The sequence below is a fragment of the Microbacterium pollutisoli genome (assembly GCF_053586795.1).
Window position 1 is genome coordinate 230,687 of record NZ_JBNYWT010000004.1, and the last position, 57,671, is coordinate 288,357.

General features: G+C 70.8%; 47 protein-coding genes (2 of these 47 running past the window's edge). 30 read left to right on the plus strand and 17 right to left on the minus strand.

Going from position 1 to position 57,671, the window contains the following annotated elements:
- Positions 1-270 carry the start of a glycosyltransferase gene (locus ACQ143_RS10820; protein ID WP_449570694.1) on the minus strand. It extends 858 nt beyond the left edge of the window, so only the first 270 of its 1,128 coding nucleotides appear in the window; its start codon is at positions 268-270; its stop codon lies off the left edge, out of view.
- Between the two features lie 71 nt (positions 271-341).
- A complete protein-coding gene (locus ACQ143_RS10825; protein ID WP_449570695.1) occupies positions 342-1,721 on the minus strand; it encodes a sugar transferase in 1,380 nt (459 codons plus the stop codon).
- 1,281 nt (positions 1,722-3,002) lie between these two features.
- On the opposite strand from ACQ143_RS10825, the gene glmS reads away from it, so the two are divergent.
- A complete protein-coding gene (gene glmS / locus ACQ143_RS10830) occupies positions 3,003-4,853 on the plus strand; it encodes a glutamine--fructose-6-phosphate transaminase (isomerizing) (RefSeq protein WP_449570696.1) in 1,851 nt (616 codons plus the stop codon).
- On the opposite strand, the gene ACQ143_RS10835 is transcribed toward glmS, so the two are convergent.
- Complete coding sequence (locus tag ACQ143_RS10835) at positions 4,840-6,114, minus strand: class I adenylate-forming enzyme family protein (protein WP_449570697.1); 1,275 nt, start codon at positions 6,112-6,114, stop codon at positions 4,840-4,842. The two genes, glmS and ACQ143_RS10835, sit on opposite strands and share 14 nt — an antisense overlap.
- Before the next feature lie 306 nt (positions 6,115-6,420).
- On the opposite strand from ACQ143_RS10835, the gene ACQ143_RS10840 reads away from it, so the two are divergent.
- The 9 genes from ACQ143_RS10840 to ACQ143_RS10880 all read left to right on the plus strand — a co-directional run bounded on the left by ACQ143_RS10840 (position 6,421) and on the right by ACQ143_RS10880 (position 12,297).
- Complete coding sequence (locus ACQ143_RS10840) at positions 6,421-6,774, plus strand: ArsR/SmtB family transcription factor (RefSeq protein WP_449570698.1); 354 nt, start codon at positions 6,421-6,423, stop codon at positions 6,772-6,774.
- Positions 6,771-7,256, plus strand: a complete 486-nt coding sequence (locus ACQ143_RS10845) for an SRPBCC family protein (RefSeq protein WP_449570699.1) — start codon at positions 6,771-6,773, stop codon at positions 7,254-7,256. The genes ACQ143_RS10840 and ACQ143_RS10845 overlap by 4 nt, the downstream gene beginning before the upstream one ends.
- Positions 7,257-7,331: 75 nt before the next feature.
- Positions 7,332-7,745, plus strand: a complete 414-nt coding sequence (locus tag ACQ143_RS10850) for a holo-ACP synthase (protein ID WP_449570700.1) — start codon at positions 7,332-7,334, stop codon at positions 7,743-7,745.
- Positions 7,742-8,866, plus strand: coding sequence for an alanine racemase (gene alr / locus ACQ143_RS10855; RefSeq protein ID WP_449570701.1), 1,125 nt, complete (start codon positions 7,742-7,744; stop codon positions 8,864-8,866). The genes ACQ143_RS10850 and alr overlap by 4 nt, the downstream gene beginning before the upstream one ends.
- Before the next feature lie 37 nt (positions 8,867-8,903).
- The gene (gene tsaE, locus ACQ143_RS10860; protein ID WP_449570702.1) at positions 8,904-9,407 is read left to right on the plus strand and encodes a tRNA (adenosine(37)-N6)-threonylcarbamoyltransferase complex ATPase subunit type 1 TsaE; all 504 of its coding nucleotides are present in this window, start codon (positions 8,904-8,906) and stop codon (positions 9,405-9,407) included.
- Between the two features lie 35 nt (positions 9,408-9,442).
- Complete coding sequence (gene tsaB, locus ACQ143_RS10865; RefSeq protein ID WP_449570703.1) at positions 9,443-10,111, plus strand: tRNA (adenosine(37)-N6)-threonylcarbamoyltransferase complex dimerization subunit type 1 TsaB; 669 nt, start codon at positions 9,443-9,445, stop codon at positions 10,109-10,111.
- Positions 10,108-10,626, plus strand: a complete 519-nt coding sequence (gene rimI, locus ACQ143_RS10870) for a ribosomal protein S18-alanine N-acetyltransferase (RefSeq protein WP_449570704.1) — start codon at positions 10,108-10,110, stop codon at positions 10,624-10,626. The genes tsaB and rimI overlap by 4 nt, the downstream gene beginning before the upstream one ends.
- A complete protein-coding gene (tsaD, locus tag ACQ143_RS10875; protein ID WP_449570705.1) occupies positions 10,619-11,671 on the plus strand; it encodes a tRNA (adenosine(37)-N6)-threonylcarbamoyltransferase complex transferase subunit TsaD in 1,053 nt (350 codons plus the stop codon). Before rimI ends, tsaD begins: the two co-directional genes overlap by 8 nt.
- Positions 11,668-12,297, plus strand: a complete 630-nt coding sequence (locus ACQ143_RS10880) for a hypothetical protein (protein WP_449570706.1) — start codon at positions 11,668-11,670, stop codon at positions 12,295-12,297. Before tsaD ends, ACQ143_RS10880 begins: the two co-directional genes overlap by 4 nt.
- Positions 12,298-12,304: 7 nt before the next feature.
- Here the strand turns inward: ACQ143_RS10880 and ACQ143_RS10885 are convergent, their stop codons facing one another.
- On the minus strand, positions 12,305-13,492 hold the full coding sequence (locus ACQ143_RS10885) for a THUMP-like domain-containing protein (RefSeq protein WP_449570707.1): 1,188 nt from the start codon (positions 13,490-13,492) through the stop codon (positions 12,305-12,307).
- A gap of 197 nt (positions 13,493-13,689) precedes the next feature.
- On the opposite strand from ACQ143_RS10885, the gene ACQ143_RS10890 reads away from it, so the two are divergent.
- The 3 genes from ACQ143_RS10890 to ACQ143_RS10900 all read left to right on the plus strand — a co-directional run bounded on the left by ACQ143_RS10890 (position 13,690) and on the right by ACQ143_RS10900 (position 18,754).
- Positions 13,690-15,090 carry a hypothetical protein gene (locus ACQ143_RS10890; protein WP_449570708.1) on the plus strand — a complete coding sequence of 467 codons (1,401 nt, stop codon included), beginning with the start codon at positions 13,690-13,692 and terminating at the stop codon, positions 15,088-15,090.
- Between the two features lie 155 nt (positions 15,091-15,245).
- Positions 15,246-17,162 carry a dynamin family protein gene (locus tag ACQ143_RS10895; RefSeq protein WP_449570709.1) on the plus strand — a complete coding sequence of 639 codons (1,917 nt, stop codon included), beginning with the start codon at positions 15,246-15,248 and terminating at the stop codon, positions 17,160-17,162.
- Positions 17,159-18,754 carry a dynamin family protein gene (locus tag ACQ143_RS10900; protein WP_449570710.1) on the plus strand — a complete coding sequence of 532 codons (1,596 nt, stop codon included), beginning with the start codon at positions 17,159-17,161 and terminating at the stop codon, positions 18,752-18,754. Before ACQ143_RS10895 ends, ACQ143_RS10900 begins: the two co-directional genes overlap by 4 nt.
- 442 nt (positions 18,755-19,196) lie before the next feature.
- On the opposite strand, the gene ACQ143_RS10905 is transcribed toward ACQ143_RS10900, so the two are convergent.
- From ACQ143_RS10905 to ACQ143_RS10915, 3 genes are all read right to left on the minus strand, one after another.
- Positions 19,197-20,066 (minus strand): IniB N-terminal domain-containing protein, encoded by an 870-nt coding sequence (locus tag ACQ143_RS10905; RefSeq protein WP_449570711.1) that lies wholly within the window; start codon positions 20,064-20,066, stop codon positions 19,197-19,199.
- An 85-nt stretch (positions 20,067-20,151) separates the two neighbouring features.
- Positions 20,152-22,704 (minus strand): LuxR C-terminal-related transcriptional regulator, encoded by a 2,553-nt coding sequence (locus ACQ143_RS10910; protein ID WP_449570712.1) that lies wholly within the window; start codon positions 22,702-22,704, stop codon positions 20,152-20,154.
- 25 nt (positions 22,705-22,729) lie between these two features.
- On the minus strand, positions 22,730-24,859 hold the full coding sequence (locus tag ACQ143_RS10915) for an Hsp70 family protein (RefSeq protein ID WP_449570713.1): 2,130 nt from the start codon (positions 24,857-24,859) through the stop codon (positions 22,730-22,732).
- A gap of 346 nt (positions 24,860-25,205) precedes the next feature.
- Here ACQ143_RS10915 and groES point away from each other — a divergent pair, with 346 nt between their 5' ends.
- The 3 genes from groES to ACQ143_RS10930 all read left to right on the plus strand — a co-directional run bounded on the left by groES (position 25,206) and on the right by ACQ143_RS10930 (position 28,068).
- Entirely contained in the window at positions 25,206-25,502 is a 297-nt protein-coding gene (gene groES, locus ACQ143_RS10920) for a co-chaperone GroES (RefSeq protein WP_449570714.1), read from the plus strand.
- A 167-nt stretch (positions 25,503-25,669) separates the two neighbouring features.
- Positions 25,670-26,590, plus strand: a complete 921-nt coding sequence (gene rarD, locus ACQ143_RS10925; protein WP_449570715.1) for an EamA family transporter RarD — start codon at positions 25,670-25,672, stop codon at positions 26,588-26,590.
- Positions 26,591-26,712: 122 nt separating this feature from the next.
- Positions 26,713-28,068, plus strand: a complete 1,356-nt coding sequence (locus ACQ143_RS10930) for an ABC transporter substrate-binding protein (protein WP_449570716.1) — start codon at positions 26,713-26,715, stop codon at positions 28,066-28,068.
- A 91-nt stretch (positions 28,069-28,159) separates the two neighbouring features.
- On the opposite strand, the gene ACQ143_RS10935 is transcribed toward ACQ143_RS10930, so the two are convergent.
- From ACQ143_RS10935 to ACQ143_RS10950, 4 genes are read right to left on the minus strand one after another with little or no spacing between them, the layout of a single operon-like run.
- Positions 28,160-28,930, minus strand: a complete 771-nt coding sequence (locus tag ACQ143_RS10935; protein WP_449570717.1) for an ABC transporter ATP-binding protein — start codon at positions 28,928-28,930, stop codon at positions 28,160-28,162.
- Positions 28,927-29,901, minus strand: a complete 975-nt coding sequence (locus tag ACQ143_RS10940; protein ID WP_449570718.1) for an ABC transporter ATP-binding protein — start codon at positions 29,899-29,901, stop codon at positions 28,927-28,929. The genes ACQ143_RS10935 and ACQ143_RS10940 overlap by 4 nt, the downstream gene beginning before the upstream one ends.
- Complete coding sequence (locus tag ACQ143_RS10945) at positions 29,891-30,871, minus strand: branched-chain amino acid ABC transporter permease (protein ID WP_449570719.1); 981 nt, start codon at positions 30,869-30,871, stop codon at positions 29,891-29,893. Before ACQ143_RS10945 ends, ACQ143_RS10940 begins: the two co-directional genes overlap by 11 nt.
- An 8-nt stretch (positions 30,872-30,879) precedes the next feature.
- On the minus strand, positions 30,880-32,277 hold the full coding sequence (locus tag ACQ143_RS10950) for a branched-chain amino acid ABC transporter permease (protein ID WP_449570720.1): 1,398 nt from the start codon (positions 32,275-32,277) through the stop codon (positions 30,880-30,882).
- Positions 32,278-32,470: 193 nt separating this feature from the next.
- On the opposite strand from ACQ143_RS10950, the gene guaB reads away from it, so the two are divergent.
- The 7 genes from guaB to guaA all read left to right on the plus strand — a co-directional run bounded on the left by guaB (position 32,471) and on the right by guaA (position 39,962).
- Complete coding sequence (gene guaB, locus ACQ143_RS10955; protein WP_449570721.1) at positions 32,471-33,973, plus strand: IMP dehydrogenase; 1,503 nt, start codon at positions 32,471-32,473, stop codon at positions 33,971-33,973.
- 235 nt (positions 33,974-34,208) lie between these two features.
- Positions 34,209-35,078, plus strand: coding sequence for an endonuclease domain-containing protein (locus ACQ143_RS10960; RefSeq protein ID WP_449570722.1), 870 nt, complete (start codon positions 34,209-34,211; stop codon positions 35,076-35,078).
- A 294-nt stretch (positions 35,079-35,372) separates the two neighbouring features.
- On the plus strand, positions 35,373-35,657 hold the full coding sequence (locus ACQ143_RS10965; protein ID WP_449570723.1) for a Fe-S cluster assembly protein HesB: 285 nt from the start codon (positions 35,373-35,375) through the stop codon (positions 35,655-35,657).
- A gap of 130 nt (positions 35,658-35,787) precedes the next feature.
- Complete coding sequence (locus ACQ143_RS10970; protein WP_449570855.1) at positions 35,788-36,909, plus strand: GuaB3 family IMP dehydrogenase-related protein; 1,122 nt, start codon at positions 35,788-35,790, stop codon at positions 36,907-36,909.
- 131 nt (positions 36,910-37,040) lie between these two features.
- Positions 37,041-37,802, plus strand: coding sequence for an SURF1 family protein (locus ACQ143_RS10975; protein WP_449570856.1), 762 nt, complete (start codon positions 37,041-37,043; stop codon positions 37,800-37,802).
- A gap of 43 nt (positions 37,803-37,845) precedes the next feature.
- On the plus strand, positions 37,846-38,379 hold the full coding sequence (locus ACQ143_RS10980) for a DUF3817 domain-containing protein (RefSeq protein ID WP_449570724.1): 534 nt from the start codon (positions 37,846-37,848) through the stop codon (positions 38,377-38,379).
- Entirely contained in the window at positions 38,376-39,962 is a 1,587-nt protein-coding gene (gene guaA, locus ACQ143_RS10985) for a glutamine-hydrolyzing GMP synthase (protein WP_449570725.1), read from the plus strand. The genes ACQ143_RS10980 and guaA overlap by 4 nt, the downstream gene beginning before the upstream one ends.
- A 117-nt stretch (positions 39,963-40,079) precedes the next feature.
- On the opposite strand, the gene ACQ143_RS10990 is transcribed toward guaA, so the two are convergent.
- The 3 genes from ACQ143_RS10990 to ACQ143_RS11000 all read right to left on the minus strand — a co-directional run bounded on the left by ACQ143_RS10990 (position 40,080) and on the right by ACQ143_RS11000 (position 44,117).
- A complete protein-coding gene (locus ACQ143_RS10990) occupies positions 40,080-41,462 on the minus strand; it encodes an NtaA/DmoA family FMN-dependent monooxygenase (RefSeq protein ID WP_449570726.1) in 1,383 nt (460 codons plus the stop codon).
- Positions 41,459-42,769 carry a hypothetical protein gene (locus tag ACQ143_RS10995; protein WP_449570727.1) on the minus strand — a complete coding sequence of 437 codons (1,311 nt, stop codon included), beginning with the start codon at positions 42,767-42,769 and terminating at the stop codon, positions 41,459-41,461. Before ACQ143_RS10995 ends, ACQ143_RS10990 begins: the two co-directional genes overlap by 4 nt.
- A 451-nt stretch (positions 42,770-43,220) precedes the next feature.
- Positions 43,221-44,117, minus strand: a complete 897-nt coding sequence (locus ACQ143_RS11000; RefSeq protein WP_449570728.1) for a Bax inhibitor-1/YccA family protein — start codon at positions 44,115-44,117, stop codon at positions 43,221-43,223.
- Between the two features lie 117 nt (positions 44,118-44,234).
- Between ACQ143_RS11000 and ACQ143_RS11005 the strand changes: the two genes are divergently transcribed.
- The 4 genes from ACQ143_RS11005 (at position 44,235) to ACQ143_RS11020 (ending at position 50,571) form a co-directional block, all read left to right on the plus strand.
- On the plus strand, positions 44,235-45,257 hold the full coding sequence (locus ACQ143_RS11005; RefSeq protein ID WP_449570729.1) for a glycerophosphodiester phosphodiesterase family protein: 1,023 nt from the start codon (positions 44,235-44,237) through the stop codon (positions 45,255-45,257).
- A 53-nt stretch (positions 45,258-45,310) separates the two neighbouring features.
- On the plus strand, positions 45,311-46,243 hold the full coding sequence (locus tag ACQ143_RS11010) for an ABC transporter ATP-binding protein (protein WP_449570730.1): 933 nt from the start codon (positions 45,311-45,313) through the stop codon (positions 46,241-46,243).
- The gene (locus ACQ143_RS11015) at positions 46,240-47,325 is read left to right on the plus strand and encodes an ABC transporter permease (RefSeq protein WP_449570731.1); all 1,086 of its coding nucleotides are present in this window, start codon (positions 46,240-46,242) and stop codon (positions 47,323-47,325) included. Before ACQ143_RS11010 ends, ACQ143_RS11015 begins: the two co-directional genes overlap by 4 nt.
- Before the next feature lie 135 nt (positions 47,326-47,460).
- Positions 47,461-50,571: a S8 family serine peptidase gene (locus ACQ143_RS11020; RefSeq protein WP_449570732.1), complete on the plus strand. Its 3,111-nt coding sequence runs from the start codon at positions 47,461-47,463 to the stop codon at positions 50,569-50,571.
- A gap of 361 nt (positions 50,572-50,932) precedes the next feature.
- Here ACQ143_RS11020 and ACQ143_RS11025 read toward each other — a convergent pair whose 3' ends face one another.
- Positions 50,933-51,373, minus strand: a complete 441-nt coding sequence (locus ACQ143_RS11025) for a hypothetical protein (protein ID WP_449570733.1) — start codon at positions 51,371-51,373, stop codon at positions 50,933-50,935.
- Positions 51,374-51,428: 55 nt separating this feature from the next.
- Positions 51,429-52,421, minus strand: a complete 993-nt coding sequence (locus tag ACQ143_RS11030; RefSeq protein WP_449570734.1) for a helix-turn-helix transcriptional regulator — start codon at positions 52,419-52,421, stop codon at positions 51,429-51,431.
- Between the two features lie 61 nt (positions 52,422-52,482).
- Here ACQ143_RS11030 and ACQ143_RS11035 point away from each other — a divergent pair, with 61 nt between their 5' ends.
- From ACQ143_RS11035 to ACQ143_RS11045, 3 genes are all read left to right on the plus strand, one after another.
- A complete protein-coding gene (locus tag ACQ143_RS11035) occupies positions 52,483-53,613 on the plus strand; it encodes an ATP-binding cassette domain-containing protein (protein WP_449570735.1) in 1,131 nt (376 codons plus the stop codon).
- Entirely contained in the window at positions 53,610-54,401 is a 792-nt protein-coding gene (locus ACQ143_RS11040) for an ABC transporter permease (RefSeq protein ID WP_449570736.1), read from the plus strand. The genes ACQ143_RS11035 and ACQ143_RS11040 overlap by 4 nt, the downstream gene beginning before the upstream one ends.
- 150 nt (positions 54,402-54,551) lie before the next feature.
- On the plus strand, positions 54,552-57,632 hold the full coding sequence (locus ACQ143_RS11045) for a hypothetical protein (protein ID WP_449570737.1): 3,081 nt from the start codon (positions 54,552-54,554) through the stop codon (positions 57,630-57,632).
- A gap of 33 nt (positions 57,633-57,665) precedes the next feature.
- Here the strand turns inward: ACQ143_RS11045 and ACQ143_RS11050 are convergent, their stop codons facing one another.
- On the minus strand, positions 57,666-57,671 hold the end of the coding sequence (locus ACQ143_RS11050) for an alpha/beta fold hydrolase (protein WP_449570738.1). 663 nt of this gene lie beyond the right edge of the window; only the last 6 of its 669 coding nucleotides appear in the window; its start codon lies off the right edge, out of view; the stop codon is at positions 57,666-57,668.

Genomic DNA, 57,671 nt, shown 5'->3' on the forward strand with positions numbered 1-57,671 from the left:
CGCCGCATTGAACACAAATGCCGCGTCCGGCCGATCGAAGAGCATCGCATGCAAGGAGGACAGGCCGGTGTGACTCAAAGTCTCAAGTTGCTTGACTGGCAACGACGGGAGATTAATGATGCGCATGCCGAGATAGTCTCGGGTCCCCTGCTCTGGACCGCGCGTATACACGGTCACCCGATGGCCATGCGCGACCAGCCTGCGGCCTACTTCCTCTACCGCAGTCTCAAACCCACCGTAGGCAGCCGGCACACCGCGCGTGCCCATCATTGCAATCGATAGGGTCTGCGCTGGCCTTACCGAGGGTGCGGACGCGTCCGCGTGCGCCGAGCCTGCGGTAATCAATACGCCCCCTGAGCTGTGATCATCACTTTCGCAGTGCGCCACATCAGGACGATGTCACTGAGAACGGACCAGTTCTCTACGTACCGCAAGTCGAGGCGCACGCTTTCCTCCCACGTGAGATCACTGCGGCCTCCAACTTGCCAAGGCCCTGTGATGCCGGGCTTTATGTACAGTCGACGGGACACTGGCCCTTGGTAAGACGCGACTTCACTTGGCAAAGGCGGTCGAGGACCCACGACGCTCATCTCGCCCTTCAGTACATTCCAGAACTGGGGCAACTCATCGAGCGAGTACCTCCGAAGAAACTGCCCCACCCGGGTCACTCGTGGATCGTCCCTCAACTTGAACAGGGGGCCCGCTCCTTCGTTCGCGGTCAGCAATGCTTCTTGCTGCGTTTCAGCTCCAACGGTCATCGAGCGGAATTTGAGCATCTTGAACTCTTTCCCGTCGCGGCCCACCCTTGATTGATGGAAAAATACTGGGCCAGGTGAGTCCCACTTGATCGCCACCGCGACGATAGCTGCGATGGGTGCGAATAGGACAACGGCGAACAACGAAACCAGAATGTCCAATGCTCGCTTGACGAAGTGAACGCCTCCATCGAAAGTCGGTATTCGCACATGAATCAGGGGAAGGCCTTCGACTGGGCGTAGGGACATGCGCGGGCCCGCTACATCCGCGATTCGACTCGACAACACCAACTCAGCCGCCGTCTCCTCGAGCTCCCATGCAAGACGTTTGACGTAATTCGGGTCGCCACTCGGTTGGCCCGCGACAATGATCGTGTCCGCACCGAGCACACTTGCTGCCCGGGGACCCGCGTCAGCGCCGCGCACAACTGGGTAAACGTGTTCGTCCACACGGATCCTGTCCCGAACCTCATCGAGAATCACGGTGCCGACGATGTTGTATCCGAGCCTGCCCTCGCTCCCGAGCGTACGGATCGCGTACTCGACATCGTCACGCATCCCGACCACCACCGTGCGCGATGTATAGCGACCGACGGAGCGTTGCGCGATCAGCCAGCGCCGCAAGATCCACCGGGACGCGACCAGTGCGACCAGGCCGACCGGTAGCGCATACAGGAGTTGAGGCCGGATTCCGGGCCACTCGAATATCGCGCCGAGGATCGCGAGGACACCGAAGGCGAAGCCCGTCGCGTGGACAACCCGTGCATACTCCACTGGGCCACTGCCCATGATTGCCGGCTCCCGGGAGTTGAACAGGCTCAGCGTGAGCACCCACAGCACGATGGTGCTCAGTGGAATTTGAAGCCACAACCATGCGTCGCCGGCGGGGAACTGCGGCGCGCTCACGGGCAACGATGCCAGAGAAGCCAGCAGGCAGGCGAGGCCGACGATTGCGGTGTCATGCATCTGCAGTCGTAAGCGGAACCGCCGCTCCCACTGGGCCCGGTTCGCGCTCCTTCTCTCCACACGCGGGGCAGCGTTTGCGTCACGACGGGTCGGTGCCAACGCGCCCAACCTGGGCCTGTGAAAGGTCTGTGCGACCTCATCGATCACGCTCACAGTTCGCCCCCACACGCGAATATTTGTGTCCGCATCCTGCGCCCCCAGCGATTTGCGTTACCTATCTGTCATCTGCGGTTCAGTGCTGCCGTGCTGCCGTGCTCCGACGTGCACAGAGCACGGTGAATTACGCGCCCGCCATGCCCGACCCGGTGTGAGCCCGATGAACACGCCCCCCGGTGTGTTCGGTGGGCCCAGCTCGCGATGCGGGGGAGAAGACATCGCCGTCGGGTCGGGCATGACGGGGGCGCGATCAGGTCGAGTGCGCGCTCCGCAGAGCAGGCACTCGACCTGATCGGCCTGACGGCAGCCACTGTGTGGCCGATCGTCCGTGCGCTCCACGGAGGAATGTGCGTGAACGGACGGAACCCGTCAGGGGGCCGTGTGAGCTAGAACTACTGCTCGGCACAGCCGTGTCGTGATCGACAGGTCGCAATGCGAATGCGCGCATCGAGCCTCGCCCCCACGCCTGCTGCTCAGCAAGCGGTCCGGCAAGGTGGCCATCGACCACGTCGTCCAAGGGTGTCGCAAGCATCGACACGCTGCGGTGCCTCTGGTGCGTCAATCGAACCAGCGCCGGCGTGATGTGCCAGGGCGCCGTTAATCGTCTCCCCATGAACGTGTCCCCAATTTCCCCAATGAGCGGGACCATGCCCGCGTTCCCCCAAGCGGAACAAGTCCGCCCCCAACGGTCAGCTCCCGGATGGACTTCCCACATCGACCCGGATCTGTTCGAGAACGCCGACCCCTCGGCATTCTCGCCGCCTGGTGGCGGCTGACCTGGCACGAGTATGGCATACGCTCCTCAGGAATGGAAGATCGTCGTGTGCCGAAGCCACCCGCGGCGCGTTGCTGCGGGCGATTTCCCAGTGCGTGCGGGTAAAATCGGCGGTGTCCGCGCAGAGTCCCAGCTGCCCCCCAAGCGGCGTTCGGAGCTTCACCGTCCCCAACGGTCCTTCGAGGACGCGTGGATAGGGCCCTCTCGAGTCGACCGTCCCCAACGGCTCCTCCAGAGGGCCCGCCTCTCTTTCGAGCGCCGCTTGGCCGACGCCCGACGGCTCGCGATCCGCGCGGTCGGACCGGTTTTGTCAGGACGGCGTGCAAATGCCGCGCCTTACGATTGACCTCATGTGTGGAATCGTCGGATACGTGGGCCCGCGTGACAGCCAGGCCATCCTGCTCTCGGGGCTCGCGCGCCTGGAATATCGCGGCTATGACTCCGCGGGCATCGCCGTCATCGACGGTGACGGCGGGCTCGGCATGCGCAAGCGCGCCGGCAAGCTGCAGGTGCTGCGCGACGACCTGGCCGCCCATCCGATGCCGGACGGGACGACCGGCATCGGACACACGCGTTGGGCCACGCACGGCGGTCCGACCGATGCGAACGCCCACCCGCACCTGGCCGACGATGACAAGCTCGCCGTCATCCACAACGGCATCATCGAGAACTTCGCCGAGCTCAAGGCGGAGCTGACCGAGCAGGGGTTCACATTCCGCAGCGAGACCGACACCGAGGTGGCCGCCGTGCTGCTGGGACGCGAGTACGCGGCATCCGGTGACCTCGTCGCCGCTTTCCGCACCGTCGTGCAGCGCCTCGAAGGCGCCTACACGCTGCTGGCGATGCACCGCGACCACCCCGGCCTGGTCGTGGGCGCGCGTCGCAACTCGCCGCTGGTGATCGGCCTGGGTGAGGGGGAGAACTTCCTCGGCTCCGACGTCGCCGCCTTCGTCGAGCACACCCGCAGCGCGCTCGCCATCGGCCAGGACGAGATCGTGGCGATCACCCCGAGCGGCGTGGAGGTCACGGACTTCGCCGGCGACCCGGTCGCGGTCGAGCCCTTCGAGGTGCACTGGGACGCCGCCGCGGCGGAGAAGGGCGGCTGGCCCTCGTTCATGGCCAAGGAGGTCTCCGAGGAGCCCGAGGCCGTCGCCAACACCATCCGTGGGCGCGTCCGTGACGGCGAGGTCGTCATCCCCGAGCTCGACGGACTCGACGGCCTGTTCGCCGGCATCTCGCGCATCGTGATCATCGCGTGCGGCACCGCCGCCTACGCCGGGCAGACCGGCAAGTACGCGCTCGAGCAGTGGACCCGCGTGCCCGTCGACGTGGAGCTCGCCCACGAGTTCCGCTACCGCGACCCGGTCATCGGCCCCGACACCCTCGTCGTCTCGATCTCGCAGTCGGGTGAGACGATGGACACGCTCATGGCGGTGAAGTACGCCCGCGAGCACGGGGCCAAGACGCTGTCGATCTGCAACACGCAGGGCGCGACGATCCCCCGCGAATCGGATGCCATCGTCTACACGCACGCCGGCCCCGAAGTCGCCGTCGCCTCGACGAAGGCGTTCGTCGCGCAGATCACCGCGCTGTACCTGCTCGCCCTGCACGTGGGCCGCGTCCGCGGTGTGCTCTCGCCGGCGCAGTCGGCCGCGCAGGTCGCCGAGCTGGAGGCGGTGCCCGACAAGATCGCGCGGGTGCTCGAGAGCGAGCAGGCCCATATCGAGCAGTTCGCGCACTGGATGGCCGACACCCAGTCGGTGCTGTTCCTCGGCCGCCATGTCGGCTACCCGATCGCGCTCGAGGGTGCCCTCAAGCTCAAGGAGATCTCGTACATCCACGCCGAGGGCTTCGCCGCCGGCGAGCTCAAGCACGGGCCGATCGCGCTGATCGAGCCCGGGCAGCCGGTCTTCGTGATCGTGCCGTCGCCGAGCCAGTCGGCCGAGCTGCACAAGAAGGTCGTCTCGAACATCCAGGAGATCCGCGCACGCGGCGCCCGGGTGATCGCCATCGCCGAAGAGGGTGACGCCGCGGTGCTGCCGTTCGCCGACGAGGTGCTGCGCATCCCGCTGGCCGCGCCGCTGTTCGAGCCGCTGCTGGCCGTCGTGCCGCTGCACATCTTCGCGATGGGTCTTGCCACCGCGAAGGGCCTCGACGTGGATCAGCCGCGCAACCTGGCCAAGTCGGTCACGGTCGAGTAGGAGGCGGTCCGGCGACGGGGTAGATGTACCCGTCCTCGTCGATCGTGGCGTAGTCGCCGGTGCGCAGGATGCCGCCCGGCAGGGTGCGGGCGGTCGCGACGTCGTCGTTGAGATACCCGGGCGAGATGTTGCCGCCGCTCGCCCAGATCTCGCCGACACGCCCGACGTCCACGTCTGCGCCCCCGGCATCCACGACCCGCAGGCGCACGCCGGGCAGCCCGCGTCCCACCGAGCCCGCACGGCTGCCGCGCGCGTCGGCGCTGAGACACGACAGGCGGGCGGTCGCTTCGGGCCGGCCGTAGGTGGTGAACAGCCGCGCGGACGGGTGCGCCCGGCGCAGCTCGTCATGGATGACCGGCTCCAGGCTCCCGTCGGAGTGCTGCAGCAGCCGCAGCTGGGGCAGTCGTCGCCACGTGAACGAGCTGTTGCGCACCAGCGCCGTGAACGCCGTCGCCGACCCCGCGAACTCGGTGCAGTTGAACCGCTCCAGCGCATCGACGATCGTCTCGGGCACCGTGGCCGAGCCGTGGTGGACGAGCGAGGCGCCGATGCGCAGGTGCGTGTGCAGCAGCGAGGCGCCGAACGCGTTGCTGAACGGCACCACGACGAGCGTGCGGTCCGGGCTCTCGAGATAGACCCCGTCGAGGATCGACTGCGTGTTGGCTCGGACGTTGCCGTGCGTGATGCGCACGGCCCGCGCCGGGCTGGTCGAGGTGAACAGGTACACCGCGTCGGCGGCTGCTCGCACCGGGGTCGTGGCGAGCCGGGCCGCCCGGCCGGCCTCCCACCCGGACGGGAGCGCGGTCTCGGTCACCGTCGGCGTCGGCGACAGGTCGGTCGGCCAGTGCAGGCCCGCGCCCACCGCGGCGGCGCGACACCCCACCGACTGTGCACGCCGCCACGCCTCGGCCGGTGTGTGCGTCGCCGACAGCGGGACGGCGACCATCCCGGCGCTCAGGATCGCCAGGTACGCGGCGATCCAGAAGAAGCCGTTGCGTGCGAAGAGCGCGACCGGGTCGCCGGCTGTCACGCCGTTCCGGCGCAGCTCGCCGGCGATGACGGCGGCACCGGCGCGCACCTGTGCGTATGAGAAAAGACGGTGCCCCTCGATCCACGCCGCGGCGGTGTCGTGCCCGGAACCGGCGAGGAACCCCGCGACGTTCCATTCGGCGGCCTCGGCGCCGTGACCGGCCGCCACCCGCCCCCGGATGAGGTCGTCGTCGGCATGCTCGTCGGCGATGGTCGGCAGCGCGATCGTCATGGCGCCACCTCCGTGATCGGTGGTGCGGTGCGCGCTCGGGCGCGACGGCGTGCGGCGTCAGCGATGCGTTCCCCCATGAACGTCCCCCATGCTCCACCGCGGGCTCCCCAGTCCGCGGTCCCCATCGCCAGAACTCCCGGCCGATTCCCGCGTCGGCCGGTTGCTGCGTCACGGTGCCGTCGCCGGCACCCGGCGCCCCCAAGGGTTCTGACTTGCGGGCGAGTATCGCACAGTGTGGCGCCGGGGGAAAGGGGTCCGCTGGGCGGGGGCGTTGCGTATATAAGTACCAACTTATATAGTGCGGTCATGCACGTGTTCGAGGTTCTCGCCGACCCGGTCCGGCGCCGGCTGGTCGAGCTGCTCGGCCTGGGCGAGCAGCCGGCCGGTCAGCTGACCGATCTCGTGCGGGCCGAGTTCGGCATCTCACAGCCCGCCGTCTCGCAGCACTTGAAGGTACTCCGCGACGCGGGCTTCGCCACCGTGCGCGCCGACGGCACCCGCCGCCTCTACAGCGTCGACCGGGCCGGGCTCGACGCCGCCGAGACCGCCCTCGAGCGACTGCGCGCCCCGGTGGCCCAGCGCCTCGACGCACTGCACACCGAGATCGCCCGCGGACGGCGCGCGGCGGCATCCACCCTCCGACGCAAGGACGCATCATGAACCCTCTCATCGAGAAGCGCGGCGACCGCTACCGGCTCGTCTACGACGAGCTCTACGCGACCGACATCGACGACCTGTGGGACGCCGTGACCCGTCGCGACCGGCTCGCGCGATGGATGGCGGACTACACGGGAGACCTGCGCCTGGGCGGCACGTGGCAGGTCTCCAGCGACGACGACGGGGTCTGGGGGACCGGCACCGTCACGGCGTGCGAGCCTCCCCACACCTTCACCACGACCTGGCACGCGACGGGGGAGGAGCCGACCGAACTCGTGGTGCGGCTCGAGTCCGCACCCGGCGGCACGCGCCTGGTGCTGGAGCACGCCGGCATCCAATCGATCTTCTACGGGGCCGGATGGCAGACGTACCTCGAGCGCCTCGGGGTGCTGATCGCCGGCGGGCAGCCCGGCGGGGAGGACGCCTGGCAGGCGCGGTTCGCCGAGCTGAAGCCGGACTATCGGGCGCGGTTCGACGCGCTCTGAGCCCGGCCCGCAGCCCGCACGGGGATTAGGCTTGCGGATGCCGCGGTTCCCGTGCGCGGCAGGGAGGCGAGGCGCATGATCATCGGCATCGGCGTCGACCTCGTCGACATTCCGCGGTTCGAACGCTCGCTCGAACGCACGCCGCGACTGGTCGAGCGGCTCTTCGCGCCGGGCGAGCGCGGGCTCAAGCCGCATTCGCTCGCCGCCCGCTACGCGGCCAAGGAGGCGCTCATCAAGGCGCTCGGCGGCTCCGACGGAGTGCACTGGACCGAGATCGAAGTCGCCTCCGAACCGTCCGGACGCCCGGTGTTCGCGCTGTCCGGCCAGACCGCGTCGACGGTCGCCGGGCGCGGCATCACCGTCGTGCACCTCTCCCTCACCCACGACGCCGGAATGGCGGCGGCGTATGTCGTGGCCGAGAACGGCGCGGATGCGGGCACCGGGCGCGGCGCCGGCGACATCGCCACGCGGGACGAGGGTGCTGCATGACCCGGATGCCGGAGGGCACGCTGCGCGAGGCACTCATCGACACCGGAGCCATCACCGCCAACGTCCGCCACCTGCGCCGTCTCACCGACGCCGAGGTCATCGCCGTCGTCAAGGCCGACGGGTACGGCCACGGGGCCGTCCGGTCGGCGGTCGCCGCGCTCGCCGGCGGCGCCACCCGCCTGGCGGTGGCCGACATCGCCGAGGGGATCGCGTTGCGCCGCGCCGGCATCGACGCCCCCGTGCTGGCCTGGCTCCACGCCCCGGGCACCTCGTTCGCGGAGGCCGCCGCGCACGGCATCGAACTGGGCATTTCGAGCATGGACCAGCTGCTGGCCGCCGCCGCGGCGGCATCCCGCGACCAGCCGGTCACCATCCACCTCAAGGTCGAGACGGGCTTGGCCCGCAACGGCATCGCCCCGGCCGACTACGGGCTCGTGTTCGCCGAGGCGGCGCGGCTCGAACGCCTCGGCAGAGTGCGCATCCTCGGCATCTTCAGCCACCTGTCCAATGCCAGCGTCGACGACGACCGCACCGCCGTGTCGCGGTTCCAGGTGGCGCTCGCCGCTGCGGCGCAGCAGGGCATCGCGCCGCCACTGCGACACATCGCCGCCACCCACGCCGCTATCGACCTGCCCGAGTCGCGCTTCGGCTGCGTGCGCATCGGCCTGGGCATCTACGGGCTCTCACCGTTCGAGGACCGGTCCAGCGCCGACCTCGGCCTGCGCCCCGCCATGACCCTGCGCGCCGCCGTGGCCGCGGTGCGCCGCGTGCCGGCCGGTCACGGCGTCTCATACGGCTACGCGCACCGCACCGCCGCCGAATCCACCCTCGCGCTCGTGGCGCTCGGGTACGCCGACGGTGTGCCCCGCGCGGCATCCGGTGCCGGCCCTGTGGTGATCGGCGGCCGCCGCTTCACCGTCGCCGGACGCATCGCGATGGACCAGTTCGTCGTCGACGTCGGCGACCTGCCGGTGGCGGTCGGCGACGAGGCCGTGCTGTTCGGCGACCCGACCCTGGGCGTCCCCTCGGCCGACGAGTGGGGCGACGCGTCGGGCTCGATCAACTACGAGATCGTCACGCGCATCGGACCGCGCGTGCCGCGGCGGCAGGTGGCCCCGTGAGGGGGATGCCGCGCGGCTGCACCGGGAGGAGAGCGCGATGACCGGGCTGGATGACTTCATCGGCGTGCGCGAGGTCTCGTCGCCGTCCGACATGGAGGCGTTCGGACGCGAGCTCGGCGGTGCCCTGCGCGCCGGGGACCTCGTGGTGCTCACCGGCCCGCTGGGCGCCGGCAAGACGACGCTCACCCGCGGCATCGCCGACGCGCTGGATGTGCGCGGACCGGTGCAGAGCCCCACGTTCGTGATCGCCCGCACCCATCCGTCGCTGTCCGACGGGCCGCCGCTCGTGCACGTCGACGCCTATCGGCTCGGTTCGCCCGCAGAGCTCGACGACCTGGGTCTGGATTACGACAACGCGGTCACCATCGTCGAATGGGGACGCGGCATGGTCGACGGGCTCGTCGACCGGTGGTGGGAGGTCGAGCTCGAGCGCGAGTGGAGCGGCACCGGCGTCGACAACGCCTGCGGCACCTCCGGCCCGGCCGCTCGCGAGATGGAGGACAACGCGCCCCGCAAGGTCACCGTCACCCGCCACGGGTGAGGGTTCGCGGGCGGGGCGCGACTACCCTGGATGCTGTGATCCTCGGCATCGACACCTCCCTCGGCACGGCCGTCGCCGTCACCGACCGCGATGGTGTCGTGTACGCCGAACGGGCCAGCGCCAATCCGCTCGGCCACGCCGAGGTGATCGGCGATCTGCTGCAGGCCGCGCTCGCTGACGCCGCCTATGGACCGGTCGGCGCGACCGCGGCATCCACCCCAGTCGAGATCACCGCCGTGGCCGCCGGCATGGGCCCGGGGCCGTTCACCGGATTGCGGGTGGGGATCTCCGCCGCGCGGGCGTTCGCGCTCGGTCGGGGCGTGCCGGTCGTGCCGGTCGTCAGCCACGACGCGGCCGCACTCGCGATCCTGCTGGCCGACCCGTTCGCCGACCTGCCGCCGTTCGGCGTGGTGACCGACGCGCGCCGCCGCGAATTCGCCTACACGGTCTACGACGGCCTCGACGCCGACGGGCTGCCGGTCCGCCGCACCGAGCCGTCGCACATCCTACGCACCGAGCTGGATGAGCGCCTGGCCGAACTCGGCGCCGAGCGCCGCGAGGTATCGACGATCTCCGCGGCGATGGTCGCCGTGCTCGGCGCCCGCGCCCTCGCCGCCGGGCGCCTCGACGGGCCCGCCGAACCGCTGTACCTGCGCGCCCCCGACGTGACCATGCCGGGCGCACCCAAGCGGGTGGGAGCATGACGCTGCGCACGGCCGCGGCATCCGATCTGCCGGCGATCATGGAACTCGAACGCGCGAGCTTCCCCGCCGACGCGTGGAGCGAGGCGATGATGGCCGCCGAAGTGGCCTCGCCGCACGGCCGCTACGTCGTCGACGTCGAAGACGGGCAGCTGCGCGGATACGGCGGCGTGCGTGCGGTCTCCGGCGGGGCGGATGCCGACATCCAGACCATCGCGATCGCCGAAGCCGCCCGGGGCACGGGGCGTGGGCGCGCGCTGCTGACCGAGCTGCTGACCACGGCGCGCGAGCGCGGGGCGCGCGAGGTGTTCCTCGAGGTGCGCGCCGACAATCCGGTCGCCATGGCGCTGTACCTCTCGGAGGGGTTCGCGGAGATCGCGCGCCGCCCCCGCTACTACCAGCCCGAGGATGTCGACGCCGTGGTCATGAAGCTCGACCTCGTCGGGTGGGCCGCGGCGCGGCGCCCGGATGCCGCGGGGCAGAGCGCCGCCGACGCGACGGGAGCCGCTGATGAGTGAACCTCTGGTGCTCGGCATCGAGACCAGCTGCGACGAGACCGGCATCGGCATCGTGCGCGGCCGCACCTTGCTGAGCAACACCATCGCCTCGAGCATGGCCGAGCACGCGCGCTACGGCGGCGTCGTGCCCGAGGTCGCCGCCCGCGCACACCTCGAAGCGCTGCAGCCCGCCATCGAATCCGCCGTCGCCGAAGCGGGCATCGCCCTGAGCGACCTGGATGCGGTGGCGGTGACGAGCGGGCCGGGTCTGGCCGGGGCGCTCATGGTCGGCATCGGCGCCGCGAAGGCGCTCGCCGTGAGCCTCGACAAGCCGCTGTATGCGGTCAACCACCTGGTCGGCCACATCGCCGCGGACCTGCTCACCGGCGAAGAGGTCGAGTATCCGACCGTCGCCCTGCTGGTCTCGGGCGGTCACACCTCGCTGCTGCTCGTGCGCGACCTCGTTGACGACGTCGAGATGCTGGGCGAGACCATGGACGACGCCGCCGGCGAGGCCTTCGACAAGATCGCGCGCATCCTCGGCCTGCCCTATCCCGGCGGCCCGGAGATCGACAAGGCCGCCGCCACCGGCGACCCGAACGCGATCCGCTTCCCGCGTGGTCTGTCGCGCGCGTCTGACATGGCCGAGCACCGGTACGACTTCTCGTTCTCGGGACTGAAGACCGCCGTCGCGCGCTGGGTCGAGCAGGCCACCGCGGCCGGTGAGACGGTGTCGGTGCCCGATGTCGCCGCGTCGTTCCGCGAGGCGGTCGTCGACGTGCTCGTCACGAAGGCGCTTGACGCCTGCAAGCGGCACGACGTGCCGCGGCTGCTGCTGGGCGGCGGCGTCATCGCCAACCGGCGCCTGCGCGAGGTCGCGCTCGAGCGCGCCGCGGCGGCCGGCGTGGCCGTGCGCATCCCGCCCCTGTCGCTGTGCACCGACAACGGCGCCATGATCGCGGGGCTGGCCGCCGAGCTCATCCAATCGGGACGGCAGCCCTCGACGCTCGCGTTCGGCGCGGATTCGACCCTGCCGGTCACCGAGATCCAGGTGGCCGCGGCGTGAGCGAGAAGGATGCCGGGGCACGGCCCGGCGGCAACGACGAACCGGTCGAGCCGGCAGCCCCGGCGACGTCCGAACCGGCGGCGGCCGGCCCGGCAACGGCGGCTGAACCCGCGGCCCCGGCGGAACCCGCGGCGCCGGCGGTGCCGGAAGAACCCGCACGCCCGGCAGACGCGGCCGAGCCTCCGGCATCCGGCGACCCGGTCGCGCCGGTCAGTCCGGTGAGCGCGGTCGCGTCCGTCTCGGACGACGTCGACCGGGCGGCGGACTCATCGGCCCTCCCGGGTGAGCACCGCGGCGGCTTCAAGCGCCCGCTGACCGAGCCGGTGCCGACCGCTGAGACCGTGCAGCCCGAACCCGAGGTGCGGTGGGCGCCGACACCGGCGCCGATGCCGCGCAGCGCGGGGTGGGCACTGGGCCTGGCGATCATCGGCCTGTGCGTCTCGCTGCTGGTGGGCTGGGGTTTCGTCATCGGGCTGGTGGCGGTCGTGCTCGCGATCCTCGCTCTGCGACGCCCCTGGGAATCGACCGGCGTCGCCGTGTGGGCGCTGTGCCTGGCCGTGCTGTCGCTGATCTACAGCGCCGGATGGCTCTGGTGGGCCTGGACGCGGATCCCGATCGTCGGCTGACGCGTCGCTACACCCGATCGGCGAGGATCGCGACCCGCTTGCCGTCGACCTTCGTGAGGATCAGCGTCGCCGACGCATCACCCCGCAGCCGCAGCTTGCGGCGGAACTGCGCCGGGTCGATGTCCACGCCCCGCTTCTTGATCTCGAGCGTCCCGATCTGCCCCACCGCCAGGGCGCTGTTGATCGTGGGGACCTTCAACGGCATCACCTCGCGCACCCGGAACGTCTGGACGAACGGGCTGGTGACGGCGGCATCCCCGGTGAGGTAGGCGATGCCGCCGGCGAGCATCCCGGCATCCAGGGTGCGGGCGACCTCGCCGATCAGACGGGCCCGGATGACGGCCCCCTCGGGCTCATGCACGAACGCACCCAACGGCCGCACCGGCTCGTCCGCGCTGTCGGCCGGTGCCGTCAGCTCGGCGGCTGCGTCCCCGCGGATCACCAGCGCCGAACGTGCCACGCCCGCACGGGCGAGTGCGCCGGACCACACGACGAGTTCGATCGTCGAGCCGTCCACGCTGATCCACTGCGCCTCGACGCCGGCCGGGATGCGCGCGCGGTCGAACGCCGGCCCGAGCTTCATGCCCACCGGCATCCTCTCGGCCAAGGCGAACGCCCATTCCAGCGACGGCGACCAGTCGTCGGCGCCGGTGCGGGTCGTCTCGCTGTGTCCGGCGGTGCGGCGGGCGGGGTCGAGCCACACCGCGTCGACGCCGTCGAGGTCGGTGTCTTCCGCGCGGCCGTGGCGCACGGTCACCGCGTCGCCGAACGGCGCGAGGTTGTACGCGGCCAGCGCGGCGGTCACCTCGTCGGCATCCACGGCCACCACTTCCAGGCCCAGGGCCGCCAGACCCAGCGCGTCGCCGCCGATGCCGCAGCCCAGGTCGGCCACGCGGGTCGCGCCGGCGTCGCGGAACCGGGCGGCGTGCCGGGCGGCCACCCCCAGACGGGTGGCCTGCTCGAGCCCCGCGCGGGTGAACAGCATGCGGTCGGCGAACGTGTCGAACTTCGTGCGCGCGCGAGTGCGCAGTCGCGCCTGACCCACCACGGCCGACACCAGGTCGGGGGAGTGGCCCTCGCGGCGCAGGCGTGAGACCAGCGCGGCGACCCGATCGGTCGAATCGACCTCACCGACCGCGTCCAGCAGCCGCAGCCCGTCGGGGGTGAGCAGGGCCTGCAGCTCGGTGATGTCCATCGAGCCAGCCTATGCCGCGGCCGCCACGCCCCTCGCCCGTCGCGAAGGGGCGATCCCCCATACCCCCGGTGGCGATCCCCTACCGTACCCGGGGCGGGGTGGGTGGACAGGGGGATGGTCACGGATGCCGGGATGTCGCCGTCGGCGCAGACTCGGATCAACCGGCGCCGGGGGGCGCTCAATGAGAGGAACGGACAATGGCTGACGGCAACTTCCTCAGCGACGTCGACGAGACCAATGTGGGTGTGGACGTCGACGCAGATCTCGATCTGGGGAACAACAACTCGACGAACACCGACAACTCGACCGACGACGACACGGACAACTCGGTGAACGGGTTCGCGAACAACTCCGACAACTCGGACAACTCGACCGACAACTCGACCGATGACGACACGCTGGGCGTCGGGTGGGGCAACAACTCCGACAACTCGGACAACTCCGACAACTCGGACAACTCGACCGACAACTCCGACAACAGCGACAACTCGGACAACAGCGACAACTCGGACAACTCCGACAACTCGGACAACTCCGACAACTCGGACAACTCGGACAACTCGACCGACGACGACGTCATCGGCATCGGCTGGGGGAACAACTCCGACAACTCGGACAACTCCACCGACGACGACACCGACAACTCGGTGAACGGGTTCGCGAACAACTCGGACAACTCCGACAACTCGGACAACTCCGACAACAGCGACAACTCGGACAACAGCGACAACAGCGACAACTCGGACAACTCGGACAACAGCGACAATTCGGACAACTCGGACAACAGCGACAACTCGACCGACAACTCGGTCAACGGCATCGCCAACAACTCCGACAACTCCGACCACTCGGTCAACGGCTGGGCGAACAACTCCGACAACTCGACCAACGACTCGGGCAACGTCGGTTCGTACAACCAGCACCTGGACTACGACCAGGACAACTCGATCAAGGACTCGGCCAACGACAACTCGGTCAACGCCGGCCTCCGTGACTACGGGAACATGATCGGGGGCGGCGGCGCCGCGGGCGCTGCGGCTGCCGCGGGCACGGTGAACAACAACTACACCGTCCTCGACCAGTCGATCAACGCCAACATCAACGCCGGCGGCGACGTCGCGCTGGGGTCGGCATCGTCGGTCGTCGCGTCGACGGGATCGAACTCGAACGCGGCCGGAGACGACATCACGTGGGACAACTCGGTCGACAACTCGGTGAACTACCTCACCGGCGGTGACGCCTTCATCGGCAACACCACCAACATCGAGACGACCATCGCGTCGCACAACTCGGCGGTCGACGAGTCGATGACCGACAACTCGCTGCACTCGAACATCACCGACTCGTTCACCTCGGAGTGGACCAGCAACACGGCGATCGACGACAGCGTGGACGAGAGCATCAACACGACGATCTCGGACGCCTTCAACAACTCGTTCAACGAAGAGTTCTCGCCCACCCTGGACAACGACCAGTCGTGGACCGACAGCTCGACCGACATCTGGTCGTCGAACGTGGGACTGGGGAACGACATCGTGGACGACGGGGCCACCGCCGTCGATGTCGACGTGGACGCCGATCTCGACCTGGGGATGTAGGAGATCACCGCACCACGCAGCACCGGCGCCCCGGGGGCCTTCCGCTCCCGGGGCGTCGTGCTGTGCGTCCGGACGGACCCTTGAGCCGGGGGCGCGAAGAGGTTACCTTGCCAGATGGGGGGCTTGCGCGGGGGCGCAAGGGGATTGAGTCATCGATGAACGAGCCCATGGGGGATGCGGCCGACACGTCGGCACCGACGACCGAGCAGCTGCTGCGACTGGTCGACCAGCTCACGGCGATGAGCGACGCGGTCGGCCGCGACGATCTGAGCGAGCGGCTTCTGCATACGCGGGCGCGCCTGCAGGATCCGTACGTGCGCGTGCTGGTGGTCGGCGAGTACAAGCAGGGCAAGAGCAAGCTGATCAACGCGCTGGTCGGCGCGCCGGCCTGTCCGATCGACGACGACATCGCCACGCGCGTGGCGACCGTGGTCGGTTACGGCGAGACGCCGTCGGCCGCACTGCTGACACGGTCGGCTCCGGATGCCGGAGTGCGCCGGCACGCGATCGGGCTCGACGAGCTGGCCGACCACGTCACCGCCGATCCGGCCGTCTACGACGGGGAGACGGTCGTGGGTGCCGAGGTGATGCTGCCGCGGGAGATCCTCAAGCCGGGGCTGCGCCTCGTCGACTCGCCCGGGGTGTCCGACATCGCCGCGTTCCGGGCGCTGTCGACGCTGTCGGCGCTGGCGGGCGCGCACGCGATGCTGCTGGTGTCCGACGCCTCGCAGGAGTACACGGCGCCGGAGCTGCGGCTGCTGAGTCAGGCGCTGCGCATCTCGCCGCACGTGTCGGCGGTCATCTCCAAGACCGACGTCTACCCGCAGTGGCGGCAGATCACCGAACTCGACCGCGGCCACCTCGCCGAGATCGGCCCGGTGCCCGTCTTCCCCGTCTCCAGCGACCTGCGGCTGACGGCCGCCGCCGAGCAGGACCGCGAGCTCAACGACGAGTCGGGCTTCCCCGCGCTGGTGCACCACCTGCGCACCCAGGTCGTCGGCCGCGCCGACCAGCTGCAGCGCCGGGCCGCATCGGCCGACCTGGCCTCCGTGGCCGACCAGCTGGCGATGGCCGCGCAGTCCGAGCTACATGCGCTGCAGCATCCCGAGCAGACACCCGAGCTGATCCACCAGCTCGAGATCGCCAAACAGCGGGCCGAGGACTTCCGCAGCCGGTCCTCGCGGTGGCAGACGACGCTCACCGACGGCATCGCCGACCTCATCGCCGACACCGAGCACGACCTGCGCGACCGGTTGCGGCGGGTGCAGCGCCAGGCCGAGGCGGCCATCGACGAAGGCGATCCCGGGCCCATCTGGGACGAGTTCGCCGCCTGGCTCGACGAGCGGGTGGGCGAAGCGGTCACCGACACATTCGTGTGGACCAACGAGCGGCAGCAGTGGCTGGCGCAGGATGTCGCCGAGCAGTTCCTCGAGGGCGAGGACGACATCCCCGACATCGACGTGAGCGATGTGACGGGCGTGCTCGACCCGGTCGATGAGATCTCCAGCATGGATGCCCGCACCCTGTCGGCCGCCGAGAAGCTCTACATCGGCGTGCGCGGGTCGTACGGCGGCGTGCTCATGGTGGGCCTGGCCACGAGCGTGCTGGGCATGTCGATGCTCAACCCGCTGTCGCTGCTGGCCGGGGTGCTCGTGGGCCGGCGCGCCTACCGGGAGGACAAGCAGGCCCGCCTCAGCCGGCGCCAGGGCGAGGCGAAGAACCTCGTGCGCCGCTACATCGACGAGGTCGCCTTCCAGGTGCACAAGCAGCTGCGGGACCGCCTGCGCGCCGTGCAGCGCGCCACGCGCGACCACTTCGGCGCTCGCGCCGACGAGATCTACCGCTCGCTGACGGCGGCCGCCGACGCGGCCCGGCAGTCGGCCGGCGCGTACTCCAAGGATCGGGAGAGGCGCATCGAGTACCTGCAGCGGCGGGTGCAGGCGCTGCAGGCCCTGCGGGAGGCGGTGCCCGCGCTCGAGGCCGAGGTCCCGGTCGCCGTCGCGGCCATCGGAGCCGCCGCGGGCAACCGTAGCGGTTCCGGTTCCGCACTCAGCCCGGCGGTGTCGCCGTGACCCTGCTCGATGAGGCGACCCGACTCGTGGATGCCGCGGGCGCGGCGTACCGCGACGACCCCGACGCGACCGCACGTGTCGACGCCTGGCGCCGGCGGCTGCGCGACCCGCTGCGCCTGGGCATCGCCGGCATGGTCAAAGCCGGCAAATCCACGTTGCTGAACGCGCTCATCGGCGAGCGCATCGCGCCCACCGACGCCGGGGAGTGCACGCGGGCGGTCACCTGGTACCGCTACGGCGACACCCCCGAAGTGACCGCGCTGCGCCACGACGGCACGCGGCATCGGCTCGCCCTGCACCGCACCGACGGCCGTCTCGTATTCGACCTGGGCGACACCGACGCCGACGAGATCGACCACCTCGACGTGCGCTGGCCGTCGGTGAGCCTGCGCTCGACCGTGCTGATCGACACCCCCGGCATCGAATCGGTCACCGACCGGGTCTCGGTGCGCACCCGCACCTTCCTGACGCCCGACGACCGTTCGCCGTCCGATGCCGACGCGATCGTCTACCTGATGCGGCACCTGCACACCTCCGACTTCGCCTTCCTCGAAGCTTTCCGCGACACCGCCGCCGGCACCGCCCACGCCGTGAACGCCGTCGCCGTGCTCTCCCGTGCCGACGAGGTGGGGGCCGGCCGACTGGACGCCATGCTCTCGGCCCGCAAGATCGCCGAAAGGTACCGTGAGCACCCGCAGCTGCGCTCGCTCGCGCTGAGTGTGCTGCCGGTGGCCGGCCTGCTGGCCGAGAGCGCCCGCACCCTGCGCGAGCGGGAGTTCGCGGCGCTGCACACGCTCGCCGCCCTCGAACGGTCCCGGCGGGAGCGGATGCTGCTGTCGGTCGACCGCTTCCTCGAAGCCGAGGTGCTCGACACGGACACCCGCCAGGCGCTCCTGGAGCGGTTCGGCATCTCCGGCATCCGGCTGGCCGCCGCCCTCATCCGCGGCGGCACCGGCTCGGCCCAGCACCTGTCGGAGCGGCTCGTGCAGCAGAGCGGGCTGGACGAGCTGCGCGCCTTCGTGCGCCAGCAGTTCCGCGCCCGTCAGGCCGCCCTCAAGGTGCGTGCCGTCGCCGCGGGCCTGCAGGCGCTGGTGGCCGACCGCGCCCCGTCAGGCGGCGTCGACCTCGCCGGGGAGGTCGAGCGGCTGCTCGCCTCCTCGCACGAACTGCGCGAACTCGACCTGCTCGCCCGCTCGCGCACCGAGGGGCTGGGACTCGACCCGGACGCCGCCGCCGAAGCCGAGCACATCCTGGGCGCCGGCGGCGTCGACGTGCCCGCACGCCTGGGGCTGGGCACCGACGAGCGCCCCGAGTCGGTGCGGCTGCGCATCGACGAACTGGTGGCACGGTGGCGCGAGCGCGCCGAATCGCCGTTGGCCTCGCGGGCCACCGCGCGCGTCTGCGGCGACGTCGTCCGATCGCTCGAGGGGATCGCCTCAGAGGTCGCCGCCCGGGCTGAAGCCCTCGGGGCCGCGACGGACGTCGATGCCCCGGGCGGTCCAGCGCAGGGCGGCGGGCAGCACGCTCCACAGCAGTCCGACGACGGCCAGGCCGCCCTGGATCAGCAGGATCAGCCGCAGCGGGTCGGCTGAACTCTCCCCGCTGAACTCCCGCGCGGCGACGAACGCGACCGCGTGCAGCAGCACGGTGCCCAGCAGCCACCACCGCGCCCCGGCGCGCCGGTTGGCGAACGACACCAGGAACAGCACCTGCAGCAGCACCACCGCCACCAGCACGCCGAACAGCGACCAGTACACGATGTCGGCCGTGGCCTCGATCGTCTCGTCGGCGCGCCCGGCATCCACCCCTCGCACCCGATCGGCGATGTGCGCGGTCTGGTCGGTGCGGATGATGAACATGTAGACCACGCCGACCGCGCCCACCGCGAGGCTGAGGATCCAGAACAGCTCGCTCAGCCGCACCGAGAACGGCGGCGGCACCTTGGCGACCACCGGCGCATGATTGGTGGTGGTCAGGGCCGGACGCGGCGGCTGCGCGCGCGTGGTGCGCAGCGCGCCGTGGGTGGGTGAGGGCTCAGTAGTCATCGTCGGTGAGCGGCTCGTCGTAGGTCTCGTCCTCGGCGGTGTCGAACGACTGCTCGGCGTACGGGTCGCTCATCGCCTCGACGAGCGGCTCGGCGGCAGCCGCCGGGGCCGGGGCGGTCTCGGCCACAGGCGCGGCGGCCGGCTCCGCCACCGGCGCGGCCGCCGGCTCCGTCGAGGCGGGAACGGACGCGAGGGCGGTGGCCGGCTCTGCGGCGGGGGTGGATGCCGGGATCGCGCCGCCGCCGTCCACGGGCGCCACCACGTCGGCCGGCGTCGACGCCGCGGTGCCCCCGCCGGTCGTGGTCGAGTTGTCGGTCGCCTGGTTGTACGAGCCGGCGACCGTGGAGACGTCGGTCTCGTTGTCGACCACGGCATCCCCACCGGCGACGATCGTCGTCGAGGAGTCCTGGCTGCGGTCGTCGACGATCGAGCCGCCGGCCGCGACCGAATCCTCGCCGCTGGCGACGACGGCCTCGTTGTCGAACAGCTGCATGACGTCGCCTTCGGCCCAGATGTTCTGGTTCACCGACTGGTCGACCACGGTGGCGTTGTTGGTCACATAGGAGTTGTTGTTCACGATGTCTCGCAGCTCACGGATCACCTCCGGGGCCGGCTGCACCGTCGGCGTCGGCACGACCGTCGACGCCGGCGAGATATCCGGCCGCGGCATCACCTGCGGATTGTCGTAGATCAGCGGCATGACCGCGCACACGTCGTCGTACGAGACGTCACTCAGCCCGGCGTCGGCCAGCGTCGCCTCGGGCTCCTGGTCGAACGCCTCGGCGGCCTCGGGGTCGCGCAGCAGGCTCAGGATGAACTCGATCAGGGCATTGGCCATGGTCGAAAGTACGGTGCTCATGGTGTCTCCTCGTGGTGGCAAGCGGTCATCCCCGGTTGCGGGGTACGGGCGGGACGGGTTCGTCCGGGCCCGGGCGGATTCACGATCATGCGACGCCCTCCGTCTCGGCGTCGGAGTTCAGCAGGTCACGCAGGCGGGTCAGCAGATCCGAGCGCGAGGTGGCATCGAGCCGGCGGCGGATGCGGGCGATGTGGTGCTCGGCCGTCCGCGGCGAGATGAACAGGGTCTGACCGATCTCGACATAGGTCTTGCCCTGCAGTACCAGCCGCGCGACTTCCAGCTCGCGGGCGCTGAGCGCCGTGCCGTCGGGAGTGGCCACCGCCTGCGGGGCAGGCCCGGGCGCGGCCAGCACCTGCTTCGGGTGCAGGTCACGCGCGCAGGCCAGCAGCTGCGTCGAGGCCTGTTTGTCGCTGGTGCGGGCGGCCCCGTGGGCCGCCAGCCGGGCGCCGTCCCACGCCAGGCCGCGGTGCGCGAGCGACTGCGCCGCCGATTCGACCGCGTCGGCGTCGACCCGGCCGGCCAGCACATCGGTCCACGTGCGTCCGGCCGTGGCCAGCTGCGCCGCGAACGCACTGTGCCGGGCGGCGCCCAGCAGCGTCCGCGCGTGCGGCACGAGGGCGTCGGAGCGGCCCATCAGGATGCCGCGCTGGACGCCGCTCCAGTGCAGGGGCGTGGCCCACAGCGGCGGCGATCCCAGCTGCTCCAGGAGCGCCTGCGCCGCACGGAAGTGCCGGTCGACGGCGTCGGCGGCCCCCACCCGGACACCGGCGAGCATGAACTCGCTCAGGAAGGGATGCAGGTACAGGTCGAACCGGCGGCGCAGCAGGTGTGGGCGGGCGTCGCGGAAGACGGACATCACTTCGGCGGTGTGCTCGTACCGGCGGGCGAGGGCCACCTCGCATGCCGCCAGGATGAGCCGGTCGCGCGGCAGCAGGCCCGCGCCGCAGTCCTTCGCCCGGTCGAGGTGTGCGTGCGCCTCGTCGGGGCGGTTCGCCTGGATCGCGATCCAGGCCTGCCACAGCCGCAGCCGCGGGCGTGCCCACGGGCCGCCCTGCTGCGCGGCCACCGCGGCCTCGAGCGTGGCGGCGGCGACCGGGAGCGCGCCGATGGCCAGCGCTGCGGCTGCTGCCGGCACCGCCGGCGGTTCGACGAGCGGGAAGTCGGACTGGGTCGCGTTGTAGAGCTCGGAGGCCAGCACGAGCGCGTCGACGGCGCCTTCGACGTCGGTGCCCAGGGATGCGTCCAACGCCGCGCCGAGCGCCTCGGACGCGACCGTGAGCGTGTCGTGCGCGCCGTCGACCGGCGCGGGCGCAGGGCGGGGTGCGGTGCCGGTGCCGAGCATCGCCAACGACAGGCGCGCATGCGCGATCGGGGAGGCCGCCGCCTCATCGGCGGCGCCGGCGGCCCCTGCCGCCAGTGTGCCGCGGGCCGCCCACACCGCGAGGGCCGCCGCCACCGCGTCGCCGACCGTGGCCGGGTCGGGAGAGGCGAGCATGCGGTCGAAGCACGACGTGGCGGTGTCGAGGTCGCCGGCGCCGAGGGCGGCGATGGCGAAACGCAGACCGAGCCCGCGCGGCTCGGCGCCGCCGGCCCACGCTTCGCGGTACAGCGCGAGGGCCCGGACCGGGTCGTCGGCGCGCAGGGCATCGGCGTGGGCGACGAGCCGGTCGGCGCGCGACTGCGGTGACGCATCGCCGGGGCGGGAGGACCAGGACTCCCATTCCTCGTCGTCCACGACGGGAAGGGTGTCGCGACCGGCCGCCTCCGTGAGCGCCGCCACCCGATGCGGCGGGATGACCGCGTGCACGGCGGCGCGGACCGCGCGCGGCGGGGTGCCGTTGGGCGAGAGCAGGCCTGCGGCGAAACCCGCCGCGACGGCGGCATCCCAGGTGCCGGTGGGCGGCGTCATGCGCGCGAGGTCGGCCGGTTCGAACAGGCACAGTGCTTCGACGGCGCTGCGTGCCGCGCCGTCGAGATAGTCCAGACGGTGTGCGATCAGCTGCCGCAGTGCGGGGGTCAGCTCGCGGTGCCCGGGGTCGAGGTCGCACGCGTCGGCGTCGTGCGCGTCGACGGCTGCCAGCGTCAGCCACGTCAACCCGCCGGTGAGCTTCACCATCGCCCGTGCGCACGTGAGCGGCAGCCGCGTGGCCGTCACGATCTGCTCGGCCGTGAGCTCGCCCAGGAGGATCGGCGCGCTCGCCGCCTCGAGCCGGGCGGTGAGCCGCCGGAGTCGCTCGTCGTCGTGCGGCCGGTGGGCGACCACCAGGCTGGCGTCAGGATCGGCGGCGAGCCGGATGAGCGCCTCGAGCTCCTCGCCGCCGAGGGTGTGCGCGTCGTCGACCAGCATCACGCCGCCGGAGCCGTCGCCGCCGGCACCGCCGGTCACGGTCGCTCCGCGGGCCCGCAGCTGGTCACTCAGGGCACGCAGCGCGGTCGTCTTCCCCGACCCGGCGGGGCCGATCACGACGCCGCGGATCGGGCCGTCGGCGGCTGCGTCGGACAGCAGCGCCGTCTCGGCGATCGCGGCGACCAGGGTCTCGCCGAGACTGCGCCCGCCCGGGCTACGGGCGGTGTTCAGGCTCGTGATGCCGCCGGAGCGCGCGCTGTGCGGCGTACCCGGAGTGGAACCTCTGATCATCTGTCCTCTACCTCACCTCTGCCGGTCACCCGGCGGTCGACGTCTGCGGAGTGGGGCCCGGGCTCGGGGGCGGCGGGGGCTCCGACGTCGGCGTGGGGTCCGGCGCGGGTTCGGATGTGGGCGAGGGGTCGGCGGACGGAGACGGGTCCGGCGACGGTGCCGTGGTCGGCTCCGGTTCGGCGGTCGGCTCCGGACTGGGTTCGGGTTCGGGTTCGGGTTCGGGTGTCGGTTCGGGTTCCGGCTCCGTCGTGGGTCCAGGTTCCGACGTCGGCTCGGGTGCCGGCGTCGTGGGTGCGGGGGTCGGCGTCGGTTCCGACGTCGGGCTGGGCGACGCCGAGGCGGTGGGGCTGGGCGATGCGGAGGCGGTGGGGCTGGGCGATGCGGAGGCGGTGGGGCTCGGTGACCCGGTCGCCGTCCGCGGCGTCGCCGACGCCGTCGGCCTCGGCGCGGAGCTCGTGCGGGGCGACGGTGTGCCGGGTCGCGTCGACGGCTCCGCGGCCGCACGCCTCTCCTCCTCGGCCTGCTTCGCCTCGGTGACATGACGTTCGAGGCGCTGTGCGGGCGCATCCGGCGGCGGGAGCGGGTCATCGGTCGGCACGATCGGCGAGAACGGGTTCGGTGCCGGTGCCCCGGGTGCCGGGTCCCCCGCGGGCGGATCGGTCGGGTCCGCGTCTTCCGGCGGTGTGGTCGGCAGCGGCGCCGGATCACGCTCGGCGGCCTGCACCCCCGCGTAGGCCGTCAGGTCATCCGGTCCGGACGGCCCGTCGGCACTGGTGAGCGCCGCCGGCGGTGCCGTCGGCAGGGTGCCCTGTGCGGTGGCCACGGCGCTGGAGAACGCCGCACCCCCGACCAAGGCCGCCGCAGCGGCAGTGCCCGTCACCACCATCCGCCAGCGTTGTGGGTGGAGAGCCAGCAAGGTCGTTCCCGGATGCGGCCGCATCCGGGCATCGACCGTGGTGACGGGCGTGGGGGCCTCTGCCGCCACGACGGTGGACTCGGTCGCCGGCGCGGACACCGGGTCGCCGGCCGCCACCCCGGCGAGCGGTGCGGACTCCAGGGATGCGAGCCACGCGGCCAGGTCGCTCGTGCCCGCGGCCTCCAGCGCCGTGACCGAACCGGACACGGCGGCGGCGGCCTCGGCGCGGGCGCGCACGGCGCCGAGCGCGACGACGGCCTTCGGATCGGCATCCCGGCACAGGGGCAGGTCGAGGTGCTCGGAGAGCAGCTGCGCGACCTGCGGGATCCGGGTCGACCCGCCCGACAGCAGCACGGCGGCCACGTCGTCGGTGGCGACACCGGCCGCGGCGCGCGCAGCGTCGAAGGCGGCGACCGTGCGGGCGAGGGCCGGCTCGATCATGGCCTCGAACTCGCTGCGCACGAGCCGCACCGTGCCGCCGGCGCCGCCGAGCAGCACCGGGATGATCGTCTCGGCATCGAACGACAGGGCCTCCTTGGCGGCGACGCACTCGCGGCGCAGCGCCGCGAGCGCCACGGGCGCGCCGTCGGCGGCGAGCGGGCCGGCCGACGCCAGCACATGGGCGATGACGGCGTCGTCGAAGTCGGCACCGCCGAGGTCGGGGATGCCGGCGGTGTGCAGCACCCGGGTCTGGTCCGGCGTCTCACCGACCCGCACGAATGCGAGATCGAACGTCCCGCCGCCGAGGTCGTAGACCGCCAGCACCGCACCCGGCTCCCACCCGTGCGTCGCCGCGTAGTGATGGACCGCAGCCTCGGGCTCGGACAGCACGGTGGGGCCCGCCAGGCCCCGGGCGGCAACCGCCGCCCGGACCAGGCCGCGACGGTGCGCACCCCAGGTGGCCGGGACAGTCACGGACACGCCGGCCGGCGGGCGCCCGCCCGTGGCCTCACGCACGGCCCACTCGACGGTGCGGGCGTACACGTCCTCGGCGCGCAGCGTGCGGCCCGCGACGGTCAGCGGGACGTCGTCGCCGATGCGCCGTGTGTAGTCGCGCACCAGGCGCGCCGGCTCACCGGCGCCGCGCCGCTCGGCGATGTCGCCGTGGAGCACGTCGTCGGCGGTGACGAACACCGCCGACGATGCGGCGTCCCCGGCCTGGCCGAGGCGTGCAGCGCGCACGGCGACGCCACCCGCCTCGACCTCGGCGATCGCCGCCGACGTCCGTGATGTCCCCACGTCGACAGCGCAGTACAACAGTCCCTCTGCCACGCGATCCCCCCGAATCCACGTGGTGCCCCCCACTTCGGGCACAGCAGCTTTGTCAGCCCCGACTCCTTTCCTACCGCTTTCGCGCCCTGATTCCTAGGGGTCGACGACGAATGCCGGGGTTGGCGGGGCACGACGGGACGATAGGGGGTCGCCGGCGGGTGCGGATTAGGGGGATAGGGGAGTGCGGGACAACTAGATTGGCACTCGCGTTGCGAGAGTGCCAGCTGCGCCCTAGACTTGCGTTAGCACTCTCACTGTGAGGCTGCTAATTGAGTCTTGAAGCAAGACCCCACGAACACGAAAGAGGTAGACCGTGTCGGTTTCCATCAAGCCGCTCGAGGACCGCATCGTCATCAAGCAGGTCGAGGCCGAGCAGACCACCGCAAGTGGCCTGGTCATCCCCGACACCGCGAAGGAGAAGCCCCAGGAGGGTGAAGTCATCGCGGTGGGCCCCGGCCGCATCGACGACAACGGCAACCGCGTTCCGCTCGACGTCGCCGTCGGCGACCGCGTCCTGTACAGCAAGTACGGCGGCACCGAGGTCAAGTTCGGTGCTGACGAGTACCTCGTGCTCTCGGCCCGCGACGTGCTGGCGGTCGTCGTCCGCTGACGATCTGAACTCGACCGAAGGACTCGGATGCTCCGGCATCCGGGTCCTTCGTCCTTTTCCCAGTGGATGCCGGTGCCCGGCCGCATGGCACATCAGCGACGCAGGTCGGCAGAAAGCCGTCGGCCCCGCGCGCCGGCATCCGTCATCACCGTCCTAGGCTTGCACTCGTGACACCGGATGAAGCCGCGCGCGAGCAGACCGTCGGCGGGACGTATGCGTTCGTCGCGTACTTCCTCTGGGGTTTCATGCCGCTGTACTTCCTCACGCTCGATCCGACCGGGCCGTGGGAGATCGTGGCGTGGCGGGTGCTGCTCGCGCTCGTGTTCTGCGCGATCCTGCTGGCCGTCACGCGCACCTGGCGCAAGCTCTTCGCGATCCTGCGCAACCGGCGACTGGTGGCGTGGACGATCGTGGCGGGCCTGCTCATCTACGTGAACTGGCAGGTGTTCCTCATCGGCGTGCTGACCGGGCGGGTGGTGGAGGGGAGCCTCGGCTACTTCATCAACCCGATCGTCACCGTGCTGCTGGGGGTGCTCGTGCTGAAGGAGCGCGTGCGGCGCGCCCAGTGGGTGGCCATCGGCATCGCCGCGCTCGCGGTCGTCGTCATCATCGTCGGGTACGGCGCGTTCCCGTGGGTGGCGCTGACCCTCGCAGCGAGCTTCGGCACCTATGGGCTCGTGAAGAAGCAGATCGGGCCGAGTGTCGACGCGATCAGCGGTTTGACGCTCGAGTCGCTGTGGCTGGTGCCCATCGCGGTCGGACAGCTCATCGTCGTGGCGGCGATGGGCGACCTGACGATGGGGCGGGCCGGGGCCGGCCACACCGTGCTGCTGCTGCTGGCCGGGGCCGCCACCGCGATCCCCCTGCTGCTGTTCGCCGCCGGTGCCCGCCGCGCCCCGCTCGTGGTGATCGGCCTGCTGCAGTTCGTCGCGCCGATCCTGCAGTTCATCACCGGCGTGTGGATCCAGAACGAGCCCATGCCGCTGGAACGGTGGATCGGGTTCGGCCTGGTGTGGCTGGCGCTGGTGCTGCTGACAGTCGACTCGCTGCGCCATTCCCGCCGCCCGGTCGTCGCCACGACGAGATAACGATTCGGTTCCGTGACACACCGTTAACACATCGCAACAACCCAGACGCATGTTCGCCGTTAGGTTTGACCCAATCGCCGCAACGCCCGAGGGGCGGCGAAACGACAAACGCAAGGAGCAACATGAGCGTCATTTCTCGCTCGCGCAAGGCCCTCGCAGGTCTCGCGCTCGTGGGCGCCGGTGCACTCGTCCTGGCCGGGTGCAGTGACACCGGCACGACGAACGGCAACGGAGACAACGAACCGGACGCCTCAGGGTTCGACTTCCCGATCGACTGCGAAGCTGCAGCGCCCGAGGAGTACACCCCGGAGTACACGTCGACGTCGACGGGTCCGGGTACGGATCTGGTGTACAAGATCGGCACGGCGCTGCCGGTCACCGGGAACCTGGCCTTCCTCGGCCCGCCCGAGATCGCGGCCACGCAGTTCGCGGCGGCCGAGATCAACGAGGCCGGCAAGGGCATCACGATCGACCTGATCCAGGGCGACTCGGGTGACACGGACAACAAGGCCTACGAGACGGAGATCCCGCGGGTGCTGGGCGAAGGTGCCACCGCCGTCGTGGGTGCGGCCTCGTCGGGTGTGTCGCTGCAGTTCATCGACCAGGTCATCGCCGCCAACGCGATCCAGTTCTCGCCGGCCAACACGTCGGCGGCCTTCACCGGCTACAAGGACAACGGCCTGTACTGGCGCACCGCCCCCTCGGACGTGCTCCAGGGCGAGGTGCTGGGCAACCTGATCGCGTCGGACGGCGCCGAGACGGTCGGCATGATCATCATCAACGACTCATACGGCACGGGCCTGGCCTGCTTCACGAAGGACGCGTTCGAGGCTGCCGGTGGCAGCGTCGTCGCCGCGACCCTGTACAACACGGGTGACGCGAACTTCACGTCGCAGATCGAGACCGTGCTGGCGGCCGACCCGGACGCCATCGCCCTGATCACGTTCGACGAGGTCAAGACGATCATCCCCGAGCTGATGGCGGCCGACGTGCCGGCGGAGAGCCTGTACTTCGTCGACGGCAACCTGGCCAACTTCTCGGAGGACTTCGACCCGGGCACCCTGGCCGGTGCCAAGGGCACCTACCCCGCGGTCGACCCGGGCAGCATCGAGCAGTTCCGCTCCGACTTGGCGGCGTTCTACTCGGAGCAGGGCAACGGTGAGCTCAAGGAGTTCACCTACGGCCCCGAGTCGTACGACGCGGTGATCCTGCTCGCGCTGGCCGCTCTCGAGGCCGGCTCCACGGCCGGTCCCGACGTGGCCGCGCACCTGCAGCAGGTCTCGGGCGGTGCCGGCGAGGGCACGAAGTGCACGACGTTCGCGGAGTGCGCCGACATCATCATCGCCGGTGACGTCGCCGACTACGACGGCATCTCGGGTCCGATCACCTTCAACGAGGTCGGCGACCCGACCGAGGCGTCGATCGGCATCTTCGAGTACGGCGAGGACAACAACTACAGCTGGATCCGCACCGGCTGATCCACGCACCGCATGGATATGGCCCCGGTCCTCGGACCGGGGCCATATCCATGTTCCGGGTGCCGGCCGCGGAACCGGCCGGCACCGATGCTCACTCGTCCTGGCCGAGCGTGCCCAGGTACAGGCCGATGACCTTGGGGTCGTTCAGCAGGGCGCGCCCGCTGCCCTCGTACGCGTCACGGCCCTGGTCGAGCACGTAGCCGCGGTCGCAGATCTGCAGGCAGCGGCGGGCGTTCTGCTCGACCATGATCGTGGTCACGCCGGCCTTGTTGATGTCGGAGACGCGGATGAAGGCGTCGTCCTGCCGCACCGGTGACAGACCGGCGCTGGGTTCGTCCAGCAGCAGCACCGACGGGTCCATCATGAGGGCTCGGCTCATCGCCACCATCTGGCGCTCGCCGCCGGAGAGCGACCCGGCCCGCTGCTTGAGGCGCTTGCCCAGCTCGGCGAAGATGCCGGTGACGAACTCGAGGCGCTCGGCGAACCCCTTCGGGTTCTGGTAGATGCCCATCTGCAGGTTCTCCTCGATGGTCAGCGAGGGGAACACGTTGTTGGTCTGCGGCACGAACCCCACGCCGCGGCGCACGAGCTTGTCGCTCTTGAGGCCCACGATGCTCTCGCCGTTGAGCGTGATGTCGCCGCCGCGCACGTTGACCATGCCGAAGATGGCCTTCAGCAGCGTCGACTTGCCGGCACCGTTGGGTCCGATGATGCCGATCAGCTCGCCCTTGCGGGCGACGAGGTTGGCGCCGTTGATGATGTTGATCCCCGGCAGGTACCCGGCGTCGAGGTCGGTGACATTGACGACGACGTCCGCATCGGCGGTGCCGGCGGGCTGAGGCTGGGTGGTGGGGGTGCTCACGGGTTCTCCTCCTCGGCGTCGGCGACCGCCGCGTTCTCCTCGGCCTGGATGTCTTCGAGCAGCGTCACCGATCCGGTGTCCAGCTCACCCTTGACGCGGCCGGTGACCACGCCCAGGTCGACGTCCTGATGGGCGCCGAGGTAGGCGTCGATGACCGACTGCTCCTTCATGACGGTGCTCGGCGGCCCCTCGGCGACGATGCGGCCTTCGGCCATCACCACCACCCAGTCGGCGATGTGGCGCACCATGTGCATGTCGTGCTCGACGAACAGCACCGTCATGCCGCGGTCCTTGAGGTCGAGGATGTGGTCCAGCAGCGACTGCGTCAGCGCCGGGTTCACGCCGGCCATCGGCTCGTCGAGCATCACGAACGTCGGGTCGCTCATGAGGGCGCGGGCCATCTCCAGCAGCTTGCGCTGGCCGCCCGACAGGGAGGCGGCGAAGTCGGACTCCTTCTCGAGCAGCTTGAACCGCTGCAGCAGCTCGCGGGCCTTCTCCTCGTTCGCCTTCTCCTGCGCGCGCCACACGAACGGCAGCAGGCTCGCCCAGAAGCTTTCGCCCTTCTGGTGCGGCGCCCCGAGCTTCATGTTCTCGAGCACGGTGAGCAGGCCCAGGGCCTTGGTGAGCTGGAAGGTGCGCACCTGGCCCATCCGCGCGCTCTTGAACGCGGGGATGCCCACGAGCGTGCGGCCGTCGAACGACCAGGTGCCCTCGTTGGGCTTGTCGAACCCGCTCAGCAGGTTGAACAGCGTGGTCTTGCCCGCGCCGTTGGGACCGATGAGGGCCGTGATGGCGTTGCGGGGGATCTCGAGGTGCGCGACGTCGACGGCCTTCAGGCCGCCGAACTCGCGGGTGACGCCGTCGGCGACGATGATCGGGTCGACTTTGGCGACGCCGGGGACGGCCTCGCCCACGTGCAGGCCCGTGGTCTTCGTGCGCGGCGTGGCCGGAGTGTTCTGGTCAGCGGACAAAGGTCAGCTCCTTCTTGCTCCCGAGGATGCCCTGTGGTCGGAAGATCACCAGGAGCATCAGTGCGACGCCGATGAGGACGAACACGAGCGCCTGCTGCGCTTCGCGACCGAACGGCAGCAGTCCGGCATCCCCCATCGAGGCGAGGATGTTCGACAGGAAGGCCCGCACCATCCAGAACAGCACGGCGCCCAGCACCGGGCCGAAGATGGTCGCCGCACCGCCGAGCAGCAGCGCCGTCCACACGAAGAACGTCTGCGAGGTCATGTACACGTTCGGGGTGACGTTGGTGCCCATCGCAGTGACCACACCGCCGGCGGCGATGATGACTCCGCCGACCACGAGCGCCTGCATCTTGAACCCGAAGGTGTTCTTGCCCAGCGCCCGCACGGCGTCCTCATCCTCTCGGATGCCGCGGATGACGCGGCCCCAGGGGCTGCGCATCAGCATCCACACCAGCAACACCGCCACCGCGATGGCCGCCAGCCCCATGATGATGACCCACCACTCGTTCGACGTGTAGGTCCACGGGCCCCAGCCGTACCGGCCGCGCGGCAGCGGGTTGTTCGCCCCGCGGAACCCGATCTGGAAGCCGTACAGGCCGTCGGCCGAACCGGTGTACCGGCGCCAGGTCGCGGTCAGGAACAGCAGGCGCACGACCTCGGCGGCGGCGATCGTCACGATCGCCAGATAATCGCCGCGCAGCCGCAGCGTCGGTATACCGAGGATGAGGGCGAAGATCGCCGCGGCCACGAAGGAGATGAGCGCGGCCAGTTCCCACGGCAGCCCGAACGTGAGGATGGAGATCGCGAACGCGTAGGCGCCGATGGCCATGAACCCGGCGACGCCCATGTTGAGCAGCCCCGCGAAGCCGAAGTGCAGCGACAGTCCGATGGCCGCCAGCACGAAGCCCAGCGTGGTGGGCGCGAGCATCTGGCTCAGGGTGTTCTCGAAGATCTGCAGGAAGTCCATATCGGCCCCTATCCGATGCGCTCTTTACGGCCCAGGATCCCCTGGGGGCGGAACAGCAGGATGATGATCAGCACCGCCAGGGCGCCGACGTACTTGAGATCGGACGCGATCCACAGCGTCGACACCTCCACCAGCAGGCCGACGATGATCGAGCCGATCAGGGCTCCGAACGCCGTCCCCAGACCGCCCAGCGTGATCGCGGCGAACATGAGCAGCAGGATGCCGGTGCCCATGTCCCACCGGATGCCGGGGCGGAAATACGCCCAGAGGATGCCGGACAGGCCGGCCAGCACCGACCCCAGCACCCAGACGACGCGCACGACCCGGTCGACGTCGATGCCGCTGGCCGCGGCGAGGGCGGCGTTGTCGGAGACGGCGCGAGTGGCCCGTCCCAGCCGCGACCGCATGAGCCACCACGAGAACCCGAGGATCACCACGATCGAGATCGACATGCTGATCAGGTCGGTCATCGTGAGCCGGATGGCGCCCAGGCCCGGGATGATGCTCGTGGCGCGGCCGGGAAGCTGCCGCGTGCCGCCGCCGAGGAAGATCTGGAAGACGTACCGCAGGGCCAGCGACAGACCGATCGACACGATCATCAGCTGGACGATGCCGATGCCTCTTCGTCTGAGCGGGCGCCACAATCCGGCATCCATGCCCCAGCCGAACGCGGCGGAGGCCAGTAGCGCCAGGGGGATGGCGATCCAGATGTTGCCGCCGACGGCGACGGAGATCAGCAGGGCGGCCGCGGCACCGAACGTCACCATCTCACCGTGCGCGAAGTTCGCCAGCGACGTCGTGCCGTAGATGAGGGTCAGGCCGATCGCGGCCAGCGCCAGCATGAGGCCGAAGTTCAGGCCGTTGACCGCGCGGGCCGCCAGCTGATCCCAGAACGACGTCGTGTCGCGCTCGGCCGCCGTGAGGGTGAAGTTCCGGGTGACGGTCGAGGTGCGCCCGAACTCGACCTCCTCCGAGAACGCGAAGCCCTCCGGCGCCTCGATGCCCTCGGGGAGCGAGGCGGCGTCGAGCTCGAGCGTCCAGGTCTCGTCCTTCGACGGAACCTTCAGCATCCAGCGGCCGTTGTCCTCGCTCTGCGTCTCCGCCGAGAAGTCGGGACCGGTGACGGTGATCACGACACCGGCGATCGGCTCGCCGCCGGTGCGGACGTTGCCCTGGATCGTGTAGGGCAGTTCCTGCTCCTCGCCGGTATCCGACGCGGTCGTCTCGCCCGCCGTCGTGGTCTCGTCGGCGGACGCCGTGAGCGTCAGGGTGCCCGCGGCGGGTGCGGCTGCGACGGCCGGCGCGGCGCCGAGCAACAGGACGAAGGTCGCGACAAGCAGCGCACACAAGTGCGCGGGACTCCATCGTTTCGGGCGCTTCTCGGTCAGGGTCGTAGTGGGTCTCACGGATCCTCCATCCGGCGCACTGCTCGGGTGTGCGGTCGCATCGGCGTTGATGAACGACGGTACGAGCGTAATGTGTCGGCCTTGTTTCGCCTACTTGTTCTGCGCGTGGCGTGGCATCGGCGGCACCGGCATCCGGAATGAAACGGCCTGTTCGCGCCTTAGAATCGATAGGGCCCCGATCGCAGGAGAACAGATGACACAGAATGACCCGTTCGGATTCGTCGGACTGACTTACGACGACGTGCTGCTGCTGCCGGGGCACACCGATGTCATCCCGTCGGAAGCCGACACCTCGTCGCGGGTCACCCGCCGCATCACCGTCGCGACCCCGCTGCTGTCGTCGGCGATGGACACCGTCACCGAGGCGCGCATGGCCATCGCGATCGCCCGCGAGGGGGGCCTGGGCATCCTGCACCGCAACCTCTCCATCGCCGAGCAGGCCTCGATGGTCGACCGCGTCAAGCGCAGTGAGTCGGGCATGATCACCGACCCGATCACCACGACGCCCGACGCCACGATCGACGAGGTCGACGCGCTGTGCGCGCAGTACCGCATCTCGGGCCTGCCGGTCGTGGACGAGGACGGGCGCCTGGTGGGCATCATCACCAACCGTGACATGCGGTTCGTGTCGGGCTTCGAGAAGCAGACGACGAAGGTGCGCGACGTCATGACCAGCGAGGGCCTGGTCACCGGCCGCGTCGGTATCGGCGCCAACGACGTCATCGCGCTGTTCGCCAAGCACCGGGTCGAGAAGCTGCCGCTCATCGACGACGACGGCAAGCTGGCGGGCCTGATCACCATCAAGGACTTCGACAAGAGCGAGAAGTACCCGCTCGCCACCAAGGACGAGCACGGCCGGCTGCGCGTGGGCGCGGCCATCGGGTTCTTCGGCGACGCGTGGGAGCGCGCCGAGGCGCTGCGCGACGCGGGCGTCGACGTTCTGGTCGTCGACACCGCCAACGGCCAGTCCGCCGGAGTCATCGACATCGTGCGCCGGCTGAAGGCCGACCCGTCGTTCGCGGACATCGATGTCATCGGCGGCAACGTCGCCACCCGCGAGGGCGCCCAGGCGCTCATCGACGCCGGGGTGGACGCCGTCAAGGTCGGCGTCGGGCCGGGCTCCATCTGCACCACCCGCGTCGTCGCCGGCGTCGGCGTGCCCCAGATCACGGCGATCTACGAGGCCTACCTCGCCGCCCGTGAGGCCGGCGTGCCGATCATCGCCGACGGCGGACTGCAGTACTCGGGCGACATCGCCAAGGCCCTGGTGGCCGGAGCCGACACCGTCATGCTCGGATCGCTGCTGGCCGGCACCGACGAGTCGCCGGGCGAGATCGTGTTCCAGGGCGGCAAGCAGTTCAAGATGTACCGCGGCATGGGGTCGCTCGGCGCCCTGCAGACCCGCGGCAAGAAGACCTCGTACTCGAAGGACCGCTACTTCCAGGCCGACGTGCCCAGCGACGACAAGCTCATCCCCGAGGGCATCGAGGGCCAGGTCGCGTACCGCGGCCCCGTCTCGGCGGTGGCCTACCAGCTCATCGGCGGCCTGCGCCAGTCGATGTTCTACGTCGGCGCGCGCACGATCGAAGAGCTCAAGGCCCGTGGCAAGTTCGTGCGCATCACCTCGGCGGGCCTCAAGGAGTCCCACCCGCACGACGTGCAGATCGTGGTCGAGGCCCCCAACTACAAGAAGTAGGGGTGCGGGGCCGGGGTCGGTCCCCGGCATCCACCCGTCACGAAGTTCGCAGAATCGCACGAAGTCCGCATCCGAACCCGGATTCGGGTGCGAAGTTGGTGCAATAGTGCGCACTTGCGCATCAGTCGTGCCACCGGCCGGGCCGACTTCCTCCCCAGAACGGCGCCGGGTTCGATTGTCCACAGCTTTCTGCCGCCAGGCGTCGCGCGCGCCACGCTCGCGGCAGGATGCGGGTATGGCCGCGCCGAAGAAGTCCGCAGACGACCTGACGGCGTGGTTGGTGCAGCACGGTGGCATTGCGCACCGTGCCGACATCTTGGGTGCGGGCTTCGGACTCCCGCGGCTGCGCGCGTTCGTGCGTGACGGGCAGGCTGCCGTGATCCGGCGGGCCTGGGTGCACCTGCCGGACGCTCCGGGCAGTCTGACCACCGCAGCGCGGGCGGGTGGCCGAGTGACCTGCTCCACGCTTGCCCGGCATCGGGGCTGGTGGATGCCGGAGGGTGCCGGACGCGAGGTGCACGTGCACATGGTGCCGGGCTCCGGGTCGCCGCGGCTCGGGCCGGACTGGGCGGGAGTGACCCACTGGACCCAGCCGCTTGCGCCGGCGGGCCGCAGCCTCGAGACCTCCGTGGAGGACGCCCTGGCGCACATCGCGCTGTGCCAGCCGCGCGAAGTCGCCCTCGTGCTGTGGGAAGCGGCGGTGAGGTGCGAGACCGTGACGCCCGAATCGTTGCGGACCGTGCCCTGGCGGACACGGGCGGCGCGGGAGCTGGCCGACACCGTGCAGGGGCTGTCGGATTCGGGCCTCGAAACGCTGCTGGTGGTGCCCTTGCGCCGATGGGGGATGCGGGTGCGCCAGCAAGTGAAGCTCGCCGGGCGTCTCGTCGATCTGCTCGTCGGCGACCGGCTCGTGATCCAGATCGACGGATGGGAGTTCCACTCCTCGAGCGCGCAGCGCACGCGAGACATCGCGCACGATGCCGAGCTCCGGCTGCGCGGGTACACCGTGCTGAGGTTCAGCTATGCGCAGGTGGTCCACGACCGGGATGCGACCCTGGCGACGATCCGCCGCGCCGTCGCGTCGCAGCTGCATCGGGCCGGCTGAGCGCCGCCCGGGGTCAGACGCCGGGGGCCTCCCGGCCGTGCGCGTGTGCGTGGCACCCGGCCGTGCGTGTGCCCGGCATCCTGTCGCGAAGTGCGCAGAATCGCGCGAAGTTCGCAGAGGGTGCGGGCTTCGAGTGCGAAGTTCGCGCGATTCTGCGGAGTTCGTCGCCTCAGCCGCCCGGCCCACCGACCGAAATCCTGGGAGTCGCCTCCGCGTGCGTGTCAGAGCTTGAGGTCCGGGCACATTCTCGGAATCGTGGCCGGTTCCACAGCCGCACGACGACAAGGAGTAGCCATGCTCACCATGACCACCGAAGCACGCACGGCCGTCGCCTCGATCCTCACCGACGCGAACGTCGCCGAGACCGGCGGGGTGCGCATCGCCGATGACGGCAGCGGCGCGCAGGGCTTCGCGCTCAGCGTGACCGCGCAGCCCGAGGCGTCCGACACGGTCGTCGAAGACGGCGGCACGCGGGTGTTCCTCGACGAGACGGCCGCCGTCGCCCTCGACGACAAGGTGCTCGACGCCGCCCCCGACGCGCAGGGTGCCGTGCGCTTCGCGCTGCTGACGCAGCCGTGAGCGAGAGGATGCCGGGGCGCGACCCGCGGCATCCACCCACAGCGGGCCTCCGAGACGATCGGGGGCCCGCTGTGCTGTCCGCCCCGCACCGCGGCCGCACAGCGCACGCGGGTAGGCTGGGGGAGTGACCATGGAGATCGAGCTGGGCCGTGCCAAGCGCGCGCGCCGGGCATACGCGTTCGATGACATCGCGGTCGTGCCCTCGCGGCGCACCCGCAACCCCGAAGACGTCTCCACCGCCTGGTCGATCGACGCCTTCGGGTTCGAGATCCCGGTGCTGGGCGCCCCGATGGACTCGGTCATGAGCCCGCGCACGGCCATCATGCTGGGACAGCTCGGCGGCCTGGGCGTCCTCGACCTCGAAGGGCTGTGGACCCGCTACGACGACCCCGAGCCGCTGCTGACCGAGATCGCGCAGCTGCCCGCCGACAAGGCGACCCAGCGCATGCAGCAGCTGTACGCCGAGCCGATCAAGCCCGAGCTGGTGCGCGATCGCCTGGCCGAGATCCGGGAGGGGGGCGTGACCGTCGCGGGTGCACTGACCCCGCAGCGCACGCAGGACCTCTACGAGACCGTCGTCGCCGCCGGCGTCGACCTGTTCGTCATCCGCGGCACGACCGTCTCGGCCGAGCACGTCTCCAGCGTCGACGAGCCGCTGAACCTCAAGAAGTTCATCTACGACCTCGACGTGCCCGTCATCGTCGGCGGCGCCTCCACGTACACCGCCGCCCTGCACCTCATGCGCACCGGCGCGGCCGGCGTGCTGGTCGGGTTCGGCGGGGGTGCGGCCTCGACCACCCGCGCGACCCTCGGCATCCACGCCCCCATGGCCACCGCCGTCTCCGACGTCGCCGGCGCCCGTCGCGACTACCTCGACGAGTCCGGCGGCCGCTATGTGCACGTCATCGCCGACGGCGGGGTGGGCACCTCCGGCGACATCGTGAAGGCGATCGCGATGGGTGCCGACGCCGTCATGCTCGGCGTCGCCCTCGCCCGCGCGACCGACGCGCCCGGTGCCGGCTTCCACTGGGGCGCCGAGGCGCACCACGCGAAGCTTCCCCGCGGTCGCCGCGTCGAGGTGGGTCAGGTCGCCCCGCTCGATGAGATCCTGTACGGCCCGGCGCCGGTCGCCGACGGCACCGCGAACCTCATCGGCGCGCTCAAGAAGTCGATGGCCACGACCGGGTACTCCGACCTCAAGGAGTTCCAGCGCGTCGAGGTCGTCGTCGCGCCGTACCGCGCACACCGATGAGCGCACGCGACCCCGAACCCGGCTCCGAGGAGCCCGTCACCGCCGAGGCCGCCGTGCCGACGGTGGATGCCGGGACGCCGGCCGCCGCGGCCGGGGACGCGCTCGTGTTCGCCCCCACGCTGCGCGAGGTCATGGTGCGTCCGTGGTGGATCGGCATGCTCGCCGTCGCCCTGGTGGTCGCGGCGATCTTCGCCTGGCTCGGACAGTGGCAGCTGGGCAACGCGATCGACACCGACCCGCCGCCGCCCGGTGCGACCGAGCAGCTGCGGCCGCTGGACGAGGTCACGGCGCCGGGGGAGTACCTGCCCGAACCGCTCGTCGGCCAGAAGGTGGAGGTGTCCGGGTCCTTCGTGCCCGGAGACTTCGTCGTCATCTCCTCACGCTTCAACGACGGCGCCGAGGGCTACTGGGTCGCCGGCCAGCTGCGCGTCGCCGAGCGGGAGCGCCCCACCTCCCTCGCGGTCGCCGTGGGGTGGACCGCGGATCGCGCCGAGGCCGAGTCCGTGGCATCCACTCTCAGCCAGGACCCGCCGCAGGGCGTGCGCCTGACCGGACGCATCATCGCCGACGAGGGGCCCGCCCTGCCGCCGGCCGGGGCGCCCGCCACCGAGATGACGCGGATGTCGCCCGCGGCGCTGCTGGGGGTATGGCACGACATCGAGGAACTCGACGTGTACCGGGCCTACCTCACCTCGGCCGAACCGATCGGCGGCCTGCACGCGATCCACTCGCCCGCGCCGGACGAGCGGTCGAACGTCAACTGGCTCAACATCTTCTACGCCGTCGAGTGGGTGATCTTCGCGGGCTTCGCGTTCTACATGTGGTACCGGCTGGCCAAGGACGCCTGGGAGAAGGAACTCGAAGAGCTCGAGGACGCCGCCGCGGCCGCCTGAGACCGGCCGGATCACCGGCATCCCGACGGGTAGACTGGAGGCCATGCCCGCCCAGCCCAAACTCGCCAGCTTCCCGGCGATCCGCTCGGCGCTGAAGTTCTACCAGATCGCCGCTGTCATCACCGGTATCGGGCTGCTTCTGCTGCTGGCCGAGATGATCCTCAAGTACACGCCGCTCCACCTCGAGCTGTTCGCCGGCGGCAGCGGCGGATTCCTCTGGTTCGCGCCGGTGATCGCCGGCGTCGACTGCCAGTGGTACTCGCTGTTCATCCCGGGCCTCGACAGCTGTGAGATGGCCTCCACCGGCGACGGCGTCAACATCTCGCTGGCGATCCTGGTCGTGCACGGCTGGTTCTATGTCGTCTACCTGTTCGCGTGCTTCCGGGTGTGGAGCCTCATGCGCTGGCGCTTCGGCCGGTTCCTCACCCTCGCCCTCGGCGGTGTCGTGCCGTTCCTGTCGTTCTTCATGGAGCTGCGCGTGGCCCGCGAGGTGAAGACCTACCTCGCCGAGCGCGAGGCCGCCGAGGCGACCGCCGAGACCTTGACCCCCACAACCCCGACGGAGACCACGCGGTGACCACCTCTGCCCCCACCGACACCGACCAGCGGCCCGTCCTCGTCGTCGACTTCGGTGCCCAGTACGCCCAGCTCATCGCCCGTCGCGTGCGCGAAGCCGGCGTCTACAGCGAGATCGTGCCGCACACCGTCACCGCCGCCGAGGTCGCCGCCAAGCGCCCGGTGGCGCTGATCCTGTCCGGTGGCCCGTCGTCGGTGTACGAAGAGGGCGCGCCTTCGCTGGACCACGGCGTGCTCGAACTCGGCATCCCCACCCTCGGCATCTGCTACGGATTCCAGGTGATGGCCCGCCAACTCGGCGGTGAGGTCGCCCACACCGGCCTGCGCGAGTACGGTGCGACCGACGCGACGATCATCACCGACAACGTGCTGCTGGGCGGCCAGCCCGTCGAGCAGAACGTGTGGATGAGCCACGGCGACCAGGTGTCCGTGGCGCCTCCCGGGTTCCAGGTGCTCGCCCGCACGGCGGCGACCGCGGTGGCCGCCTTCGCCGACGACAACCGGTGCTTCTACGGCGTGCAGTGGCACCCCGAGGTGAAGCACTCCGACCACGGCCAGGCGGTGCTCGAGAACTTCCTGCACAAGGCAGCGGGGCTCGCAGCCGACTGGAACAGCGGCAACGTCATCGCCGAGCAGGTCGAGAAGATCCGTGCCCAGGTGGGCACCGCACACGTGCTGTCGGCGCTGTCGGGCGGCGTCGACTCGGCCGTGTCGACCGCGCTCGTGCACAAGGCCGTCGGCGACCAGCTCGTCGCCGTGTTCGTCGACCACGGTCTGCTGCGCAAGGGTGAGCGCGAGCAGGTCGAGCAGGACTACGTCGCCTCCACCGGCGTGCGACTGATCACCGTCGACGCGCGTGAGACGTTCCTGAACGCGCTGGCCGGCGTCAGCGACCCGGAGACCAAGCGCAAGATCATCGGCCGCGAGTTCATCCGCGCGTTCGAGAAGGTGCAGGCCGAGCTCGTCGCCGAGGCCAAGGCCGAGGGCGAGCCCATCCGGTTTCTCGTGCAGGGCACGCTGTACCCCGACGTCGTCGAGTCCGGCGGCGGAGCCGGCACCGCGAACATCAAGAGCCACCACAACGTGGGAGGCCTGCCCGAAGACCTGCAGTTCGAGCTCATCGAGCCGCTGCGCACCCTGTTCAAGGACGAGGTGCGCGCGATCGGCCGCGAGCTCGGGCTGCCCGAGGCAATTGTCGGCCGCCAGCCGTTTCCGGGGCCCGGCCTCGGCATCCGCATCGTGGGTGAGGTCACCGCTGACCGCCTCGAGATTCTGCGTGAGGCCGACGCCATCGCACGCGCCGAGCTGACCAAGGCGGGATTGGATGCCGAGATCTGGCAGTGCCCGGTCGTGCTCCTGGCCGATGTGCGCTCGGTGGGCGTGCAGGGCGACGGGCGCACCTACGGGCACCCGATCGTGCTGCGCCCCGTCTCGAGCGAAGACGCGATGACGGCGGACTGGACGCGCGTGCCGTACGACGTGCTGTCGAAGATCTCCAACCGCATCACCAACGAGGTGCGCGACGTCAACCGTGTGGTGCTCGACGTGACGAGCAAGCCCCCGGGGACCATCGAGTGGGAGTGAGCCCGACATGGCTGCGCGATACATCGAGCCGGGGCAGCGCCCTCGTTCGCCTGTCACAAAACGCGGTGCGAGGGCGCACTTTGTGACAGGCGAGCGCGGCGAGAGGCGCGCCGCGCCTCACACCGTCAGGGTGAGCTCGTCCGCCGTGGCCAGGTTCTCTCCGCCGCGGTAGCGGGTGCCGAGGTGCGACTCGGGCAGACGGTCGCCGCGCTCGAACAGCCGGTCCCGCAGCGAAGTCGGCGTCTCGTCCTGTTCACGCAGGCGCCCACGGCGGCGCAGCTCCGGCACCACCAGGTCGGCGAAGTCCCGGGCGGTGTCGAACGAGTGATACTGCCGCAGGTTGATGCCGTCGATGCCGGCCTCATCGAGCCACAGTTCGATCTCGTCGGCGACGACCTTCGGGGTGCCGGCCACGAAGAACCGGTCCTCGCGCCCGGCGACGATGGCGTCCAGCGCCTCGCCGACGGTGGCGCCCGGCAGCGGGAAACGACCGGTGGCCCCCGGCACATCGCTCAGTGGCGTCGACCGCGGATAGGCGGTCAGATCCACCGACAGGCTGGAGTGCGCGAGGATCCCGTCGAGGCTGGTGTGAGCCCGATAGGTGCGCAGCTTGTCCGCGGCCTCCTCTTCAGTGCGACCGACCACGACCCCGGCGCTGACGATGAATTTCACGTCACCGGCATCCCGCCCCTGCTCGATCGCGGCCGCGCGCATCTGCGCCGCGTTGCGCCGGAAGTCGTCGACCGACCGGCCGCCGGTGAAGACCACCTCGGCGTGCCGCCCCGCGAACGCGATGCCCGCCGGGGACCCGGTCGCCTGGAACAGCACCGGGGTGCGCTGCCGCGACGGTTCGGCCAGGTGCGGACCCTTCACGCGGAAGTGCTCGCCGACGTGGTCGATGTAGCGCACCTTCGACGGGTCGGTGTAGACCCCGCCGTCGCGGTCGCGTCGCACGGCGTCGTCGTCCCACGACCCCTCCCACAGCTTGTACAGCACATGCAGGTACTCATCTGCGATCTCATAGCGCCGGTCGTGCGGCACCTCGTCGTCGAGCCCGAAGTTCCGTGCCGCGTTGGGCAGGTACGAGGTGACGATGTTCCAGCCGATGCGTCCCTTCGTGAGGTGGTCGAGGGTGGACATGCGGCGCGCGAACGCGAACGGCGGCTCGTACGTCGTCGAGAACGTGACCCCGAAACCGAGCGTGCGGGTGACGGCGGCCATCGCCGGCACGACCAGCAGCGGGTCGTTGCTGGGGATCTGCATCCCCTCGCGCAGCGCCGTCTCAGGCCCGCCGCGGAAGGTGTCGTACGTGCCGATGACGTCGGCCAGGAACACGCCGTCGAACCCGCCGTCTTCGAGCAGCTGCGCCAGTTCGGTCCAGTACTCGATGTCGTTGAACCGCTCACGGTTGTTGCCCGGCAGCCGCCACAGCCCGTGAGTGATGTGGCTGACCGTGTTCATCTCGAACAGGTTCAGGATGAGGCGCTTCTTGTCCGTCATCGGCCGTCCTCTCCCGGGGTGGATGCCGGTGGCCCGACGTCGGGCGTCGCGGCGCCCTCGGGGCCTTTTGCGGGGGTGGATGCCGGTGGCCCGGCATCCGTGTCCGCCGCGGCGCCGCCCCACACCGGACGCCGGCCGTTGAGCTCGAAGTCTCCGACGGCGCGGCGGCGCTGGGCGGCCGGGTTGTGAGAGTGCACGGTGCGGGCGTTGCGCCAGTGCCGGTCGAGCGCGAGGTCGCGGCTGACGGCCGATGCTCCGCCCACCTCGAACAACTCGGTGATCGCGTCGAGCACGAGCGGTGCGACGACCTGCTGCAGCCGGAACACGTCCAGCAGTGCGTCGCCGAGCGCGTCGGCGTCACCGCTTCGCTGCCGCGCGAGCGCCCGTTCGATGTCGCGCGCGCCCGAGAGCACGAGCCGCACGGCCGCGTCGGCGGCGCTCGACACCGCGCCGACCGTTTCCTGCACCAGGGTGTCTTCCCGCGGCAGCGTCTCGCCCGCGAATCCGAAGATGCGCCGGCGGGGACGGACGAACGCGATCGTGTCGCGGAGCGCGGCTCGGCCGATGCCGGCGACGACCGCGAGCAGCACGAGCTGGAACACTGCGGCAAGATGGTCGCCGCGCTCGGTGGTCTCACCGGGCACGACGATGTCGGCCGGGTCGACGGCCACCCGGTCGAAGGTCGTCGTGCCGGTGCCGGTGAGCTGCTGGCCGAAGCCGTCCCAGTCGTCGACCGATGCGACCCCTGGGTCGGCGGCGGACACGGTGACGCCCACCCGCTGGTCACCGTCGACGGCGCTCAGGTAGATCCAATCGGCGTAGATGCTGCCGGTCGTGTAGTACTTGCGTCCGGTGAGCGTGACCCGGTCGCCGTCGCGGGTGAGTACCGTGGTGATGTCGGCTGTGGCGCCCCGCTCGGACTGCGCGTTGCCCACCAGGTCACCGGCGGCGATGCGGCCGAGCCAGGCGCGGGTGTGCGCCGCGTCGGTGTCGTACCCGGCGAGCAGGCTCTCGACGAACGCGATGTGCCCCCGGTAGATGTGCGCGAGGCTCGAGTCTGCCGTCGCGACCCGGATCAGTCGCTCGATCAGCTGCGCGAAGGTGGCGCCCAGCCCGCCCTCGTCGACCGGAAGCCGGAGCGCCCCGAACCCGATCGACTGCAGGGCGGCGACATCGTCGCGCAGCAGTGTGCGCGAGCGCTCCTGCTCGGCGGCGCGCGCGGTCACCCCGATCAGCAGCGCGTCGAGTTCCTGGTCGAACTGGTCGAGAGTCGCGATCGGCGGCGCGGCGAGGGTGGGGGAGGTCATGTCGAGCGACTGTAGGGGCGGGCCGCCCGACCCCGCGTGACGCGTTACGGTCTGCGGCCGTACATGTCGTAATGTGTCCTCACGCCCCGGCATCCACCCGTGTGGACGCTCGGGGTGCGCGAACTTCGGAAAATCGCACGAAGTTCGGATCGAAACCGCCCGTCGGCTCCGAAGTTCGCGACATTCTCCGAACTTCGTACGTGGGGGATGCCGGATGCCGCGCGCACCCGGCATCCACCCGCGCGAAGTCCGCAGAGTCGTGCGAAGTCCGCATCGCGTCGGCCGATCGGATGCGAGGTTCGTCGCATTCTGCGAACTTCGTACACGGGATGCCGGATGCGGGATGCCGCGCCGCCCCGGGCCCCGCGCCCCGCGCCGCGCCGCCCCGCGCGCCCCCTGAAAACGACGAAGGCCGCCCGGAACACCGGACGGCCTTCGCAAAGCGGGTGACTCAGTCGCCGCGCAGGATCGCGATCATGCGGAGGATCTCGACGTACAGCCACACGACCGTGACCATGATGCCGAAGCCGCCCATCCAGCCGAGCTCGCGGGGAGCCCCGTTGCGGACGCCGGTCTGGATCATGTCGAAGTCCTGCACGAGCGAGTACGCGGCCAGGATGACGACGAGCACACCGATGATCAGACCCAGCGGGATGCCGGCGATCGTCTGGCTGTACAGGCCGAAGGTGCCCTCGGTGACGCCGGTCCACATCAGGACGACGTTCAGCAGCGAGAAGACCAGGTAGCCCACCATCGCGATGAGGAAGATCTTGTTCGCCTTCTTGCTGGCGCGCACCTTGCCGCTGGCGAACAGGGCGAGGGTGACGCCGACGACCGCGAACGTCGCGAGCGAGGCCTGCAACACGATGCCGGGCCAGATCACCTCGAAGAACGCCGAGATGCCACCGACGAACAGGCCCTCGAAGGCCGCGTAGGCGAAGATCAGCGCCGGACGGACCTTCTTGCGCGAGCTGAAGATGACGACCATCGCCATGACGAAGCCGCCGAGCGCGCCGATGATCCACGGCATCATCGTGGGCTGGCCGGTGGCGGCCACCGGAGACATCGTCCAGATCCAGCCGACGACGGCGGTGACCAGCAGGACGGCGAACAGGCCGACCGTCTTCATGACCGTGTCCTCGACCGTCATACGGCCGGTGTCGATCGAGCTGGCGGACGGAGCGGCGAACATGCCCTCCATCTGGGCGTTCGCGGCGGCGTCCACCCCCTGGTGCGCCGCCGTGGCGTACTGGGTCTGTGCGCCGGGCTGCGGTGCCGCGGGCGGGGTCAGACCCGGCCGCTGCTCCTGGAACGCCGGATTGTTGAATGCGAAGTTGCCGGAGGCCATGTCTCTCCCAGTGTGGTCGGCAGAAAAGTTCTGTCGATCCAGCGTATCGCCAGAAGGGCATGCGTGTGCCGGTCCGTGGCTGGGAGAGGCCTAAGAAACGGTGGATACGCTGGACGGATGCCGCGTCGCACACCGCTCGTCATCGGCCACCGCGGCGCCCCCGGATACCGCCCCGAGCACACGCGATCCTCGTACGATCTCGCCCTCGAGCTGGGGGTGGATGCCGTGGAGCCCGACGTCGTGGTCTCCCGCGACGGCGTGCTCGTCGTCCGGCACGAGAACGAGATCGGGTCGACCACCGACGTGGGCACCCGCCCGGAGTTCGCCGACCGGCGCACCACCAAGACCGTGGACGGCACCGAGCTGACCGGCTGGTTCGCCGAGGACTTCACGTGGGACGAACTGGCCACACTGCGGTGCCGCGAGCGGCTGCCGCACCTGCGCGCCGCCAGCGCCAGCTTCGACGACTCCCAGCCCGTGCTGCGCCTGCGCGACGTGCTCGACCTCGTCCGGCAGGCCTCGCTCGACCAGGGGCGCGAGATCGGCGTCGTGCTCGAGATCAAGCACGCCACCTATATGTCCGGCCTCGGGTGGGACCTGGCCGCGCTCATCGCCGCCGAACTGCGCGAAGCGGGCTGGGCGGACGGCGCGCTGCCGCTGACGGTGGAATCGTTCGAAGGCACGATCCTGCAACAGGTGCGCGACCACGGCATCCGCGGCACGTACATCTTCCTCTGCGAGTCGCGCGGCCGGCCGTTCGACCTGGTGGCGTCCCGGGGCCGCCGCGCGCCCACCTACCGGTCGCTGCTGGAACCGGCCGGGCTCGACACCCTGGTCGGCCACGTCGACGGGATCAGCCTCGACAAGCGCCTCATCCTCGCGCCCGACCGCCGCGGACGCGCCACCGCACCCGCGCCCGTCGTCGCCGACGCCCACGCCCGCGGACTGCGCGTGTTCACCTGGACCTGCCGGCCCGAGAACGCCTTCCTGATCGCACAGTTCCGCCAAGGCCGCGACAAGGCGGCCTTCGGTGACTACGAATCCGAATGGCAGCTGATCGCGGATGCCGGCGTCGACGGCGTCTTCGTCGACCACCCCGACCTGGGCGTCGGCTTCTTCCGCGCAGGCGGCTCCCGCTGAGAAACCGCCGAGTCATTCTCAGCGAACGCATAGCGGGGCCCTAGGGTGAGCGCATGACAGATGTCGGGATCAGCGCTCGCGGGGTGCGGCGTTCGTTCGGAAACGTCCATGCCGTCCGCGATGTGTCGCTGGACGCGCGCGCCGGCGCCGTCACGGGCCTGGTCGGCCCCAACGGCTCGGGCAAGACCACCCTGCTGCTCATCCTGGCGTCGCTTCTGACGCCGGATGCCGGGGCCGTGCGCATCGGCGGCGTCGACCCGGTCGCCGATCCCGCCGCGGCGCGGGCGCTGCTGGGGTGGATGCCGGACACCCTCGGCGCCTGGGCGTCGCTGACGGCGCGCGAGACCATCGTCACGACCGGCCGGCTCTACGACCTCGACCGGGATGTGGCCGCCCGCCGCGCCGCCGAACTGCTCGACACCGTGGGGCTCGCTGATCTCGCCGACGCACCGGCGAAGGTGCTCTCCCGCGGACAGAAGCAGCGGCTGGGGCTGGCCCGCGCCCTCGTGCACGACCCGCGGGTGCTGCTGCTCGACGAGCCGGCGTCGGGCCTGGACCCGCAGGCGCGCATCGACCTGCGGGCGCTGCTGCGGCGCCTGGCCGCCGAAGGGCGCACGGTGCTGATCTCCAGCCATATCCTCGCCGAGCTCGAAGAAGTCGTCGACGACGCCGTGTTCCTCATCGCCGGCCAGACCGTCAGTGCGGAGCGGGTGGCGGCCGCCGCCACCCGCGAGCGTGCCTGGCGCGTGCGCCTCGCCGACCGGGACGCGCAGGCGGGCGCCCAGCCGGTCGCGCTGGCCCTCGGCCGCGAGATCACCGGCATCCACATCGACCGGCGGGACCTGATGGTGACCTTCGCCTCCGACGCCGACGCGGCCGCCGGGCTGGCGGCACTGGTCGGTGCCGGGCTTCCCGTCGCCGAGTTCTCGGCCGCGGCCGGCACCCTCGAACACACCTTCCTCGACCTCGAAGGCGGCCGACGATGAACCTCACCCGGCTGTGGACGATCGCGCGGCTCGAGCTGCTCCAGCGCATCCGGACCGTCTCCTGGTACATCCTGCTGGGCGTCTTCGCGGTCGTGCTGATCGCCGTGACGGTGTTGGCGTTCTTCGCGTTCGGCATCGTCGACCAGGCGGGCGCGGGCGTGTACTCGATCGTCGTCTACGTCACGCTGCTGCTCGTGCTGCTGGTCTCGCCGACGCTCAGCGGCAACAGCATCAACGGTGACCGGGATGCCGCGACCCTCGCCCCCGTCCAGGTGACCCTCGCGACCACCGCCGAGATCCTGCTGGGCAAGTTCACCGCCGCGTGGCTGACCGGGCTGGCGTTCGCCGTCGTGGCGGCGCCCTTCCTGATCATCGCGACCTTCGCCGGCGGCGTCGACCCGCTCACCGTCGTGATCTCGCTCGCCGTGCTCATCGTGGAGACAGGTGTCATCGCCGCCATCGGCGTCGCGATCAGCGGGATCGTCGCACGGCCGCTGTTCTCGGTGGCCGCCACCTACCTGATCGTCGCTGCGCTGGCAATCGGCACGCTCATCGGCTTCGGGCTGGTCGGCGCGAGCATCACGAGCGAGGGCGTCAACAAGTACCGTGCGGTCGAGTATGACCCGGCGACCGGTATGCCGCTGTGCCAGGACGGTGTGGCGGACTGCAGTAACGACCCGGAGAGCATGCAGTGCGGCCGGTGGCAGGTCGACACCTGGCGCGTGCCGCGGTTCGACCGGGTGTGGTGGATGCTGGCGGCCAACCCCTTCGTCATCCTCGCCGACGCGACCCCGCCGAGGTTCACCGCCGACGGCTACCCGGTGGACGCGTTCGGGTGGCTGCAGGCAGGGGTGCGCACCGCGCAGCTGCCGCCCGAGCTGGAGACCACCTGGGACGAGTGCGCCCCGTGGGCGGAGCAGGAGGAGTCGCCGTCCGTCGAGGAGTCGATCGCCGGCACGGTGCCCAGCTGGTTCGTCGGCCTGGGCGGCCAGATCGTGCTGGCGGCGGGATTGATGTGGTGGGCGTGGGCCCGCACTCGCACCCCCGCGCGCACCCTGCCACCCGGCACGCGCATCGCCTGACCGATCTGCCAAGATGAGATTCCTCTCATCTTGGCAGGGTGCTCCTTTCGGTTGCTGTCAGTGTCTGCATAGCCTCCTATCAGCCTTCACTCATCTTCGTGGAGGCTTGTGTCTCCACACCCGGAAGGCGGTCCCATGCAACGACGCATCCTGGCAGTGGTCGGAGCCCTCGCGCTCACACTGCCGACATCCGCGGCCTTCGCCGCGTCACCCGGTGACGATCCGTCATCGCGATTCCTGGAAGCCGGCTCGGCCGGACAGCTCGACAGCACGATCGACGCGGCCGCGGCGGATCCCGACCGTCAGGTCACCGTCGTGATCGAGATGGAGGGCGACCCCGTCGCCGTCGTCGAGGCCGAGAAGGGGCGCGACCTCACCAAGAGCGAGCGTGCGACCGTGAAGAGCTCCCTGAAGAAGAAGCAGGACGCCATCCGCGGGTCCATCAAGGGCAAGGGCGGCAAGATCCAGGCCCAGATGCAGTCCGCCTACAACGGCATCCAGGCCACTGTGCCGGCCGGCGAGGTCGCCGCGCTCGAAGCACTGCCCGGCGTCGTGGCCGTGCACTCGGTGGTTGCGCAGGAGCTCGACAACGCCGTCTCGGTGCCGTTCCTCGGCGTCCCCGAGGTGTGGCAGAGCACCGGGTACACCGGTGAGAGCATCAAGGTCGCGATCATCGACACCGGCATCGACTACACCCACGCCACCTTCGGTGGACCGGGCACCGTCGAGGCCTACGAGGCGGCCGCCGCCACGTCCGACCAGGAAGCCGACCCGGCGCTGTTCGGGCCCGCGGCCCCGCGCGTGAAGGGCGGCATCGACCTCGTCGGCGACGACTACGACGCCGGCGGCGAGGGCGCGGCCCTCATCCCGCAGCCCGACCCCAACCCGCTGGACTGCCACGGCCACGGCACCCACGTGGCCGGCACCACCGGCGGCAGCGGCGTGCTCGCGGACGGGTCGACCTACCCGGGTCCGTACGACGAGTCCACCAGTGGCAACGACTTCCTCGTCGGCCCCGGTGTCGCTCCCGAGGTGGAGCTGTACGGCGTCCGGGTGTTCGGCTGCGACGGATCCACCGACGTGACCGTGCAGGCCATCGACTGGGCCGTCGACAACGGCATGGACGTCATCAACATGTCGCTCGGCTCGCCGTTCGGCCGCAGTGACGACCCGTCGGCCGTCGCCGCTTCCAACGCGGTCGGTGCGGGCGTGGTCGTGGTGACCTCGGCCGGCAACTCGGGCCACAACCCCTACCTCACCGGCTCGCCCGGTGCCGGTGACGGGGTCATCGCCGTCGCGGCGGTCGACAGCACCGAGTCGTTCCCCGGGGCGATCGTGACCACCGGTGGCACCGACGTCGAGGCGATCAACGCCAACGGCGCCGACCTGTCGGCAGTCGGCGAGCTCGAGGTGGTCGTCGTCACCGACGATCCGGCCACCACGGCCAACGAGGCGCTGGGCTGCGCGGCATCCGACTTCACGCAGGCGGGCATCACGCCCGGCGGCGGGCAGCTCGCCGTCGTCACGCGCGGCTCCTGCGCGCGGGTGGCCAAGGCGATCTTCGGCCAGCAGGCCGGGGCCGAGGCAGTCGTCATGGTCAACAGCGACAACACGCTGCCCCCGTACGAGGGCGCCATCACGTCGAACCCCGACGACGGCACGCCGTACGTCGTGACCATCCCGTTCCTGGGTGTGCGCGCGTCGGACGGCGCGGCGTTCACCACGGGCGAGACGGCAACGATGGTCGCCGCCGAGATCGCCAACCCCGGATTCCGGGGCTACGCGAGCTTCACCTCGTCCGGCCCGCGCAGCGGTGACAGCGCGATCAGCCCGAATGTGGCCGCACCCGGCGTGGCGATCGCCTCGGCGGGCGTGGGCACCGGCAACGGCGCGGCGATCATGTCGGGCACCTCGATGGCGGCCCCGCATGTGGCCGGCGTCGCGGCGCTGGTCGTGCAGTCGCACCCCGACTGGACGGCACCCGAGGTGGCGTCGGCGATCGTGTCGACGGCCGACCCCGACAAGGTGGCCGGGCAGAGCAACACGCTCGGCGGCGTGGGTCTGGTCGACACCGCGCAGGCGGTCGCCACGACGGTCACCGCGACCGGCGACGCGTTCCGCACGGAGAGCGGCTGGGCGCGCGAAGCGGGGCTGAGCTTCGGCTTCGAGGAGTCCACGCGCGGCTTCGCCGGTGTCAAGACGGTCACGGTGCGCAACGACGGTGACGAGACGGTGCGGTTCAACGTATCGACCGTGGCGACCGAGGAGTCGGTGGAGGCCACGGTGCGCGTCGCGCCCAAGTCGGTGACGGTGCGGCCCGGCCGCACCGCCAAGATCGCCGTGACCCTGCGGGCGTCGGCCTCCGACGTGCCCGGGTCGCTCAGCGGTGACCAGTTCTCGTTCTCGGAGATCTCGGGTGACATCGTGCTCACGTCCGACCAGGCCACGCTGCGGGTGCCGTACCTGCTCGTGCCGCGGTCGAACAGCGACGTGACCACGAACACGAAGCGACTGGTCTCCAAGCGCGACCAGGGCCTGGTCACCGCGGACATCGACCTGCGCAACCGGCGCGGTGCGCTGGATGCCACGGCCGACGTCTACACGTGGGGGCTGAGCGACAAGAAGGACGTCGCACGGTCGTTCGCCAAGACCGGCTTCGACCTGCGCGCGGCCGGTGTCCAGTCGTTCGCCGCGGGCGGCGACCACCTGCTCGTGTTCGCCGTGAACACCTACGACCGCTGGTCGAACGGTGCGAGCAACGAGTTCGACGTGGTCATCGACAACAACGGCGACGGCACGCCCGACTGGATCGTGTTCTCCTACGACTCCGGCGCGGTGCGGGCCGGGTCGGTCGACGGGGTCACCGAGGTGTTCCTGCAGGAGATCAGCACCGGGAACCTCTACGCGAGTGGGTTCCTGGCGCAGGCTCCGACCGACAGCAGCTCGATCCTGCTGCCGGTGTGGGCCGGTGACATCGGCGTGGCGGGCGCGTTCGACTACACGGTCGAATCGTTCAGCCTCACCACCGACGGCTCGGACGCGATGCCCGGCTGGGCGGCGTACGACCCGACCGCCCCGGCGGTCAGCAACGGTCAGTTCGCCACCGTTCCGGTGCGCGGCAGCGCCACCGTGTCGGTCGAGGTCGACACCGCGGCGGCCGCCGAGCAGGGCACGCTGGGCAGCATGATCGTCGTTCCCGACAACGAGTCGGGCGCCGACGAAGCGCTGCTGGTGAAACTGCGCTGACGAGTGATCCGGAAGGGGCGGCATCCGCGAGGGTGCCGCCCCTTCCGCGCGCCGCGCGCTCTCGCCCCTTCGCCGAGCCGCCTAGTTTTGTGCGAGCCGCCTGGTTTCGGACGGGCCGCAGGTAGGCGTCTCGCACAGGGGTGGGCGTCTCGCGGGGCGGAGCGGAGCGGAGCGGTGCTGCGCGGCGCGGGGCCAGGTGCGGGGGTGCTCTCGCCCCTTCGGCGTGCGCCATCGCTCCTTCGCCGAGCCGCCTAGCTTTGTGCGAGACGCCTACTCTCGGACGGTCCAGAGGTAGGCGTCTCGCACAGGGGTAGGCGTCTCGCGGGGCGGCGCTGCGCGGCGCCGCGCGGAGCGCGGCGGGTCAGCGGTCGCAGAGGCGGGGGGAGTCGCCGTGGCCGAAGCGGTAGTCGTACTGCGAGCCGTCGACGGCGACGATCACCCGCATCCCCTCGACGACGGCCTGTGTGTACGACATGCCCGGCTGCGGGCAGCCCAGCGACCCGTCGCTGAAAGTCACGTTCTCGGCGGAGACCAGCTCGGGCGTGGCGGTGATGCCCCGCGCGGCAAGGTCATCGACGATCGCGTCCCAGCGTGCCGCGGGCACCTCGGCGGGCGTGCCGGTGGGTGTCGCCGCCGGTGAGGGCGTCAGGGGGCCGGGGGTCGTGGTCTGGAACCGGTCGGTCGGGCTCGCGCTCGGACTCGTGCTGGGGGTCGTGGGATCGGGCATGGCTCCTTCCGAAGCACAGGCGGTAAGCAGCGCCGCAAGGGCGAGAGTGGATGCCAGGGTGACGACGCGTCGCATGGGAACCTCCTCGTCGCTGAAAGGGTACGCCTGATGCCTGCAAGATTCCGGCGAATCAGGGCTGTTTCCGCGGTGGGGGCGGCGGTGCGTCCAGCGCGCGGAGCATGCGGGCCAGCGTTTCTCGCAACTCGCTCCGGGCGGGTTCGACCAGGTCGGTCGTGTACTCGACCCCGGCGGGGATCCATGACAGGCCGTACATCGTCTCGCGGAAGCCGCTGCCGCCGACGGGCCAGCGGGTGTGTGCGGCATCCTCGGCGGTCGCGCCCTGCCCCCACTGCCCGAAGTGTGCGCGCATCTCAGCCAGCGGCAGCGCCATCACGGCATCAGCTTCGACCGCCTGCCGGCCCCACGACCGGGCCACGAAGATGAACTCCTCGACCTCCTCGGCGCTCAGTGCGCGTGGTGTGAACAGCACGCGCGTGTGCTCCACGTGGGTGAGCCGGTCGATGCGGAACGTGCGCCAGTCGTCCTTGTCGAGGTCCCAGCACAGGAGATACCAGTGCCGGTCGGCCGGGGCCAGCACGTGCGGCTCGACGCGGCGCCGGGTGACCTCCCCGGATGCGGACGTGTACGAGAAGCGGACCCGCTCGTGGTCGCGGCAGGCCAGGGCGAGTTCGCCGAGCACCTCGGTCGACACCGCGGCGCCGGAGTTGATGCCGGCCGGCTGCACCGTCTCAGCCAGCGCGTTGACGCGCCGCCGCAGCGGTGCGGGCAGCACCTGTTCGAGCTTCGCAAGCGCGGTCAGCGTGGTGTCGGGTCCGCTCACGAGCCGTTGCGACGCCGCCAGGCGCAAACCGATCGCCATCGCCACGGCCTCTTCGTCGGTCAGCAGCAGCGGCGGCAAGGCGCTGCCCGCTTCGAGGCGGTACCCGCCCGATGCGCCGGGTGTCGACTCGATGCGATAGCCCAGCAGACGCAGCCGCTCGACGTCGCGACGGACGGTGCGCTCGGTCACCCCCAGCCGGTCGGCCAACTCGGCACCCGGCCAGTGCCGGTGCGTCTGCAGCAGGTTCAGCAGCGACAGTGCGCGGGTCGTGGTGTCGGACATGCTCCCAGGTTGTCAGAAATCGAGGACAGAAACTGTCCGCATGCGGGTCTAGCGTGAGCGCATGGCGAACGAAACGATCATCGAGGCGCACGGACTGACCAAGCGCTTCACGGTGAAGAAGAAGACCGTCGAGGCGGTCACCGACCTCACGTTCCAGGTCACCCGCGGCGAGCTCGTCGCGTTCCTGGGCCCCAACGGTGCGGGCAAGTCGACCAGCCTGCGCATGCTCACGACCCTCCTCCCGCCCACGGCCGGCACCGCCCGCGTCGTCGGGCACGACATCCTCCGGCAGTCGGCCGGCGTCCGGGCCCGCATCGGCTACGTCGGGCAGCTGACCAGCGGCAGCTTCGCCCAGCGCGCCCGCGACGAGCTGCTGAGCCAGGGCGCGTTCTACGGCATGACGAAGAGCGCCTCGCGCGCTCGGGCCGATGAGCTCATCGACTCGCTGGAACTCGGCGGATTCGCCAACCGGTCGGTGCAACAGCTCTCGGGTGGCCAGAAGCGCCGGCTCGACGTGGCGCTCGGCCTCATGCACGCCCCGCCGCTCCTGTTCCTCGACGAGCCGTCCACCGGCCTCGACCCGCAGAGCCGGGCGAACCTGTGGCACCACATCCTCGAACTGCGCCGCAGCCACGGGACGACCGTCTTCCTCACGACGCACTACCTCGAGGAGGCCGACCGCTACGCGGAGCGCGTCATGGTCATGGACCGCGGCCGGGTCATCGCCGACGACACCGCCGCGCACCTCAAGGCGAACCTCGCCGGCGACGTGGTCACATTCGGATTCACCTCCGAAGCCGACGCGGCAGCCGCCGTCGCGGTCGTGCAGCGACTGACCGATCGCGACGTGGTCCGCACCGGCGACGTCGTGACCGTGACCGCCCCCGACGGGGATGCGCTGCTGCCGACGGCCGTCCGTGAGCTGGATGCCGCGGGCATCACCGTCGCCCGCGCCACCGGCGTTCCGCCCACGCTGGACGACGTGTTCCTTGCGCTCACCGGTCGCACGCTGCGCGAGGCGGCTGAAGGCGAACCCTCGGACGACGCCGAAGAGGACAGCGCCGAAGTCGGCGACACCGAAGCGGATGACCTCGGCGCAGCCGATCACCCGGAGACCGCCGGTGCCGGCGGCCCGGCATCCGCCCCCGCACCGTCACCCACCGAAACCGTCCCCGAAGGAGCAGACCGATGACCGTCACCGAACCGCGGACCGATACCGCCGTGCGACCCGGTCCCGCCCGCGACACGTGGCACGTGCTCACCCGCGAATTGAAGCCCGTGCTCCGCGACCCCTTCACGCTCATCTTCAGCCTCGTGCAGCCGCTCGTGTTCCTCGGGCTGTTCGCACCGCTGCTGGTCGGCACATCGGGTGCCCCGATCGGCGAGACGCTGCAGTGGTTCGTGCCGGGCGTGCTCGTGATGATCGTGCTGTTCGGTACGGGCGCGACCGGGTCGAATCTGCAGTACGAGATGATGACCGGTTCGCACGAGCGCACCCTCGTGGCACCGCTGGCGCGGTCGTCGCTGCTGGTCGGCCGCGCGCTCAAGGAGATCGCGCCGATCGTGGTGCAGGCGGTCATCATCGTCCTGATCGCCTGGCCTTTCGGGTTCACGATCGACGTTGTGGGCCTCGTGATCGGGCTCGCACTGCTGGCGGTGTTCGGGGTGGGTCTCGGCTCGCTGTCCTACGCGCTGGCGCTGAAGACGAAGGACCGCGAGTGGCTGTTCTGGGGCGTGCAGCAGACGCTGATCTTCCCGCTGCTGATCCTGTCGGGCATGCTGCTGCCGCTGGACGAGGGCCCGGCGTGGATGCGGGCGGTCGCGACCGTGAATCCGATCAACTGGGTCGTGCAGGCCGAGCGCGCGCTGCTGGCCGGCGACGTGACCGATGTCACCGTGCTGTGGGGATGGATCGCAGCGGCGGCCGTCGCGATCGTCGGACTGCTCGTGGGCATCCGCGCGATGCGCCGCAGCAGCTGACTTGAGTGCCCCGTGCCCGGAGAGCCCCGTCGTGGACTCTCCGGTCCGGCGGCGTCCGCGCGGCGGACTCTCCGGGCCCGGCGGCAGGTTGTGATCGACCCGTTATCGCGTTCGGGGGTTCGGTCGTGCGCACGGGATTAGCCTTCTCGGGTGACGAGTGCGCGGCGACGAGGAATCGTCGCTGTCGCGATCCTCCTCGTGCTCCTCGCGCTCGGTGCCGGGGTAGGCGTGGTCACCGGCGACGTGCTGGGCATCCGCACCGAGCCGGCCGCGCAGATGACGCCCGCCGAGCCCGCGGCGCCCGAGGTGCCCGCCGCCGTCGTGCCTCCGCACATCTCGGTCGTCGGCACCCTCAAGACTCCGCGGCTGAGTGCAGCGGCCATGACGCTGCTCGACGCGGTCGAGGCCGCCGGGGCCACGGAGGGGAAGGCGACGGTCACCCTGCGCGTCTCCGACAGCGGGCTCATGGATGCCGGGATCGCGGCCGAGTCCTATCGACTCACCGGCACCGCCGAGCGCACCGCCGAGCGCATCGTCGTCGAGGCGGCCGACGAGGCGTCCGCCGCGCGCGCCCTCTACGACATGGCGTCCGCCGTGCGCGCCGGGCGTTCGATCACCGCGCACCTCGGCGAGGCGGTCACTGCCCGGTTGCCGCTGCGGATGGTGGATCTCGGTGCCGTGGGGGTGAGCCCCGACGCGGCCGAATGGGCCGACGGCTCCGACTATTCCCACGCGTCGCGGGCGTTCGCCGACGTCATCCTGCCCGAAGCGCCGTACATCGACCAGATCGCCCTGCAGGCCGCCTACCGCGAGTTCAACGAGTTCATCCGGCACTCCCTCGCCAACGGGTTCAACGCGGTCGCGTTCCCGGGGTTCGTCGAGTTCGTGACCTTCGCGCAGGCGCCCGGCGGCCCGGTCTACGGCGCCGACGACCCCCACGCTGCGCGTGCACTCGCCCTGCGCGAGGCGTTCGCGCCGTTCTGGGACCGCGCCGACGCGCTGGGCATGCGCGTGTTCCTGCGCACCGAAATGCTGGCCCTCACCGCGCCGCTCGAGGCGTACCTGGTCGACCGGTTCGGATCGCTCGACACCGAGGATCCCGCATTCTGGCAGACCTACACCGCCGGGCTCGACGAGCTCTATGCGGCAGCGCCCTCCCTCGACGGCGTGCTCCTGCGCATCGGCGAGGCCGGTGACGTGTACGACGTGCCCGGCTGGGAGGTGTTCTCGTCTCTGGCGGTCACCACGCCCGAAGCCGTGGGCGCGATGCTCGACGCGTTCACCGCACAGGCCGAAGCGGCCGCGCGCGAAGTGATCTTCCGCACCTGGAGCGTCGGGGTCGGCGGCGTCGGCGACATGCACACCGACGTCGAGGCGTACCAGGCGGTGCTCTCCGGCATCCACTCGCCGGCTCTCATCGTCTCCACGAAGTACACGCTCGGCGACTTCTACGCCTGGCTGCCGCTCAACGACACCCTGCTGCAGGGCAAGCACCGGCGCATCGTCGAGCTGCAGAGCCGGCGCGAGTTCGAGAACTTCGGGGCCTTCCCGAACGACCTGGGCGCCGAGTACCAGTGGGCACTGCAGCGGCTGCTCGCCGCGAACGAGAACATCGAGGGCGTCTGGGCGTGGACGCAGGACGGTGGACCCTGGCGCGCCGGCCCGATGACCCTCTACCTCAAGGCGGGATTCTGGCAGCTGTACGAGCTGAACACGCAGCTCGCCGGTGCGCTGGCGCTCGACCCCGACATCGACGTCGCGCAGGTGACGGCGGACTGGGCGCGCGAGTGGTTCTCGGATGATCCGGAGACGATCCGGGCGATCACGGCGGTCATGGCGCAATCGCGCACGGCGATCATGCAGGGCCTCTACATCGAGCCGTTCGCCCAGCAGCGGGTGACGGCGCTCGGGCTCGAGCCGCCGCCGATGATGTGGATCTTCGAGTGGGACATCCTCACCGGCGACTCCGCGGTGCTCAGCGTGATGTACCAGGTCGTGCGCGACGCGACCGGCGGCGACATCGACCAGGCCCTCGCCGGCGGTCGACAGGCGGTGGCCACCGCAGAGCAGATGCGGGCCACGATCGCGGCGACGGATGCCGGAGGCTGGCACGCCCCGGCACTGCGCACCGCGCTCCTCGAGACCCTCGACTACGAGGTCGACGTGATGCGCCTGCTGGCGGGGTATCGCGAGATGATCCTCGCGCAGGGGCAGTGGCACGACACGTTCACCGTCGAGGCCCACGACCGGTGGCGCGCGGCCCGTGACGCGTACGTGGCCCTGGCGGCATCGCACCTCGAGCAGTACGCGGGCGACCTCGAGCATCCGGCGTACAACCTGACCGCAGCGCAGCTGGGCGTCAACCGCGGCGACCGTGACGTGATGATGTCGTGGCTGGCGCGGGGGCTGCTCGCGCTCGCCGTCGCGTGGGTCGTGATCGGCAGCCTCGCGGCACGGACGAGCCTGATCCGCCGGCCCGGCGCGGCTGCGGCGCGGCTCACGTGGCTGGCATCCACCCGCCCGTGGCGGGCCCGCGAGTCGACCCTCGGCATGTTCGATCTCGACCGGTGGCTGACCCTCATCATCCCGGCGGGCCTGCTGGTCGCGACGCGCGCCGTGCAGACCTCGCTGCTGTCGTGGGTCGACCTCGCGCTCATCCTCGGGGCGTGGGTGGTGTTCGCACTCGTTGTACGGCTGTGCGTCGGGCGACGCTCGCCGTGGCCGGTGATCGCCGCGGTGGGCGGGGCGGTGGTGCTGCGCTGCATCGTGACGCTGTTCGCGCTGTCGTTCACCGGGCCCGGGGGCTACTGGTTCGCGTTCTGGACCGACCCCGTGCTGCGCACGGCGTACATCGCCGTCGCGTTCGCGCTGTTCGTGTGGGTGTTCATCGCCGCGGCCTGGGCCATGGCCGAGCAGGTGGGCGCGCGCCGGGCCACCGGTTTCGTGCTCACCGCCGTGGGTGCGGGGCTCACGGTACCGGCGGTCGTCGTGGGTGCGGTGGGCCTGGAGCGGGTGCTCACCATCTGGAACGACCAGATGGGCCTGCTGCCGTGGGGCCTGGCGCGCATCCTCGGGATCACGACCTACCTGGAGATCCCCACCGCGTCGGCCTGGTACGCCGCGGGGGCCGGCGTGCTGCTGGTGGTGGCCGGTGTGCTGCTCGCGCTGCGCTGGCGGGGCGGGGATGGCGGGGCGCCGTCCGTGGGCGCCGGCGCTGTGCGCGGACGGTAGCGACCCGGAGCGCAGTGCGGGGCGGCAGCCGCCTCAGTC

Bases quoted from the DNA above. Each gene is read 5' to 3' on its own strand.
- ACQ143_RS10825 (WP_449570695.1), bottom strand. From the start codon at position 1,721: ATGCATGACACCGCAATCGTCGGCCTCGCCTGCCTGCTGGCTTCTCTG.
- glmS (WP_449570696.1), top strand. From the start codon at position 3,003: ATGTGTGGAATCGTCGGATACGTGGGCCCGCGTGACAGCCAGGCCATC.
- ACQ143_RS10835 (WP_449570697.1), bottom strand. From the start codon at position 6,114: ATGACGATCGCGCTGCCGACCATCGCCGACGAGCATGCCGACGACGAC.
- ACQ143_RS10840 (WP_449570698.1), top strand. From the start codon at position 6,421: ATGCACGTGTTCGAGGTTCTCGCCGACCCGGTCCGGCGCCGGCTGGTC.
- ACQ143_RS10845 (WP_449570699.1), top strand. From the start codon at position 6,771: ATGAACCCTCTCATCGAGAAGCGCGGCGACCGCTACCGGCTCGTCTAC.
- ACQ143_RS10850 (WP_449570700.1), top strand. From the start codon at position 7,332: ATGATCATCGGCATCGGCGTCGACCTCGTCGACATTCCGCGGTTCGAA.
- alr (WP_449570701.1), top strand. From the start codon at position 7,742: ATGACCCGGATGCCGGAGGGCACGCTGCGCGAGGCACTCATCGACACC.
- tsaE (WP_449570702.1), top strand. From the start codon at position 8,904: ATGACCGGGCTGGATGACTTCATCGGCGTGCGCGAGGTCTCGTCGCCG.
- rimI (WP_449570704.1), top strand. From the start codon at position 10,108: ATGACGCTGCGCACGGCCGCGGCATCCGATCTGCCGGCGATCATGGAA.
- tsaD (WP_449570705.1), top strand. From the start codon at position 10,619: ATGAGTGAACCTCTGGTGCTCGGCATCGAGACCAGCTGCGACGAGACC.
- ACQ143_RS10885 (WP_449570707.1), bottom strand. From the start codon at position 13,492: ATGGACATCACCGAGCTGCAGGCCCTGCTCACCCCCGACGGGCTGCGG.
- ACQ143_RS10890 (WP_449570708.1), top strand. From the start codon at position 13,690: ATGGCTGACGGCAACTTCCTCAGCGACGTCGACGAGACCAATGTGGGT.
- ACQ143_RS10895 (WP_449570709.1), top strand. From the start codon at position 15,246: ATGAACGAGCCCATGGGGGATGCGGCCGACACGTCGGCACCGACGACC.
- ACQ143_RS10905 (WP_449570711.1), bottom strand. From the start codon at position 20,066: ATGAGCACCGTACTTTCGACCATGGCCAATGCCCTGATCGAGTTCATC.
- ACQ143_RS10910 (WP_449570712.1), bottom strand. From the start codon at position 22,704: ATGATCAGAGGTTCCACTCCGGGTACGCCGCACAGCGCGCGCTCCGGC.
- ACQ143_RS10930 (WP_449570716.1), top strand. From the start codon at position 26,713: ATGAGCGTCATTTCTCGCTCGCGCAAGGCCCTCGCAGGTCTCGCGCTC.
- ACQ143_RS10945 (WP_449570719.1), bottom strand. From the start codon at position 30,871: ATGGACTTCCTGCAGATCTTCGAGAACACCCTGAGCCAGATGCTCGCG.
- guaB (WP_449570721.1), top strand. From the start codon at position 32,471: ATGACACAGAATGACCCGTTCGGATTCGTCGGACTGACTTACGACGAC.
- ACQ143_RS10960 (WP_449570722.1), top strand. From the start codon at position 34,209: ATGGCCGCGCCGAAGAAGTCCGCAGACGACCTGACGGCGTGGTTGGTG.
- ACQ143_RS10965 (WP_449570723.1), top strand. From the start codon at position 35,373: ATGCTCACCATGACCACCGAAGCACGCACGGCCGTCGCCTCGATCCTC.
- ACQ143_RS10970 (WP_449570855.1), top strand. From the start codon at position 35,788: ATGGAGATCGAGCTGGGCCGTGCCAAGCGCGCGCGCCGGGCATACGCG.
- ACQ143_RS10975 (WP_449570856.1), top strand. From the start codon at position 37,041: ATGGTGCGTCCGTGGTGGATCGGCATGCTCGCCGTCGCCCTGGTGGTC.
- ACQ143_RS10980 (WP_449570724.1), top strand. From the start codon at position 37,846: ATGCCCGCCCAGCCCAAACTCGCCAGCTTCCCGGCGATCCGCTCGGCG.
- ACQ143_RS10990 (WP_449570726.1), bottom strand. From the start codon at position 41,462: ATGACGGACAAGAAGCGCCTCATCCTGAACCTGTTCGAGATGAACACG.
- ACQ143_RS10995 (WP_449570727.1), bottom strand. From the start codon at position 42,769: ATGACCTCCCCCACCCTCGCCGCGCCGCCGATCGCGACTCTCGACCAG.
- ACQ143_RS11000 (WP_449570728.1), bottom strand. From the start codon at position 44,117: ATGGCCTCCGGCAACTTCGCATTCAACAATCCGGCGTTCCAGGAGCAG.
- ACQ143_RS11005 (WP_449570729.1), top strand. From the start codon at position 44,235: ATGCCGCGTCGCACACCGCTCGTCATCGGCCACCGCGGCGCCCCCGGA.
- ACQ143_RS11010 (WP_449570730.1), top strand. From the start codon at position 45,311: ATGACAGATGTCGGGATCAGCGCTCGCGGGGTGCGGCGTTCGTTCGGA.
- ACQ143_RS11015 (WP_449570731.1), top strand. From the start codon at position 46,240: ATGAACCTCACCCGGCTGTGGACGATCGCGCGGCTCGAGCTGCTCCAG.
- ACQ143_RS11020 (WP_449570732.1), top strand. From the start codon at position 47,461: ATGCAACGACGCATCCTGGCAGTGGTCGGAGCCCTCGCGCTCACACTG.
- ACQ143_RS11025 (WP_449570733.1), bottom strand. From the start codon at position 51,373: ATGCGACGCGTCGTCACCCTGGCATCCACTCTCGCCCTTGCGGCGCTG.
- ACQ143_RS11030 (WP_449570734.1), bottom strand. From the start codon at position 52,421: ATGTCCGACACCACGACCCGCGCACTGTCGCTGCTGAACCTGCTGCAG.
- ACQ143_RS11035 (WP_449570735.1), top strand. From the start codon at position 52,483: ATGGCGAACGAAACGATCATCGAGGCGCACGGACTGACCAAGCGCTTC.
- ACQ143_RS11040 (WP_449570736.1), top strand. From the start codon at position 53,610: ATGACCGTCACCGAACCGCGGACCGATACCGCCGTGCGACCCGGTCCC.